At 33.4% G+C, this 57671-nt stretch carries 52 protein-coding genes and 1 CRISPR repeat array (1 of these 53 running past the window's edge); of the genes, 22 read left to right on the top strand and 30 right to left on the bottom strand.

Annotated elements, in window-relative coordinates:
- A protein-coding gene (locus QLS31_RS10540; RefSeq protein WP_282743833.1) for an alpha-amylase family glycosyl hydrolase crosses the window boundary here: on the bottom strand, positions 1-740 show its 5' portion. The gene continues 160 nt to the left of window position 1, outside the view; only the first 740 of its 900 coding nucleotides appear in the window; its start codon is at positions 738-740; its stop codon lies beyond the left edge, outside the window.
- Between the two features lie 43 nt (positions 741-783).
- Positions 784-2652, bottom strand: coding sequence for an alpha-amylase family protein (locus QLS31_RS10535; protein WP_282743832.1), 1869 nt, complete (start codon positions 2650-2652; stop codon positions 784-786).
- A gap of 275 nt (positions 2653-2927) precedes the next feature.
- Here QLS31_RS10535 and QLS31_RS10530 point away from each other — a divergent pair, with 275 nt between their 5' ends.
- The 6 genes from QLS31_RS10530 to cas2 all read left to right on the top strand — a co-directional run bounded on the left by QLS31_RS10530 (position 2928) and on the right by cas2 (position 9696).
- On the top strand, positions 2928-4559 hold the full coding sequence (locus QLS31_RS10530) for an OstA-like protein (RefSeq protein WP_121341677.1): 1632 nt from the start codon (positions 2928-2930) through the stop codon (positions 4557-4559).
- Positions 4560-4625: 66 nt separating this feature from the next.
- The gene (locus tag QLS31_RS10525) at positions 4626-5813 is read left to right on the top strand and encodes an aspartate aminotransferase family protein (protein ID WP_282743831.1); all 1188 of its coding nucleotides are present in this window, start codon (positions 4626-4628) and stop codon (positions 5811-5813) included.
- 316 nt (positions 5814-6129) lie between these two features.
- Positions 6130-7527 (top strand): tetratricopeptide repeat protein, encoded by a 1398-nt coding sequence (locus tag QLS31_RS10520; protein WP_282743830.1) that lies wholly within the window; start codon positions 6130-6132, stop codon positions 7525-7527.
- Positions 7527-8276 (top strand): shikimate dehydrogenase, encoded by a 750-nt coding sequence (locus QLS31_RS10515; RefSeq protein ID WP_282743829.1) that lies wholly within the window; start codon positions 7527-7529, stop codon positions 8274-8276. Before QLS31_RS10520 ends, QLS31_RS10515 begins: the two co-directional genes overlap by 1 nt.
- A 200-nt stretch (positions 8277-8476) precedes the next feature.
- Positions 8477-9391 (top strand): type II CRISPR-associated endonuclease Cas1, encoded by a 915-nt coding sequence (cas1, locus tag QLS31_RS10510; RefSeq protein ID WP_282743828.1) that lies wholly within the window; start codon positions 8477-8479, stop codon positions 9389-9391.
- Positions 9367-9696 (top strand): CRISPR-associated endonuclease Cas2, encoded by a 330-nt coding sequence (gene cas2 / locus QLS31_RS10505; RefSeq protein ID WP_282743827.1) that lies wholly within the window; start codon positions 9367-9369, stop codon positions 9694-9696. Before cas1 ends, cas2 begins: the two co-directional genes overlap by 25 nt.
- Before the next feature lie 9 nt (positions 9697-9705).
- Here the strand turns inward: cas2 and QLS31_RS10500 are convergent, their stop codons facing one another.
- The 4 genes from QLS31_RS10500 to cas9 form a co-directional block, all read right to left on the bottom strand.
- Positions 9706-10227: a transposase gene (locus tag QLS31_RS10500; protein WP_282743826.1), complete on the bottom strand. Its 522-nt coding sequence runs from the start codon at positions 10225-10227 to the stop codon at positions 9706-9708.
- Between the two features lie 260 nt (positions 10228-10487).
- Positions 10488-12172: direct repeats of the CRISPR family, unit length 36 nt; unit sequence AATATCGTGTTTTCTAATCTTTAATCAAACCACAAC.
- Positions 12173-12269: 97 nt separating this feature from the next.
- Complete coding sequence (locus QLS31_RS10495) at positions 12270-12569, bottom strand: type II toxin-antitoxin system RelE/ParE family toxin (protein ID WP_282743825.1); 300 nt, start codon at positions 12567-12569, stop codon at positions 12270-12272.
- On the bottom strand, positions 12566-12883 hold the full coding sequence (locus QLS31_RS10490; protein ID WP_282743824.1) for a hypothetical protein: 318 nt from the start codon (positions 12881-12883) through the stop codon (positions 12566-12568). The genes QLS31_RS10495 and QLS31_RS10490 overlap by 4 nt, the downstream gene beginning before the upstream one ends.
- Before the next feature lie 37 nt (positions 12884-12920).
- Positions 12921-16385, bottom strand: coding sequence for a type II CRISPR RNA-guided endonuclease Cas9 (gene cas9 / locus QLS31_RS10485; protein ID WP_282743823.1), 3465 nt, complete (start codon positions 16383-16385; stop codon positions 12921-12923).
- 439 nt (positions 16386-16824) lie between these two features.
- Here cas9 and QLS31_RS10480 point away from each other — a divergent pair, with 439 nt between their 5' ends.
- From QLS31_RS10480 to hemN, 4 genes are all read left to right on the top strand, one after another.
- Positions 16825-18837 carry a DUF349 domain-containing protein gene (locus QLS31_RS10480; protein WP_282743822.1) on the top strand — a complete coding sequence of 671 codons (2013 nt, stop codon included), beginning with the start codon at positions 16825-16827 and terminating at the stop codon, positions 18835-18837.
- A 143-nt stretch (positions 18838-18980) separates the two neighbouring features.
- Positions 18981-19328, top strand: coding sequence for a hypothetical protein (locus QLS31_RS10475; protein ID WP_282743820.1), 348 nt, complete (start codon positions 18981-18983; stop codon positions 19326-19328).
- A gap of 109 nt (positions 19329-19437) precedes the next feature.
- Entirely contained in the window at positions 19438-19914 is a 477-nt protein-coding gene (locus tag QLS31_RS10470) for a hypothetical protein (RefSeq protein WP_282743819.1), read from the top strand.
- A 131-nt stretch (positions 19915-20045) separates the two neighbouring features.
- Positions 20046-21410: an oxygen-independent coproporphyrinogen III oxidase gene (gene hemN, locus QLS31_RS10465; protein WP_282743818.1), complete on the top strand. Its 1365-nt coding sequence runs from the start codon at positions 20046-20048 to the stop codon at positions 21408-21410.
- Between the two features lie 70 nt (positions 21411-21480).
- On the opposite strand, the gene QLS31_RS10460 is transcribed toward hemN, so the two are convergent.
- The 8 genes from QLS31_RS10460 to QLS31_RS10425 all read right to left on the bottom strand — a co-directional run bounded on the left by QLS31_RS10460 (position 21481) and on the right by QLS31_RS10425 (position 30313).
- Positions 21481-22182 (bottom strand): sulfite exporter TauE/SafE family protein, encoded by a 702-nt coding sequence (locus QLS31_RS10460; protein WP_282743817.1) that lies wholly within the window; start codon positions 22180-22182, stop codon positions 21481-21483.
- A gap of 73 nt (positions 22183-22255) precedes the next feature.
- Entirely contained in the window at positions 22256-22708 is a 453-nt protein-coding gene (locus QLS31_RS10455) for a FixH family protein (RefSeq protein WP_282743816.1), read from the bottom strand.
- 42 nt (positions 22709-22750) lie between these two features.
- The gene (gene ccoG, locus QLS31_RS10450; protein WP_282743815.1) at positions 22751-24169 is read right to left on the bottom strand and encodes a cytochrome c oxidase accessory protein CcoG; all 1419 of its coding nucleotides are present in this window, start codon (positions 24167-24169) and stop codon (positions 22751-22753) included.
- 76 nt (positions 24170-24245) lie between these two features.
- Entirely contained in the window at positions 24246-25145 is a 900-nt protein-coding gene (locus tag QLS31_RS10445) for a cbb3-type cytochrome c oxidase N-terminal domain-containing protein (protein WP_282743814.1), read from the bottom strand.
- An 18-nt stretch (positions 25146-25163) separates the two neighbouring features.
- Positions 25164-25343 carry a CcoQ/FixQ family Cbb3-type cytochrome c oxidase assembly chaperone gene (locus tag QLS31_RS10440; RefSeq protein WP_282743813.1) on the bottom strand — a complete coding sequence of 60 codons (180 nt, stop codon included), beginning with the start codon at positions 25341-25343 and terminating at the stop codon, positions 25164-25166.
- A gap of 5 nt (positions 25344-25348) precedes the next feature.
- Positions 25349-27538, bottom strand: coding sequence for a cytochrome-c oxidase, cbb3-type subunit I (ccoN, locus tag QLS31_RS10435; protein ID WP_282743812.1), 2190 nt, complete (start codon positions 27536-27538; stop codon positions 25349-25351).
- Between the two features lie 61 nt (positions 27539-27599).
- Entirely contained in the window at positions 27600-27791 is a 192-nt protein-coding gene (gene ccoS, locus QLS31_RS10430; RefSeq protein ID WP_282712128.1) for a cbb3-type cytochrome oxidase assembly protein CcoS, read from the bottom strand.
- Between the two features lie 116 nt (positions 27792-27907).
- Positions 27908-30313 (bottom strand): heavy metal translocating P-type ATPase metal-binding domain-containing protein, encoded by a 2406-nt coding sequence (locus QLS31_RS10425; protein WP_282743811.1) that lies wholly within the window; start codon positions 30311-30313, stop codon positions 27908-27910.
- A gap of 109 nt (positions 30314-30422) precedes the next feature.
- Here QLS31_RS10425 and QLS31_RS10420 point away from each other — a divergent pair, with 109 nt between their 5' ends.
- Positions 30423-31103 (top strand): Crp/Fnr family transcriptional regulator, encoded by a 681-nt coding sequence (locus tag QLS31_RS10420; protein WP_282743810.1) that lies wholly within the window; start codon positions 30423-30425, stop codon positions 31101-31103.
- Between the two features lie 12 nt (positions 31104-31115).
- On the opposite strand, the gene QLS31_RS10415 is transcribed toward QLS31_RS10420, so the two are convergent.
- The 4 genes from QLS31_RS10415 to def form a co-directional block, all read right to left on the bottom strand.
- The gene (locus QLS31_RS10415) at positions 31116-32564 is read right to left on the bottom strand and encodes an amino acid permease (protein WP_282743809.1); all 1449 of its coding nucleotides are present in this window, start codon (positions 32562-32564) and stop codon (positions 31116-31118) included.
- Positions 32565-32671: 107 nt separating this feature from the next.
- Positions 32672-33454 (bottom strand): nucleoside triphosphate pyrophosphohydrolase, encoded by a 783-nt coding sequence (gene mazG / locus QLS31_RS10410; protein ID WP_282743808.1) that lies wholly within the window; start codon positions 33452-33454, stop codon positions 32672-32674.
- A gap of 81 nt (positions 33455-33535) precedes the next feature.
- On the bottom strand, positions 33536-34036 hold the full coding sequence (locus tag QLS31_RS10405; protein ID WP_099715871.1) for a DUF5606 domain-containing protein: 501 nt from the start codon (positions 34034-34036) through the stop codon (positions 33536-33538).
- A gap of 89 nt (positions 34037-34125) precedes the next feature.
- Entirely contained in the window at positions 34126-34713 is a 588-nt protein-coding gene (gene def, locus QLS31_RS10400) for a peptide deformylase (protein ID WP_099715872.1), read from the bottom strand.
- 196 nt (positions 34714-34909) lie between these two features.
- Between def and QLS31_RS10395 the strand changes: the two genes are divergently transcribed.
- Complete coding sequence (locus QLS31_RS10395) at positions 34910-37123, top strand: FUSC family membrane protein (RefSeq protein ID WP_282743807.1); 2214 nt, start codon at positions 34910-34912, stop codon at positions 37121-37123.
- Between the two features lie 61 nt (positions 37124-37184).
- On the opposite strand, the gene QLS31_RS10390 is transcribed toward QLS31_RS10395, so the two are convergent.
- The 3 genes from QLS31_RS10390 to QLS31_RS10380 all read right to left on the bottom strand — a co-directional run bounded on the left by QLS31_RS10390 (position 37185) and on the right by QLS31_RS10380 (position 39976).
- Positions 37185-38681 carry a malate:quinone oxidoreductase gene (locus tag QLS31_RS10390; protein WP_282743806.1) on the bottom strand — a complete coding sequence of 499 codons (1497 nt, stop codon included), beginning with the start codon at positions 38679-38681 and terminating at the stop codon, positions 37185-37187.
- A gap of 120 nt (positions 38682-38801) precedes the next feature.
- Positions 38802-39218: a Holliday junction resolvase RuvX gene (ruvX, locus tag QLS31_RS10385; RefSeq protein ID WP_282743805.1), complete on the bottom strand. Its 417-nt coding sequence runs from the start codon at positions 39216-39218 to the stop codon at positions 38802-38804.
- A gap of 23 nt (positions 39219-39241) precedes the next feature.
- Positions 39242-39976: a class I SAM-dependent methyltransferase gene (locus tag QLS31_RS10380; protein WP_282743804.1), complete on the bottom strand. Its 735-nt coding sequence runs from the start codon at positions 39974-39976 to the stop codon at positions 39242-39244.
- 145 nt (positions 39977-40121) lie between these two features.
- Between QLS31_RS10380 and QLS31_RS10375 the strand changes: the two genes are divergently transcribed.
- Positions 40122-40937: a 2,3,4,5-tetrahydropyridine-2,6-dicarboxylate N-succinyltransferase gene (locus QLS31_RS10375; RefSeq protein ID WP_282743803.1), complete on the top strand. Its 816-nt coding sequence runs from the start codon at positions 40122-40124 to the stop codon at positions 40935-40937.
- Between the two features lie 60 nt (positions 40938-40997).
- The gene (locus tag QLS31_RS10370) at positions 40998-42059 is read left to right on the top strand and encodes a glycosyltransferase family 9 protein (protein WP_282743802.1); all 1062 of its coding nucleotides are present in this window, start codon (positions 40998-41000) and stop codon (positions 42057-42059) included.
- On the opposite strand, the gene QLS31_RS10365 is transcribed toward QLS31_RS10370, so the two are convergent.
- Positions 42052-42864, bottom strand: a complete 813-nt coding sequence (locus QLS31_RS10365) for a glycosyltransferase family 2 protein (protein ID WP_282743800.1) — start codon at positions 42862-42864, stop codon at positions 42052-42054. The genes QLS31_RS10370 and QLS31_RS10365 overlap by 8 nt on opposite strands.
- Before the next feature lie 71 nt (positions 42865-42935).
- On the opposite strand from QLS31_RS10365, the gene QLS31_RS10360 reads away from it, so the two are divergent.
- The gene (locus QLS31_RS10360; RefSeq protein WP_282743799.1) at positions 42936-43724 is read left to right on the top strand and encodes a glycosyltransferase family 2 protein; all 789 of its coding nucleotides are present in this window, start codon (positions 42936-42938) and stop codon (positions 43722-43724) included.
- On the opposite strand, the gene QLS31_RS10355 is transcribed toward QLS31_RS10360, so the two are convergent.
- Positions 43710-44471 (bottom strand): lipopolysaccharide kinase InaA family protein, encoded by a 762-nt coding sequence (locus tag QLS31_RS10355; protein ID WP_282743798.1) that lies wholly within the window; start codon positions 44469-44471, stop codon positions 43710-43712. The two genes, QLS31_RS10360 and QLS31_RS10355, sit on opposite strands and share 15 nt — an antisense overlap.
- Positions 44472-44572: 101 nt before the next feature.
- Positions 44573-45673 carry a glycosyltransferase family 4 protein gene (locus tag QLS31_RS10350; RefSeq protein WP_282743797.1) on the bottom strand — a complete coding sequence of 367 codons (1101 nt, stop codon included), beginning with the start codon at positions 45671-45673 and terminating at the stop codon, positions 44573-44575.
- 57 nt (positions 45674-45730) lie between these two features.
- Here QLS31_RS10350 and QLS31_RS10345 point away from each other — a divergent pair, with 57 nt between their 5' ends.
- Genes QLS31_RS10345 through QLS31_RS10330 form a run of 4 tightly spaced genes read left to right on the top strand, consistent with a single transcriptional unit; the run spans position 45731 to position 49700 of the window.
- The gene (locus QLS31_RS10345) at positions 45731-46300 is read left to right on the top strand and encodes an L-threonylcarbamoyladenylate synthase (RefSeq protein WP_282743796.1); all 570 of its coding nucleotides are present in this window, start codon (positions 45731-45733) and stop codon (positions 46298-46300) included.
- Positions 46301-46360: 60 nt separating this feature from the next.
- A complete protein-coding gene (locus tag QLS31_RS10340; protein WP_282743795.1) occupies positions 46361-47794 on the top strand; it encodes an HD domain-containing protein in 1434 nt (477 codons plus the stop codon).
- 51 nt (positions 47795-47845) lie between these two features.
- Entirely contained in the window at positions 47846-48868 is a 1023-nt protein-coding gene (locus QLS31_RS10335) for a COX15/CtaA family protein (protein ID WP_282743794.1), read from the top strand.
- Between the two features lie 58 nt (positions 48869-48926).
- Positions 48927-49700 (top strand): CDP-alcohol phosphatidyltransferase family protein, encoded by a 774-nt coding sequence (locus tag QLS31_RS10330; protein WP_282743793.1) that lies wholly within the window; start codon positions 48927-48929, stop codon positions 49698-49700.
- Between the two features lie 93 nt (positions 49701-49793).
- On the opposite strand, the gene QLS31_RS10325 is transcribed toward QLS31_RS10330, so the two are convergent.
- From QLS31_RS10325 to QLS31_RS10300, 6 genes are all read right to left on the bottom strand, one after another.
- The gene (locus QLS31_RS10325) at positions 49794-50561 is read right to left on the bottom strand and encodes a LytTR family DNA-binding domain-containing protein (RefSeq protein ID WP_282743792.1); all 768 of its coding nucleotides are present in this window, start codon (positions 50559-50561) and stop codon (positions 49794-49796) included.
- A gap of 68 nt (positions 50562-50629) precedes the next feature.
- Complete coding sequence (locus QLS31_RS10320; protein ID WP_282743790.1) at positions 50630-50965, bottom strand: 2TM domain-containing protein; 336 nt, start codon at positions 50963-50965, stop codon at positions 50630-50632.
- Between the two features lie 62 nt (positions 50966-51027).
- Positions 51028-51333, bottom strand: a complete 306-nt coding sequence (locus QLS31_RS10315; protein ID WP_282743789.1) for a 2TM domain-containing protein — start codon at positions 51331-51333, stop codon at positions 51028-51030.
- A 46-nt stretch (positions 51334-51379) separates the two neighbouring features.
- Positions 51380-52714: a 2TM domain-containing protein gene (locus QLS31_RS10310; protein ID WP_282743788.1), complete on the bottom strand. Its 1335-nt coding sequence runs from the start codon at positions 52712-52714 to the stop codon at positions 51380-51382.
- Positions 52715-52792: 78 nt separating this feature from the next.
- Entirely contained in the window at positions 52793-53413 is a 621-nt protein-coding gene (locus QLS31_RS10305; protein ID WP_099715891.1) for a hypothetical protein, read from the bottom strand.
- 202 nt (positions 53414-53615) lie between these two features.
- A complete protein-coding gene (locus QLS31_RS10300) occupies positions 53616-55820 on the bottom strand; it encodes a TonB-dependent receptor (protein WP_282743787.1) in 2205 nt (734 codons plus the stop codon).
- Between the two features lie 179 nt (positions 55821-55999).
- Here QLS31_RS10300 and QLS31_RS10295 point away from each other — a divergent pair, with 179 nt between their 5' ends.
- The 3 genes from QLS31_RS10295 (at position 56000) to QLS31_RS10285 (ending at position 57536) form a co-directional block, all read left to right on the top strand.
- Complete coding sequence (locus tag QLS31_RS10295; RefSeq protein WP_282743786.1) at positions 56000-56458, top strand: YciI family protein; 459 nt, start codon at positions 56000-56002, stop codon at positions 56456-56458.
- 41 nt (positions 56459-56499) lie between these two features.
- Entirely contained in the window at positions 56500-57057 is a 558-nt protein-coding gene (locus tag QLS31_RS10290) for a sugar O-acetyltransferase (protein WP_282743785.1), read from the top strand.
- Positions 57058-57140: 83 nt separating this feature from the next.
- A complete protein-coding gene (locus QLS31_RS10285; protein WP_282743784.1) occupies positions 57141-57536 on the top strand; it encodes a hypothetical protein in 396 nt (131 codons plus the stop codon).
- Positions 57537-57671: the final 135 nt, after the last annotated feature.

Raw genomic sequence — 57671 nt, 5'->3', positions numbered from 1 at the left:
TTTATACCAAACCATCCTTGGTATTCAAACTTGGTACCTTTTACAGCATCTTTCCAACTGTCAACCATGAACCAATCTTTGTAGGCTGATTTTTCTTGTTTTTCCTCTACATCACGAAAAGCAAAACTATTCACTCCCAAATGGTTGAAAACGCCATCAAAAATGATAAACATTTTACGCTTATGTACTTCATCAATAAGTTTTAGCGCCAGTAAATCTGCTTTTGTCCAAACCCATTTTTCTGGATTTAAAGGGTCTTCATTTGCAATTAATTTTTTATCACCTTCAGGATCTGGTCCAAATGATGGGTCAATATGATGGTAGCACAATGCATCATACTTATGAGAAGAAGGCGCCCAAAAAACAGGATTCATATAAATAGCATTAATGCCTAATGATTGTAGGTAGTCCAACTTATCAATAACTCCTTGCAAATCTCCACCATAGCGTCTGCGTTGAAGATTGTAATAAATATCTTTACCATTTTTCTTTTCGTAAGGCTGCAATTCATACCAATCGCTTGTCCAGGGATGAATTTGAAAATCAGAAGTTATATCAAAAGGATATGCACCATCTTGATCATTCACTTTTGGATCGTTTGAAGGATCTCCATTATGAAACCGATCCGGGAATATTTGATACCAAACTACTCCTTTACTCCAATTAGGCGTAAAATCTTTTTGTGCAAAGGTTACCAAGGAAATTAAAAACAGTAAACAAATTGTGAATATTTTTGTCATTAAAATGAGTTTAAAGATTTAAAAATTAATTTTAAAGTATGTCTTACAATTGATAAATAAACGATTCCGAAGGTGCGATTGTAATTTGTACTTTTCCTTCTCCATTCAAAACTTTCAGTTGAACGGAACTTTTATTGTATAACTGATCAGTTACTGTGTAATTTCCATCTTTCAAATTCCATTTTTGAATGATATCTGAAGGTATTTTCAATTCGAAATTGCTGGTGGTAAGCCAAGAAAAATTAGTGACAACTATTAATTTTTGAGTATCAGACCAGCGTGTGAACGCATAAATCCCAGAATCATAACCTTGAGTTGTTTGGCGATTTAATGTTTGAATTTCTTGGTATTTCCCCATCAAAGCCGAGCTGTTCAAAGAAAAATTCAATACTCTTTTGTAAAAATCACGCAACTCTTTTTCATCCTGCGATAATTGACCGCCATCAAATTTCCCTCCATTCATCCAACGCTGATGATTCGGAACTCCAATATAATCAAAGATTGATGTTCTGGAATGAGTTCCAAATCCTGCATTCTCATTTCCGGCCTCTCCTACTTCCTGACCAAAATAAACCATCGTAGGCGAAGTGCTTATGGTTGTTGAAACCACCATCAGAGGTTTTCCTTTTTGTGGTGTTCCCGCAAATTCCGGGCTAGCCAAACGCTGTTCATCATGATTATCCAAAAAATGCAACATATGATGCTCAATATCAGCCATTCCGTTTTGTATGTCTGATAATCCATCCGGTAAAGATCTTCCTTGAATGATATCTTTTAATTTATCATAGGTTTCTACTTTATCATATAAATAATCCATTTTACCTAAATGAATGTAATTTCTATATTCTTTAGGATTGTAGACTTCGGCTAATAAAAAAGCATCTTGATTATTTACTTTAATGGCTGAATTCATATAACTCCAAAATTCATACGGAACCATTTCGGCCATATCAAATCTAAAACCGTCAACCCCTTTTGCGGTCCAATACAAAGCAATGTCTTTGAATTTATCCCAAGAATCTGGAACATCTTTTCCTTTCCAAAAATCGAAATGTTCCTGATACGATTTGGTATCAAAACCCGCCGGAAGTTCCGGGAAATCTTTGGAACCATCCGGACGAATACCATAATTTACTTTTATGGTTTCATACCAGTCATTCTTATCAGGTTTAGCTAAACGAGAACCGTTTCCGGTCCATTTTGCGGGACTTTCTTCAAATTTACCATCAATTAAAGGATTCTTTTCTCCATTTAATGGTTTATCCGTATCGGGGATTTCAAAGTGCGTATTTGGAATATAATAAAAGTTATTATCTCTTTTGTATTCAACAGTTGTATCATCATCAGCACCAAAATCTCTAACACCTGCCGGATTACTCTTTCCTTCGTACTTACGTGCAATGTGATTCGGAACAATATCAATAATCACTTTTAATCCCGCTTTGTGAGTTCGCGCAATCAAAGCCTCAAATTCTTGCAACCGATTCGCTGGATTTACGGCTAAATCTGGATTTACATTGTAGTAATCTTTTACGGCATAGGGAGAACCTGCCCTTCCTTTTACCACTTCCGGGTCATCATTGGAAATACCAATATCCGAGTAATCCCGTATCAAAGCATGATGCGGAACTCCGGTATACCAAACATAAGTAACACCCAAATCCTTTATTTCCCGTAACGCTGTATCCGTAAAATCGTTGAACTTCCCTACTCCATTTTCTTCAATGGTTCCCCAAGGTTTATTGGTAGTATTTTTATTTCCGAATAATCGGGTAAAAACCTGATATACAACTTCTTTTTTATTCGAGACTGACTCTTTCGGTTCTGTATTCATTTTTAAATCTTTTGTTTTACAAGCTGTTGCCAAAAGCACCACGCTTATCCCTGCAACAATAGTTATTTTTTTCATCATATAAAATTATATATACCGATTTCAATTCTTTTGATAATAAAATGAGTATCAATTTTTAAATTTAATATTTTTTAAATAAAAGAAGTCTATATCGTTTGAAATTAAATAATTCTATGCACATAAGCAGAAACTACATCGAAGGAGTAAGGCCATTTGTTGATAACTTTAAAGAGAGACAACAATAGCTTTTACCGCCTTTTTGACTAATTATAAATAAATCCTAATATAGATTAGGATTGTTTCCTTTTTCATAAATTTGACAAAAAATAAATCCATTGAAGAAATCAATATTTTTCCTTCCTTATTGTTTGATACTGCTTGTTACTAATTTAGTTTTGGCGCAAGCCCCAAAAAAAATTATTGTAGAAAACTCTGATTTTGCTGATGTAAACCAGGTAGAAATTCCGGATGCATTATTACTTATCGGAAACGTACGTGTCAATCATGATGGCGTAGTGATGACCTGTAATAAAGCGTATTATTTCCAAAAGGAGAACTACATCAAGGCTTTTGGAAATGTACAGATGGTGCAAGGAGACACTTTATTTCTAAACAGTAAATACGCGGAATACAATGGAAATGTAAAAAAAGCATATGCTTCCGGTGACGCAGTAATGAGCTCCCCAGATGCGACTTTAACCACAGAAATAATTAATTTTGACCGAAATATCCAAGAAGTATTTTACGATACGCCAGGGACAATTACCAATAAAGACAATACGCTAAAAAGTAATTCAGGAAGATATTATGTAAAACAAAAGAAATTCCAATTCCTGACTGCGGTTACCATCACAAATCCAACGTATGTAATCAAATCAAATCACTTGGATTATTTTAGTAATTCCGGACATTCCTATCTTTTTGGACCATCAACAATTACCAGTAAAGCCAATTATATTTATACCGAAAAAGGGTTTTATGACACCAAAAAAAATCTGGCGCATTTTCTGAATAAATCCTACATCAGATACGATGATCGGGTGATTAAAGGGGACAGTTTATATTATGACCGAAACCGTGAATTTGCATCGGCAACACGCAATGTAAAAATAACGGATTCCATCAATCGCGGAATCGTAAAAGGACATTATGCCGAAGTGTATAAAAAACTCGATTCTATGTTTGTGACCAAAAGAGCCGTTGCGGTTAATTTTGTCGAAAATGACTCAGTTTACATCCACGGAAAAAAATTAATGGTTACCGGAAAAGAAGGAAACCGAATTATCAGAGCGTTCAATAATGTCCGATTTTTTAAAACTGATATGAGTGGCAAATGTGATTCGATTCATTCGAGTTCCAAAACAGCTTTGACAAAAATGATTGGAAATCCGATACTTTGGAACGCAGAAAACCAAATCACAGGAGATGTAATGCATCTTATAGGCAATAATACCACTCAAAAACTAGATTCACTCAAAGTGCTCAATAATACGTTTATAGTCTCCAAAGACACACTGGGAACCGGCTATAATCAAGTCAAGGGACAAAATCTCTATGGCAAATTTGAGGAAGGCAAACTCCATGATGTCGATATTGTAAAAAATGCCGAAGTCATTTATTATATGCGGAATGAAGCACAAGAACTCATTGGTATCAACAAAAATGTGAGCAGTAAAATCAATCTTATTTTAGAAAAAAATGAGATTGAAACCATTACCTTTTTTCAGCAAGTAGATGGCGAAATCTATCCTGAAAAAGAGTTGCCGGAGAACGCAAGAAAACTGCGAGGATTAGTCTGGCGAGGCGATGAACGAATAAAATCCAAAGACGATATTTTTCCGCCTGAAGAAAATGAAGACAATGATAAAATAGCGAAAGCAACCGAGGCCGCTGAAGCCAAAGAAGATATTCCTATGAAAATCAGGAAAGAAACCCTGAATTACGATAAGAAGAAAGGGAAAAAATAGTGTTCAGTCGCAGTATTCAGTTTTTATGAAAACGACTAAACCAATAAACGATTAAACAAATAAATTTTGAATACCGATTTCTTAAAATACCAAGCGCAAACCTCACCGTATCCATTGGGCATGGAAGTTTCACACGCGGTAGGTTCTTATATTTACGATACTAATTCTAAAAAATACTTGGATTTTGTGGCTGGAGTTTCCGCTTGTGCATTGGGACACCAACATCCAAGAGTCAATCAAGCCATCAAAGATCAGCTGGACAAATATTCTCATGTCATGGTGTATGGGGAATATTCTCAAAGTCCTGCGGTTCAATATTGCAAATTATTAGCCTCGCTCCTGCCCGCTACTTTAGACAAAACCTATTTGGTGAATTCAGGAACCGAAGCCATTGAAGGCGCGTTAAAACTCGCCAGACGTACCACAGGAAGAAGCCAGTTGATTTCATGTCACAATGCATATCACGGTAATACTATGGGTTCTATGAGCGTCATGGGATTTGAAGAACGCAAACAAATCTTTCGTCCGTTGATTCCTGATGTTGATTTTATCACCTTCAATAACGAAGATGATTTACAAAAAATAACGACTAAAACCGCAGGAATTATCCTGGAAACCATTCAGGGTGGTGCCGGATTTATTCAACCACACAATGATTTCCTTAAAAAAGTGCGCGAGCGCTGTACCGAAGTGGGCGCGATGATGATTCTCGACGAAATCCAACCAGGCTTTGGGAGAACCGGAAAACTTTTCGGATTTCAAAATTATGATGTCGTTCCTGATATCGTGGTGATGGGAAAAGGAATGGGCGGCGGCATGCCTGTAGGTGCTTTTACGGCTTCATCAACAATAATGGATTTGCTAAGTCATGATCCAAAACTAGGTCATATCACTACTTTTGGAGGTCACCCTGTCATTGCGTCAGCCTGCTTGGCGACTTTGCAGGAAATAACTGAGACCAACCTTATGGCCGAAGCCATGGAGAAAGAAAAGCTATTCAGAACACTTTTGGTACATCCTTTGATAGAAGAAATAAGAGGAAAAGGATTGATGCTGGCAGCAATGACAAAAAGTGCCTATATAACAAACGAAGTGATTCTCAAATGTCAAGACAAAGGACTTATTTTATTCTGGTTACTGTTTGAAGGTTGCGCCATTAGAATAACACCTCCTCTAACCATTTCTGAAGAAGAAATACGAGAAGGTTGCAGCATCATACTTGAAGTAATGGATGAAATGATGATTGAAGAATAATGATTAACGTCCCGAAGCGTCGGGATTGATTTTAGAAGTAGCAACACTGATTACATATCAAATAGATATTCAAAACAATTATTAAAATTGGGAGCTATTTACTTCGTCAGTTCGCTTAGCTCGTGTCCAGCTATCGTTATAATCTTTTACTTTTTGGCAGCAAAAAGTAAAAGGATTTCCACTCTTATCAGGGCTATGGCATCCGTTTAAACCAAAGCTTTTTTGTTAATTAAATTGTTCACAACAATTCTAACTTTCCCTCACAGTACACGCACGATTACCTAAATTTATTTAGGCCAAATTAAAAACACACAGTATGCAATTAAGCAACGAAGAAGAAGACTATAACTTATCCCTGTCTAAATTTGAGTCCATGTTGAAAACCAACAAAGTGCTCTTTTTTGACTCCGAAGAATTTGAAGAAATTATTCTTCATTATCTCGATATGGGTAAGGCCGCTTTGGCAAAAAAAGCTCTGAAACTGGCATTGGAACAACACCCAAAATCTACCGGACTAAAATTAGTTCAAGTGGAAATGCTAGTCTATGATGATAAACTCGAATTAGCCGAAAAGCTATTGAATGAGTTGTACGCCATTGAACCAACCAATGAAGAAATTTACATTCAAAAAGCCAATATCTGCTCTAAAAGAGACCAACACGAAAAGGCCGTTGAATTATTAAAAATAGCTTTAAAATATACCGATGATTATGCCGATGTCTATAATTTAATAGGCATGGAATTTCTTTTTATGGACAATCTTGAAATGGCAAAAGAAAGCTTTATCAAGTGTTTAGAAGAAGATTTGGAAGATCAATCAGCGTTGTACAACGTTGTATATTGTTTTGAGTTTTTAGATCAAAACCAAGAAGCGATTACCTATTTGAAAAAATACATTGACAAAAACCCATACAGCGAAATCGCCTGGCATCAACTGGGTCGTTTGCATTATGGAGTTAAAGAATATGAAAATGCGATTCGCGCCTTTGATTATGCCACTTTAATTGATGATGAATTCCTTGGTGCTTTTATGGAAAAAGCAAAAGCTTTTGAGCGATTAAAAAAATACGATGAAGCCATAGAAAGCTACAGCAGAACCATCGAATTAGATGATGCGACTTCGTATGCTTTACTTCGAATGGGAAAATGTTATGAAAAACTAGGCAATAAAGCTTTAGCATTAAAATATTTCAATCAAACCGTGCATGAAGATCCACTTTTAGATAAAGGTTGGATTGCCATTACTGATTTTTACGTTCGTCAAAAAAATTACCAAAAAGCGTTATTTTATGTCAACAAAGCATTAGCTATTGACAACCAAAATCGTTTGTATTGGAAACGTTTTGCGACTATCAATAAACAAATGAACTTCTTTGAAGAAGCTGAATTTGGATATAGAAAAGCGGTGGAATTTGGTGATTATGGTTTAGACACTTGGTTATTCTGGGTGGATATTCTTCAATTTTTAGGAGAATTTGAAAGCGCTATACAAACGTTATTACAAGCTTCAGAGTATTTTCCGGAAGAGAATGAAATTGAATACCGTTTGGCTGGATTGTATTTTATGTTAACTGATAATACAAAAGCAAAATTCCATTTGAGCAATGCCTTACGATTGAATTTTGATAATTATATTCTTTTAGAAGATTTATTTCCAGTAGTTTGGGCAAAAAAAATGGTACAGAATTATATTGCAAAACATAAAAAACAATAATGGTTGACATAGTTAGAAAACGCTTTGGATTATTAGGACGCAACATTAGTTATTCATTTTCTAAAGGATATTTTACAGATAAATTCAATAGCGAAAACTTTGCCGGTTGTACCTATGAAAATTTTGATATTCCTGAAATAACAGCTTTTACAGAGGTAATTAAAAACACTTCGGATTTAAAAGGATTGAATGTTACCATCCCGTACAAGGAAACGGTAATTCCATTTTTGGACAAATTATCTAAAAAAGCGGAGCTAATTGGTGCTGTAAACACTATCAAAATTACCAAAAAAGGCAAGTTGAAAGGCTACAACACGGATTATTATGGTTTCAAAAAATCATTAGAACCATTATTGCAACCGCACCATAAAAAAGCCTTGATTTTAGGAACAGGCGGCGCTTCTAAAGGAGTCGCTTTTGCTTTGGACGAGCTTGATATTCCGTATACTTTTGTTTCGAGAGAAGCCAAAGAAAATGGAATTGATTACGACCGAATCAACGCAACTACATTTGATAATTACCAAATCATCATAAATGCTACTCCGGTAGGAACAAGTCCTAATGTGGAGGCGTTCCCTTTAATTCCATACGAATTTTTCACGGAGAAGCACATTGCTTATGATTTGATTTACAATCCTGCTGAAACACAATTCCTTAAAAAAGCCAAACAACATGGAGCACAAATCAAAAATGGTCTGGATATGCTCATTTTTCAAGCAGAGAAAGCTTGGAAGATTTGGAATAAATAGTTAAGAGGTTCCCTAAAGAATTGATCGTCTTGTTTTAAAATTGAGTTACTCTCTTTGAGTAATACTGTTTTAAAACAAGACGATTTTTTTATATCAGTAATTTAAAAGACAAATTGAGGTTTCCCGTAAAGCTGTTAATTATTTAATCTGTTAATTTGACTGAAAATCAAAGTCCTGCAATCAATTTAACACCTTAAATCATGATCAAAAGAACTATTCTCATCGAAAACAAGTCTTCTATTACGACAAAAAATCAACAGTTAGTACTAAAATCAGAAATAAGGGAAAGTACAATTCCAATAGAAGACGTAGGGTTTCTTGTGCTTGATCATGCTGAAATTTACCTTAGCATTCCTGCAATGAACTTAATTGTAGAAAACAATACCGCTATTATTATTTGCGGCAGCAACCATCTACCCAATGGAATGTTACTCAACCTCAACAGTCATCATATTCAGCAGGAAATATTCAAAAACCAAATCGAAGCTTCCATTCCTCTAAAAAAGCAATTATGGCAACAGACTATCATTGAAAAAATTAAGAATCAAGGGGAATTATTGGAAAAAATAACTGAAAATAAAAATACGTTTGAATTTCTGGCAAGTAAAGTTTTAAGCGGCGATACCACAAATATGGAAGGTGTTGCAGCACAGCAATATTGGAAAAATTTTCCTTTGCCTAATCATGAAAAAGATGGAATAAAAAGAGAACGCTATGGCGATTATCCCAATAATTTTTTAAATTACGGTTATGCTATTTTGAGAGCCGCAACCGCACGAGCACTTTCCGGTAGCGGATTATTAAATACACTTGGTATTCATCACAAAAGTAAATACAATGCTTTTGCACTTGCAGATGATATTATGGAACCTTTTCGTCCCATTGTTGACGAAAAAGTTTTTGAGATTATGAAACGATATCAAGAACAAGAACTCAACACCGCTATAAAAGCGGAACTATTACAAATGCTGACACAAACAGTTTATTTCAAGGAAGAAAAAAGTCCGTTAATGGTAGGATTGCAAAAAACGGCCAGTTCGCTGCAGCAATGTTTTACAGGAGACCGTAAAAAAATTAAATATCCTAAATTATGGAACTTAACGGATACCGAATAATGTGGTTGTTCGTGTTTTTCGATTTACCAACAGAAACCAAAAAAGACAAAAGAAATGCCTCTCAGTTTCGAGGAAATCTCTTGAAAGATGGTTTTAGCATGATGCAATATTCAGTTTATATTCGTCATTGCGCCAGTGGAGAAAGTGCAGATGTACATGAAAAACGCATTAACAGGCTCGTTCCTCCGTTAGGAAAAGTGAGTGTTTTACGCATTACCGACAAGCAATTTGGCATGATTATCAATTACTTAGGCAAGGCCAAACAGGAAAACATTAATGCACCAACGCAGTTAGAATTATTTTAAACAACACTTTTATTTTTCGAAAAATATATCTGTGTTCCACCTCCCAGGATTTGTTTCGATATAATTAGAAATTCTTTCATAAGACCCATCGTTTCTAATAATGTGATCATGGAACGAACGTTGCCAAGTAAAACCAATGAAACCGGTTAAATGAATTTGCTTTGAAGAGGTGGTTTTATAGGCACCAATTAGTTCAGATAATGATTTTACTTTTATTTCACAATCAGAAATCAAATTGCTATCAATTTCCAAAATGGCATGGACATGATTCGGCATTACTATAAAAGAATGTAAAACAACATACCCATATTGATTACCCAACCAATTCCATTGTTTTTGTGCAATAGAACCACATTCATTCAATTCCATATGCGGATTCATTGACTCGTGTACGGACAGGTCGCGACCTGTACCTACCGTATTCACATTCCCAAAACAACATTTCCTATCTTGAACACAAATCGTAACGAAATATAAATTATTTTGCGAATAATCATATCCCAACATTCTATTTCGCTTTCTATTTTTCATTAAATTATCATTTAAAAATAGTATCAATTCCCGTGTTTGGAAATTATACCTAATTAATTTACATCATTTTTCGGGTTTTTTATTTGAAAATATGTGGATATTACACCATAATATGCATAATGTACAGACAGGTCGCGACCTGTCCCATACCCAGAAATAAAAAAATGCCTCAATATTGGGGTATCAATCCAAAAAAGAGGCATTTTTTTATACGATATTCTTCCTTATTCTATTGATAATTAGAAGGTAACGAGCCAACTAATATCGTGTTTTCTAATCTTTAATCAAACCACAACGTAGGAATGAAGCCAGACGAAAAAATAGTAAATATCGTGTTTTCTAATCTTTAATCAAACCACAACCGAAAGTTCAGCTTTTCGATTAAAACCATAAATATCGTGTTTTCTAATCTTTAATCAAACCACAACCGTATCGCCTTGCTTCAGTTGCTTCTGCCAAATATCGTGTTTTCTAATCTTTAATCAAACCACAACCAACTTCAATTGTTACCAACTGTCCTTTTAAATATCGTGTTTTCTAATCTTTAATCAAACCACAACAAACCATCGTTGATGTTGTTTTTATTGAGTAATATCGTGTTTTCTAATCTTTAATCAAACCACAACCCATTGACATAAACAACTCCGTTGCTTGTAAATATCGTGTTTTCTAATCTTTAATCAAACCACAACGAAACTGAAATATACCAAAGATCACCTTTTAATATCGTGTTTTCTAATCTTTAATCAAACCACAACCTATTATCAGCGAACAACTCGCTCAATTACAATATCGTGTTTTCTAATCTTTAATCAAACCACAACTGCTGTTCAAAGCTCGGTGTTGGTTAGCCCAATATCGTGTTTTCTAATCTTTAATCAAACCACAACCCAATATTGGTCAACTGTTGTAATCCTACGAATATCGTGTTTTCTAATCTTTAATCAAACCACAACGGACAAATATTGAACGAGAAAATGAACGAAATATCGTGTTTTCTAATCTTTAATCAAACCACAACAGGTGGTGCCACACAATCTAAGGTAATCATAATATCGTGTTTTCTAATCTTTAATCAAACCACAACTATTTGCCATCGCTTCCAGTTGCTTTTTGTAATATCGTGTTTTCTAATCTTTAATCAAACCACAACGTGTTGTCCGAGATGTACAAATCAAAACCAAATATCGTGTTTTCTAATCTTTAATCAAACCACAACCGCTTTATCAAGCTATTGAAAAATTACAAAAATATCGTGTTTTCTAATCTTTAATCAAACCACAACCGATGGTGTGAATGGCAAGAGTGCGTATGAAATATCGTGTTTTCTAATCTTTAATCAAACCACAACGGGTAACATACACGTCTATGAGAACAATGTAATATCGTGTTTTCTAATCTTTAATCAAACCACAACAATGGAGTACAGTTTATTCAAATTTCCATAAATATCGTGTTTTCTAATCTTTAATCAAACCACAACATTACTTCGATCGTGAAATCTTCGTTCACGAATATCGTGTTTTCTAATCTTTAATCAAACCACAACCATCTGATAAAATTGTATGCGAAGTTGCTCAATATCGTGTTTTCTAATCTTTAATCAAACCACAACGCGGTGCAAGTGGCATCGTCAAAGTAGTAGAATATCGTGTTTTCTAATCTTTAATCAAACCACAACAATTGCCAGTTTTAACATCTACTCCAGCCTAATATCGTGTTTTCTAATCTTTAATCAAACCACAACTATAATTAAATTATTGAAAATAAATTAAAAAATATCGTGTTTTCTAATCTTTAATCAAACCACAACGGCGATGGATTCATATTTGTATAACCTGTCAATATCGTGTTTTCTAATCTTTAATCAAACCACAACGGTGGCGTTCAAACAAACAAACTTTTTTATAATATCGTGTTTTCTAATCTTTAATCAAACCACAACTGAAAGCTACTGCATCCCTGCTGGGCGGATGCCATACCTTTCAGTTGTGGTTTGAGATGTTTAAGATATCGAACGAAATGTCAAAGAACTCGTTTTTTTACAAATGTTTCAATAAAACATCTGGATTAGAACGATTGAACCAAAAACTTAAGATTTCGACTTGATCTAATTCGTGATTTACTTTGTAAATAACACTGATGTAGGGTGTAGCCATAAACTTTCGATTTTGAGTATTCTGAAAAAAACTAAAGCTTTCTGGAAAAACGGCAACTTGTTTTAGATTATGTTTTACCAAGTCCGAAAAATGAATTGCCTTATCACGACCATAAGTATCAAACAAATGTTTTACTATTTCCTCAAATTCTAATTTTGCAATGTTCGAAAATTTTATTTTCATTTTCTATTTGAAATTATAGTATCTACATCAAAAACAAAATCTTTATGCTCAATAAATTGCCCGTTTCTAAACTGTTCTTCGGCTATTGCAATTTTTTTTGACAACATTTCAAATTCATAGAGTTCGGGTTGGATTATTTCAACAATTTTAATCACTTCATCCAAAGTAAATTTATTTTCTCGCAATTTTCTATAAAAAGTAGCCAACGGAATATTAGCCTTTTCACTGATATACTCCGTTTTATAAGGCGAATCAGCTATTGTTTTATCAAAATTTGCAACTATTTTTCTAGTTTCTAATAACTCAGTTATCATAATTATTAATTTTAATTATCACAAATATACGAAAATTTTATTTCAGTTGATTTATTTTTCCTGAAACTGAAATTTTTACTTTAATAGGATTGAAAGTAAACCAACCTGTTTTCCCTTCACCAAAACCTCTAATTTGTATATAATCATCATCAGTAACAGTAGAAGATTTATGTTTTCTAAAGAAATAATCTCCAGATGTTAATTTCTGCACTCTATATAAATGCTCTTTCAAAACATCGTAATCTGGATTTTCCCAGTTTATCTCATCATCATTTAAACCTAACAAAAACATATCGTTTATATGCAAGGTTGTTACAATTTCTTTTCCGTCTGGTGGCAATTGATATGCTGGAAATCCTTTGCTTTTTCTTTCTACAACAGTCCAAAATGTAACTACTTCTTCTTTGAGATTTCCATTTTCATCTTTGTAAATCAATACGTGATGGTTACTATTTGGATCTACAAATTGTTTTATATCTTCTTTCAATCGCTCTGCTTTACTTAATACTTTCTTTACTCTGACTTTTTTTATTGGAACAGGTGTTCTGTTAAAATTTTCAGGTTCTTTTTTATTCAAACGCAAATACCTTTTTCCTTCATTTGGCATAAAAAAAGAATTTTCCTTTAATATTTTATCAACTTTCTCTTTAATTTGTTTTTGTTTAATTTTATCAAGATTCTTTTCTTTATCAATCATCTTATCAAAAAATCGAATTTCATCATTGCTAAACTTTGTCAATACATCATCAATTATAACCTTTTTCAGATTGGCATCTAAAATATTTGTAAGCTGTGCAAAACTTAATTTATTAATATCTACTCTATAAACATATTCATCTTCATTACAATTTTTATTTTGACCGTAAACAGTTTCTAAATGCAATTGTCCTCTTGCGGCTACGCCAACATTTCTATAAACCTGTCCGTTTTTCTCTGTTTTATGAGTTCTAACGCTTATAATATTGTTTAGTTTTTTATGAGAGACTAAAATTTTATCAACCGCAACTTCGGCATCTTTTACGAAACCATCCCAAGGCAAAGGAAAATTTTTGTTTTCCGGTTTTCGGTCGTATCTATTCCATTCGGATAATTTCTGTAAATGTTTCACCGTTCCACAAGCCATAACCAAAGCATCAATGGCGTGATGGCGATGATCTTCTCTGGTTTTGGTTTTATCTTCAGGATTAAGTACCGCATTCATACCCCATTTTTGGCGCAAATTAGCTGTCATTTGTCCAGGAGAAACAGCTACTTTATCACAAATTTTAGACATATAATTTTTAGCTTCCTTGCTAATATATCTGGTATCATTCAAGTTCTTACTTGCAAAATCATCATCAAATTTTTGTTGCACAAAGCGTTTGAACTTTTGATAACTATTTGGATATTGAGCAGTATCGGAAAATAATTTTAAGGCTCTTTCCTTTACTTCGTGCCATTTGTTTTCTCCTTGCAAACTATAAAATTCAAAAGGAGTTTTGTCACCTTTAGCTCTATTTTCATCAGCAAAACAAAGTGTTTTGTTCATAAAACTATCGTTCAAGGATTTACTCCACGGATGAATATGTTCAATTTGAACTTCGCCACTAAACAATTGAGTTACACTTATACTTCTTCCTGTATAAGGGCAAGTATGTTTACATTCTTCCCAAAGTTTATAGAGTAATAAGTTGTCGTGAGAAATATGTTTGCTTAAATTATTGAGTTCTACTTTTACTCTATCATTTTCCCTTTCTAATTTTTGTTGACGATTTCTTTCTTCTCTTCTACCTGATTTTGATGCTTTTAAATTTCGCGCCAATTCCACTTTTATTTCATCCGGTTTTCCGTATTCATCAACTATTTCGTTTACTAACTTCCTTATTTCAAATAAAGCAGTTATTACAACAGGATTTCTAATGGCTTGAATTTCCTTATCAGCATTTGCATTTACTGGAAGTTTTTCGAGCAAAACAGTTTCATCAATAATAGCAGAATGATGATATAATTTGGTCAATTGTTTATCAGTTAAATTCAAATCTGCTTTCAGAAAATATTTTAAAGGTTCTATAAATCCACCTTTTAAATTGGAACGAACAATTTCATAAACATTATCAAGTATTAATCCTTTATCATCGCTGTTTATTGTTTCCCAATTCTGACCATAAGCATTTTTTATTCCGCCAAGAACTACAGCAATATCATATTGAAATCCCATTCCTAAAAACGGTAAAATATTGTTAATTGCTTTTCGACTTAAACTGGCATATTTGTCTTTTAAATTAAATTTAGAAATAGCCTCTGCTTGTGTTTCATCAAAACCCCAATTCGCAACCGCATAATTTCTAACTTTGTCTTTACTGTCAAAGAAGTACAAAACGTGCCAAATATCCTCCTGCTCTTTTTCTGTAAAATCAAACCATTTTTTACCAAAGAACTTCTTGTTACATAGATTTGATATTGTATGAGTCCCCACAATTTTATCTTCATCCTTGTAATTGAATTTATAAATGGCGTCTAGCTTGTTGATAGCTTTGCGAATGTCTTTAAAACTTGGTTTCTCTTTTTCAATTAGAAAATTAAAAACTAACTTTCTCTCATCGGCGTGTAACTTATGACCATTATATTCAACCGTATTAATCCATTGGTGCAATCTATATAGTTCAAAAGGAATTGCACTTAATTGACATTTTGTTTTATTGGGTTCGAATGTACAATTACCAACTAAATGTTTTTGAGAACGCAAAGGGCGTTGATGAAATAAAATACCATCTTCTTTGAAACCTTCATCATTCTTTCTGCCTCCAATTTTTTCTTTTATTTCGTGAGTTAAATTAGAATGATATTTTTTTTGATATTCCCAAATTTCTTCAAATTCATCAACATACATTTGGCGAGTAGTATATCTATTTCTAATGCGCTCCAAACCATCTACGAAAGGTTGATTTTCTTTGGGTGAAATTTCATAAAAATAAGAGCCTAATGTTTTATTCTCAATTTGTTCTCTAGTTTCATCAATTCCTATTTTACCTTCTTTGGCATTGCCTTTAAAAATAGCACCATCATCTTTTCCTGCGCTTCTGCTATTGCTTAAAAATCCTCTTCGTTGAATTAAATGATAAAAAATACGCCCAATTTCTTCAAAACTTAACTTTTCATTCAATGCTCTATGTCTTAATTCATAAGGATTAAGTGCAAACCAAGAAGCTAATTCTTGAGATGGAAACTTTTTAGTAGTTTTCCAATCATCAAAATTTTGATTTGTTAATGGACACATATTAAAAGAAGCTAATTCTTTAAGTAAAACTTTCTTTCTTAACTTTTTTCTAAAAAACTGTCTTCTAGTTCCTCTTGCGCCTGTTCTACTGGCATTTTTTGAAAGCTCTCCTTCTCCATCTCCTAAATTATCAACTCCAACAGGAAATATTCTACTTCCCATTCCTATAATTTTATTCAATTTATCATCAATCAAAGCCCACCCAATCGAGTTTGTCCCTAAATCTAATCCTAATATTTTTGCCATAACAATCTGTATTTTGTAAGAATTTTTAAAGCTACGGAGAAAATAATTAACCACTTTACGGTTTTCCTCATTGCAACTTAACTATTTTTTGTTTAGGTTTGTAATGATTAAAATTTCTAATCTTTAATCTTATCACAATAAGGCTACATGCCGTAGATGAAAATCTTTAGTCCTGCTTCGGTGGGACTTTTTTTTGGTTACAACTCACAATTATAGTCCCAAAACCCTAGCCCTGATGGCCCCGAAGTATCGGGAGACATCCTTTTTTGTTTGCCTTTTCGGCGAACAAAAAAGATACAGCGAACAGCAGGAAATTGCTTCAAAAAGAACTATTTGCTAACCTAAAACGACTATAAATAAAGGATTTATTTTGAAATTTCATGCTCCTTTACTATCTTTCGTGCTCGATAAAAAAATAGAAACCTTACACATTGAAAAAATGTTAGAAGAAAAGAATGATAACCTGCTTGAGGCAGATGGAAATTTAGAACACAATTCTGTTGAATCTACTCCAATAGAACCAGAAGTTTTGGAAACGGAAACTAGTGACACTGTTACTACTATTCCTGCAGAAGATAATGCTGTAACTCTAAATGATGAGGAGTTGACAGCTAATGAACCTATTACAGAGACTGAAAACCAGACTGTACTAGATGCTATTGCCGAAACAAATGCTGCCGAAAGTGAGGACGAAACGTTGAAGGAACGTCACGAAATTCCAATGCAGGATTATGATACCTTATCACTTGAAGAACTGGTAGACGAGCTGAAAAGTTTAGTTTCCAATGAAAAAGTAATGTCGTTTAAGGAGCATATTGAAGAAATCAAAAAAGCATTTTTGGCTAAATACAACCACCTTCTTGAAGAGAAAAAAGAGGAGTTTTTAGCAGAAAATCAAGATCCAAATGAAGAATTTCAATATCATTCTCCACTAAAAACAAATTTTGATAAATATTATTCTCTTTTTAGAGATACTAAAAATACCCATTTCAAGAGTTTACAAACGAATCTAAAAACAAATTTAGAAAACCGTTTGGCTATTGTTGAGGAATTGAAAGAGTTGATTAACCCACAGGAAAACATCAAAGACACTTTAAAACATTTTAATGATTTAAGAGAACGATGGAAAACTGCCGGACCAATTCCGAAAGATAAATACAACCACGTTTGGAACAATTTCCATTTTCATGTTGAAAACTTCTATGATTACCTGCATTTAGACAGAGAAGCCAGAGATTTAGATTTCAAACATAATTTAGAGCAAAAACAAAAAATTGTAGCGCGTGTAGAAGAATTGGTGAATGAAGCCGATATCAACAAAGCATTCAGAGAACTGCAGGATTTACATAGAATTTGGAAAGAAGACATTGGTCCTGTTTCCAGAGAACATCGTGATGCCATTTGGAACAAGTTTAGCGATTTGACCAAACAAATGCATGATAAACGTGAAGTTTTGTTCGAAAATCAAAGAGGAACAGAACTTGAGAATTTAGAAAAGAAAAAAGAAATTATTGCCAAGATTGAACTTTTGGCTACTGAAAAAGTAAATGCACACACTCAATGGCTTGCTCAAATAGAAAAAGTGGAAGCGTTGCGTACTGCTTTCTTCTCTGCCGGAAAAGTTCCTTCGGATGTGAATGAGGAAACTTGGGCTGGTTTTAAAACTGCTGTCAGAAATTTCAATTCTTTCAAAAATTCGTTTTACAAAGACATTAAAAAAGATCAAAACGACAATTTAAGCAAGAAAACAGCTCTTGTTGCCAAAGCCAAAGAATTGCAAGAAAGTCTTGATTTTGCTGCGACTACTCCTATCATGAAACAAATTCAGGATGAATGGAAACAGATAGGACATGTGCCAAGAAAATATTCGGATAAAATCTGGAAAGAGTTTAAAGATGCGTGCAATCATTATTTTGACAAGTTAAAAGAGCAAAAGAATGAGGAAAACGGTGAAGAAGTAGCAGCTTTTGATAATAAAAAAGCCTACTTGGAAACATTGAGAGAATTTCAATTGACCGGAGATCACAAAACAGATTTGGATGCAATCAAATTGCATATCGAAACCTGGAAAAACTTTGGAAAAGTACCTTTCCCAAGAAGACATATTGAAGGGAAATTCAATAAAATCTTGGATGCTCTTTTTGAAAAATTGAGTTTGAGCAAAAAAGATACTGATATGATGCGTTTTGCTAATAGAATGGATCATTTATCAGAAAGCAAAGACACTCGAAAACTGGACAACGAAAAGATTTTCTTAATGCGTAAAATTGATGAAGTGCAGAATGAAATTTTCCAATTGGAAAACAACATTCAATTCTTTACCAATACCAGAAATGCAAAAAAAGAAAACTCTATAGTATTAGAAGTTCGTAAAAACATAGCTATTCATAAAGAAAGCCTTGATGTTTGGAAAGAAAAACTAAAACAACTGAGAAATCTTAACCAAGAGTAAATCTTAGTTAACGTTAAAATAGAAACCTCGATCTTAAACAGTTCGAGGTTTTTTTTATGGAAAAAACTATCTGATTCTAAACTTTAACTTTCATTTATTAGAAAAAGTTATATAAATCAGGTGACAAATTTTAAATTTGCAAAATGGATTGTTTCCGAAAAACACTTGTTTTTATTGGGCTTTTAATAGCTTTTTTATTTGCTTTTAGTGCAAGCGAAGCCCCTATTCATATAAGTCAATTGGAGAAATCCAGTTCTTCCGTTTCTGTTGACAGCATCCATTCTTTAGATTTTATAAAACCTCAAGTAAGCAATCCGTTTACTTCCTATCATAAAACTCCGGATTATACGATTGCTAAATATCTGGAAAATTTTCTGATTGCAATTCCGGATTTTAAAATTAGCACATTCTTTATTCGTTTTGCGAAACAAGACATCAATCGATGTGAGATGGTTTCGCTCCTACTCTTTCCTTTCCATTTTTTTTGGTGATTTGAAGCACTGATTTCGTAATTAGAAGATCTAATCTTCCCTTTTGAATTGATTCCTTTTAGTTTCGGTTCAACTTATCATGCTTTACAAATAATTAAAAAATAAAAAAATGGATACATCCGTAACTATAATTGGCCTTGTACTAACTTTAATAATTGCTATTCCTCTTTTCTATGTGATTCACTCAAACTCGATTAACAAAACAAAAATCAAAAATATAAAAACCAGATTCAGCCAAAACAATCGCTTTAATTTTGAATTAACAGAAACACAAAACAAAAAAGTTTTGGCGTTAGACGAAAAAAAAAAAGGATTTCTTTTGATTGATTTTAATGCAAAAGAAGAAGTTGTTTCTTTTGTTGATTTAAATACAATTCAATCTTGCAAACTAGTTCCAACTACGGAAAATAATAGTGATACGATTCTAAAAATTGAATTTGAATTTCAATATAAAGAAGCTAAAAAAACAGAGTATATTTCATTTTACAAAATTGAAAATGATCAAATAGGTCAAGTTTGTTTGTATGAGGATCATCAGTTAGCCAAAAAATGGGCAAAAATGATTCAAGATTGTATAACCGTTTAAGAAACTGATTTGTTCTGTAAAAGAGGCTTTTGAAGCCTCTTTTTTTTGCAAAAGGTTCTCTCGATATGATAATTATCATTTTAATATTTGAGTGGTCGTTCTACTTTTGATTAACGTTAAATGACTCAGCCATGAAAAATTCTTTAATTCAAAAATACAATGTTCCAGGTCCCAGATACACCAGTTATCCAACGGTTCCCTATTGGGATGAAACTGATTTTTCAGATGAAATATGGGCTGAAACGCTAAAAAAATCATTTATAGAAAGTAATACTTCAGAAGGAATCAGTTTATATATTCATTTGCCTTTTTGCGAAAGCTTGTGTACTTTTTGTGGTTGTAACAAGCGTATTACCAAAAATCATGGCGTTGAAAATCCGTATATAGAGGCCGTTTTAAAAGAATGGACATTATATTGTAAAATCCTTGGAGAGAAACCAATCATAAAAGAGATTCATTTGGGCGGAGGAACTCCCACATTTTTTTCTACAAAAAACTTAGAGGATTTAATAAATGGTATTTTTTCTCATGCAAATAAAGCCAAAGACTATGAATTTAGTTTTGAAGGCCATCCGAATAACACTTCACACGAACATTTACAGAAGCTTTACGATTTAGGTTTTAGAAGAGTAAGTTTTGGTGTTCAGGATTACTCAGAAAAAGTCCAAAAAGCAATTCATCGCTTGCAGCCTTTTCATAATGTGGCAAAAGTTACATTTTGGGCCAGAGAAATTGGGTATACTTCCATAGGTCATGATATCATTTTTGGATTGCCTTTTCAGGAAATAGAGGATGTTATTGATACGATTGAGAAAACAAAATCATTACAGCCCGACCGATTGGCATTTTATAGTTATGCGCATGTTCCTTGGATTAAGGGAAATGGACAACGCGGTTTCAACGATGAAGACATTCCAAAAGATGATAAAAAGAGAATGCTTTATGAAACCGGTAAAAAACTATTGTACGAAAACGGGTATCAAGAAATAGGAATGGATCATTTTGCTTTGGAAACGGATAGTTTGTATAAAGCTTTTAAAGATGGGACATTGCACCGTAATTTCATGGGTTACAGTTCTTCAAAAACACAATTGATGATTGGATTGGGAGTTTCTTCCATCAGTGACAGTTGGTACAGTTTTGCACAGAATGTAAAAAATTTAGAAGATTATTATCAAATATTAGAATGGAATAAATTACCGATTTTCAGAGGACATTTATTGACTGATGAAGACCTCATCATCCGAAAACACATTCTGAATTTAATGTGCCAATTTGAAACTTCCTGGAAAAATAAAGAGGGGTATTTCAATGAAATTCCAGACGTATTAATTCAATTGAAAGAAATGGAAAATGATGGTTTAGTAATCATTAAAGACAATGGCATCACCGTTACAGAAAAAGGGAAACCTTATGTTCGAAATATTTGTATGGCATTTGATTTACGTTTGAAAAGAAAAGCACCGGAAACCGAATTGTTTTCGATGACAATCTAATATTTCACAATCTTACAAAATAAAAAAGCACGCTGAATGGCGTGCTTTTTTATACAAAACTATTAGAATATTAATGACAATTAGGATCAGCTTGAATAAATAAACTCATATTGGATGGCGAAATATAAGGAATTCCCAATCCCAATCCTCTCAAAATAAATAAGCAACCAATACATACCGCTACATAAGGAATCGCTTTTTGGATTCGGTTCCGAATAGGAATTGTGAGATATGAATTGATATACACAACGCTGCTCATCATAGGAACGGTTCCTAATCCGAATAAAATCATATACAGAACACCCAAACTTTCACTTTGCATGGCAATAGCACCAAACAAGGCTACATAAACCATTCCGCAGGGTAAAAAACCATTCAGTAAACCAATAGTGAACAGGGATTTATAACTCTTATTTCTAAACTGACTTCCTAAAGCCGTTTTGATTTTAGAAATTAATTTAAAAACCGGTTTTGAAAAATTATATTTAGCAAAAATTCTCTCTGGAGTCAAAACAACTATAATCATAGCTACACCAATGAATATGGATAAATTCTGTTGTAAACCGGCCAAAAAGAAACCTTTTCCAAGGAGTCCAAAAACAAAACCTATTGTAGCATAAGCCGTTAATCTTCCTAAATGATAGGTAATGATTTGAGTTACTTTTTTAGTCTGATTCGTTCTGTCTACGGGCAAAATCATAGCAATAGGACCGCACATACCAATGCAGTGAAAACTACTTATTAAACCGAAAATGAAGGCAGTATAAAGCATTTTTTTAGTCTAATGTCATAAAATTAAAAATCTTAAATCCTATAAATTGTCTTTAAGACTTTTGACTTTAAGACTAATTGATATAAATTGTTTCTTTAGACAGATACGATTTTCCATCGTATTGCCATTCCATATTAATGTCCCATCGACCGCCTGCCAAACTTTTTTTAGGTATGAGCAAAGTAGTAGTATCCGATAATGAAATTGGAATTTCAAAATCTAATTTTTTGTTAGACGGTCTGTAAAGGGACACTTTGCCTTTGATGTTTTTAGGTACAAATACTTTTGGGAATATTATTTCCACTCCATTTGAAGCATTATTTATTGTTGGCTTTTGAGCCAAATCTGCAACATTTTGAACACGAGCCATTTCATCTCCAAAATGCGCATCATGTTTGTAATATTCCTCTACAACTAACTCGTTATCGTATTTTGAATCGGATTGTACCGTAAAAACAAAATACAAAATGAAGGTTATAAACAACCCAAAAGCGATTACGATTCCTGTTCCCCAGCTAATTTTCATGATCTATTTTTTTATAAATTCTATTCCCTACTTAAAAGGATATTAATCAAAACTACGTGGACTTAAAAAATTAGTGGTCGCCGTTTCAATTTTTTCATCCCCATTATAAACCTCAATTTTCAGTTTTGTTTTATCACTGTCTAATAAATTTTGGTTGATTTCAACAAACAGGGTTCCACCATTCATACCTTGTTTAGGCACTTTTAAATCTTGCTTCCCAACCACTTTTAGAGTTCCTTTTATACCCACCAACTTGAAATGAATATCATTAAAATCAGTGTTGGTTTTATTGATGATTTTAAAAGTATAAATATTACTGATGTTTTCGCCTTTGTGTTCAAATAACTGACCCGGAAGCCTCAAAATACTGGCTTCAACATCAGAACGTAAAAACAATAATCCAATCAAAATTCCTGTCAAAATAAATAATACGGCTGAATAGCCTTTCATCCTAGGCGTGAACTTGAACGTTACTTTTTTCTCAATTTCATCTTCAGATGCATATCGAATGAGTCCTTTGGGTAAACCTACGCTATCCATAATCGTGTCACATTCATCAATACAAGCAGTACAATTGATACATTCCATTTGAGTCCCGTTACGAATATCAATTCCTGTTGGACAAACATTTACACATCGCTTGCAATCAATACAATCGCCTTTTCCGGTAGCAGCTCTAACCTCTTGTTTGTTAAATTTTGCCCTACCCACTTCTTTTTCGCCACGAACAAAATCATATGCTACATTTATCGATTTATCGTCTAATAAAACGCCTTGCAATCTTCCGTAAGGACAAGCTATAATACAAACTTGTTCTCTAAACCACGCAAAAATAAAATAGAAAACTCCGGTAAAAATCAATAATGAAATCAAAGTACTCAGATGATTTTCTGGTCCTTCTTCAATCATTAAAAGCAACTTGTCGCTACTGATAAGATACGCCAGAAAAACATTGGCAATAAAAAAAGAAATGATTAAGAAAATTGTCCATTTAAAGGCTTTTTTTCTAATTTTCTCTGCATTCCATTCCTGTTTTTCCAAACGAATCTGAGCACCACGATCACCTTCAATCCAGTATTCAATTCTGCGGAAAACCATTTCTAAAAAGATGGTCTGTGGACAAATCCATCCGCAAAATATTCGTCCATAAATCACCGTAAAAAGAATGACGAAAACGACGCCAATAATCATAAAAAGAACGAACAGATAAATATCCTGTGGCCAAAATGGAAATCCGAAAATATTAAATCGACGCTCCAATATATTGAACATCATGAACTGGTTCCCATTTATCTTCATAAAAGGATTTGCAACAAGTACAATCAGTAAAAAATAACTCACCCATTTCCTGTAATCATAAAACTTTCCTGAAGGCTTTTTTGGGAAAATAAATTTTCTGTTTCCTTCTTCATCAATCGTTCCTATGGTATCTCTAAAAGCTTCGTCTGGTAATTTTGACATTTTTTTTTATTTAAAACACAAGTTCAAAATAATTATTAAAATTCTTAAGCTAAATAAAAACGTGTGTTTCTAATTGTTATTTAACTGCAACAGTAACATTTTCTTCTACCCAAACTTCGCCTTCCGCAGCTTTAGCATCTGGTGGATTGCTTCCTTTCAAGGATAAAATGTAGCTGGCAACTTTTTGCATTTCTTTAGGTTTCAATGTTCCTTTCCAGGAAATCATCCCTTTTCCGTCACGTCCTCCATTTACCAGCGTATGAAATACATTTTTTATTCCGCCACCTAAAATCCATTTCTCATCCGTTAGATTTGGTCCAATTTGTCCTCCACCGTCAGCTCTGTGACAAGCAGCGCAATTGGCAGTAAAAATTTCTTTACCAGCTGCTAAATCCGCAGGATCAGTCAACAAGGTCACCGTTTTTTCATCCATTAAATCCGGAGCTGTTTTCATGTATTCTGCAATATCTATTTTGGCTTGAGCAACTTCTTTTTTAAGTTCCATTTCTTGATTATCAGCTCCTAAAACTTCATATCGTACCATATAAACAACGCCAAAAAGAATACAAGCGTAGAATAAATATACCCACCAAGGCGGCAAATTGTTATCTAATTCTTTGATGCCATCGTAATCGTGTTCTAATAATAACTGATTTTCATTTGCTAAAGGTTCGGTTTTAGTCAATTTTTCCATCAGCTTTTGGTACCATTCACTATCCTTGAAACTCAAATCATTTGCTTTATTTAATTGGTTTTTTTGTTCCTCGGTCAATAAATGATAGGTAATATTGTCAACTGCCTTCATCGTGATTTCTATCGCTATCAAAAGGAAAAGGAACACGAATAAGAATACAGAAACCATTGGAAATTTTATAAAAGCAGGTCTGTCTCCTGAGTCTATGAAATATTCCATTGCCATCATGACAGCAAAGAAAATAACAGGTACTCTAACGTATACTGGAATTAATTTTTTCATTTTCTAAATTTTAAAAAATTATACTATTTGATTGTCTCTCAATGGAATTTGACTCAATTTATTTATCGTTTCTTTCTTATAAGAGAACACCCATAGACCGAGGCCCACGAAAAAGACGAAAAAAATTAATAATGATAAGATGGGATATATTGCCACACCTTCTATCGTTTCCATATTGTGTTTTATTTGTTCGAACATAACTTTTATTTTTTAGCGATATCTTTTACTTTAATATCTGTTCCAAGTCTTTGCATATAAGCAATCAAGGCAATGATTTCCCTTTCGTTCATTGGAACAAATTTTTCTCCTCTGGCTTCGGCTTTTTTCTTGCTTTCGTCATAACTTTTTACAAAGTCAGGATCATTTTTCAAGTTTTCTTCAATTGCAATCGCTTGTTTTCTTAAATCATCTAAACCACTTGCAATCTGAGCTTCAGTGTAAGGAACTCCAAGCGTAACCATGACCTGCATTTTCTTTTGAGTCAAAGAAACATCCATCGGTTTATTATCAAACAGCCATTTGTAACCTGGCATAATGGAGCCTGCGGATATACTTTGCGGATTCCAAAAGTGGTTAAAATGCCAATTGTCATTATACTTAGCACCCACTCTTAATAAATCCGGACCGGTACGTTTTGATCCCCAAAGGAATGGATGATCGTATACAAATTCACCAGCTTTAGATTGCGGTCCATAACGTTCCACTTCACTACGGAAAGGACGAACAGACTGTGAGTGACAACCAACACAACCTTCACGAATGTATAAATCACGTCCTTCTAATTCTAATGGAGAATACGGTTTTACACTTGCAATGGTTGGAATATTGGATTTAACCATAATCGTAGGAACAATTTGGATAACACCACCAATTAAAATAGCAACAGTTGCCAAAATGGTTAACTGAATCGGTTTTCTTTCTAACCAAGGGTGAAATTTCTCTCCTTTTACTCTTCCTGCACTAATTTTCAATAATTCAGGAGCTTCAGCCAATTCATCTTCGATTTTAGAACCTAATCTAACGGTTTGGATAACATTATACACTAAAGAAAACATTCCAATTAAATAAAGAGTTCCACCTATAGCTCTCATCCAATACATAGGCATAATTTGAGTTACTGTTTCAAGGAAATTACCGTAGGTTAGAGTTCCGTCCGGGTTGAATTGTTTCCACATAGATGCTTGTAAAAAACCGGCAACATACATTGGAATCGTATATAATATAATACCTAAAGTACCAATCCAGAAGTGGAAATTAGCTAACTTAACTGAGTACAAATTGCTTTTGGTCATTCTAGGAACCAACCAATAAATCATACCAAAAGCCATAAATCCATTCCAAGCCAATGCACCAACGTGAACGTGAGCAATAATCCAATCCGTGTAATGCGCAATAGCATTTACATTTTTCAGTGATAACATTGGCCCTTCAAAAGTCGCCATTCCGTAACCTGTTATCGCTACCACAAAGAATTTCAAAACGGGTTCAACACGCACTTTATCCCAAACCCCTCTCAAGGTTAAAAGTCCGTTTATCATTCCACCCCAAGATGGCGCAATCAACATAATAGAGAAAGCAACCCCTAAATTTTGAGCCCAGTTAGGTAAAGCCGAATATAATAAATGGTGAGGTCCAGCCCAGATATAAATAAAGATTAATGACCAAAAGTGAACAATTGACAGTCTATAAGAATACACGGGACGATTCGCCGCTTTTGGAATAAAATAGTACATTAATCCTAAGAAAGGTGTAGTCAAGAAAAACGCAACTGCATTATGACCGTACCACCATTGTACTAAAGCATCTTGAACTCCTGCGTAAACAGAGTAACTTTTCATTCCAGAAACCGGCAATGATAAACTATTAAAAATATGCAAAACTGCCACAGTAACGAATGTTGCCAAGTAAAACCAAATCGCAACATATAAATGGCGCTCTCTACGTTTTATAATAGTTCCAATCATATTGATACCAAAAACAACCCAAATTAATGCAATCGCAATATCTATTGGCCATTCTAATTCGGCATATTCTTTAGAAGAACTATAGCCTAATGGTAATGATATGGCTGCAGCAACAATGATTAATTGCCAACCCCAGAAATTAAGATTACTCAAAAAATCACTGTACATTCTGGCTTTTAACAATCGCTGCAATGAGTAATAAATACCCGCAAACATTGCATTTCCTACGAAAGCAAAAATAACTGCATTGGTGTGTAAAGGTCTTAATCGACCATAACTCAACCACGAAATACCATCAGTAATATTTGGAAAAAGGAACATAAAGGCCAATGTAAGCCCTACTAACATCCCTACCACTCCAAAGACAATGGTTGCGTAAATGAATTTTTTTACAATTTTGTTGTCATAATAAAACTGCTGCATTTCCATATTTATAATTATTTTTAAAGTTGTTTATTATTTGATTTGTTGAAAGTCATAAAATTGAATATTACAAAGTCGTTGAACTTTTGGTTTTCGGTTTTTTAACTTTCGACTGAATTAGCTCATCGTCAAATAACATTCTGACTGATGGCGTATAATCGTCGTCATATTGACCTGTTTTTACTGCTCGTATAAAAGCAATAAAGAAACCAATGGCGACTATTATACTGATGGAGATTAATAAATAAATGACACTCATACCTTAATTTGTGTTAACAAAGTTACTTTGACGTTTTGGAGTAAAATATGACATTTGTCATACTTATCGATATCTGTTAAATTTATGTGAAAGCGCAACTCAAAACGTATACAATTCTATTTTTTATTTGCATAATAACTACTCATCACCGTTACAAAACTCACAATGGTTATTGTGCTCAACGGCATGATGATAGCTGCAACCAAAGGCAATAAATTACCTGTAATAGCAAACGATAATCCTACCACATTGTACAATAAAGAAAGTGCAAAACTCATTTTGATAGTCGTAATGGAATTCTTGGATAATTTCAAGAAATAGTTCAATTTTTGAAACTCACCAGCATCCAAAATAGCATCACAGGCCGGTGAAAAAACATTCACATTCTCAGAAATGGAGATTCCAACATTACTTTGTGCCAAAGCTCCTGCATCGTTCAACCCATCGCCTACCATCATTACATTTTTGCCTTTTTCCTGTAAGTTTTTAATAAATTCTAATTTTTGTTCCGGTTTCTGATTGAAAATCAATTCCGTGCCTTTCGGCAAAAGTTGTTCAAGAGTTGCACGTTCACCTTCATTGTCACCAGATAAAACCTTGATTTGATAGTTATTTTTTAAACTTTTAAAAAGCTCCTCAAGTCCTTCTCTATATTGATTGTTAAAAATGAATTTCCCGTAATAAATATCATTTATCTTGATATGAACCGACGTTTGCAGAATGTTATTACCTTCTGTTTTATCTACAAAAGCTGCAGAACCTATTTTAATTTGGTGACCAAAAATCTGAGCTTGGATTCCTTTTCCGGTAATTTCTTCAAAAGCATCTACTTTCAATTTTTTGGTGTCATTTTCTGATTTATTTTGTAAAATTAGAATTGGCAAATAATCATACAACATTCGGCTCAACGGATGGTTTGAAGCCCGAAGCACATTTTTAATCAGCAACAAATTCTCATCGGAAAGAACGGTTCCTTCATAGGAAATATTCGATTTTTTATTGGTGGTAATAGTTCCTGTTTTATCAAAAACAATCGTGTCTACTTTAGCTAATTGTTCAATAACCAAAGCATTTTTGAGATAGAATTTCTGTTTTCCTAAAATACGCAATACGTTCCCAAAAGTGAATGGCGCCGTCAATGCCAAAGCACAAGGACAAGCAACAATAAGCACTGCTGTAAACACATTGAAAGCGGTGTTGGCATCAATAAAAATCCAATAGCCGAAGCCTGCAAAAGCAATCAATAATAAAATAGGTGTAAAATAACGGCTGATGCTATCGGTAATCGTTTTGTGTTTTTGCTCCACATTTTTTTGGAACACATCATTACTCCATAATTGCGTCAAGTAACTTTGGGAAACAGAATGTAATACTTCCATTTCGATTACTTTCCCTATTTGTTTTCCTCCGGCAAATACTTTATCACCAGAATGTTTCGTAATAGGAATTGCTTCTCCCGTGACAAAACTATAATCGATTTCCGCTTTTTCAGAAATTAAAATCCCATCAACCGGAATGAGTTCTTGGTTTCTGATGAGTAATCTGTCGCCTTTTTCAACTTCGTAAATAGCCACACTTTCTTCAGACAAATCAGAATTAATTTTAGTGATTGCTATTGGAAAATAGGACTTAAAATCCCTTTCGAAACTCAAAAAACTATAGGTTTTGATTTGGAACATTTTTCCCAAAAGCATAAAGAAAATCAATCCGGTTAAGCTGTCGAAAAAACCGGAACCGTAATCCATGACGATATCAAACGTACTTCTCACAAACATTACAACAATCCCTAAAGCAATAGGAATATCAATGTTGAGCATTTTGGTTTTGATACTTTTATACGCTGAAACATAATAACCACTTGCCGAGTAAAAGAAACTGGGTAGCGCTAAAGCAAAAATCAACCAACGGAAAAAGCCACGGTATTGATCCAGCCAATATTCTTTCACCTCAAAATATTCCGGAAACGAAAGCAACATGATATTTCCAAAACAAAAGAAAGCAACGCCCAGTTTATACGTTAAACTTCTATCGACATTATTGCTTCCCGTTTCATAGTTTTCTAAACTGATATAGGGTTCATAACCGATGGAACTCAACAAATAAACAATCGTTTTAATAGAAACTACTTCAGGATTAAAAGTGATTCGGACTCTTTTTTCAAGGAAATTAACCTGAGAAGTGCTTATTCCTTTTTGAAGACGCTGTAGATTTTCCAAAATCCAAATACACGAGCTACAATGAATATGAGGAATGTTAAGTGAAATAATTGCGGTTGAATTTTCTTGAAATTCCAAAAGTTTGGATACAATACTTTCATTGTCTAAAAAATCATATTTACCATTAATCTCTTGCGGGGTTGCTCCAGGGGATTTTTCAAAATCATAATAACAAGTCAAATCATTCAGACTAAAAATTTCGTAAACGGTTTTACAACCATTGCAACAAAAATTTTTTGTATCAAAAATAATTTTTTCTTCTACTACAATATCTAACCCACAATGGAAACAGTTTTGTGTGTCCATAACTTTGCTCATTTTACCTTGAACAAAGGTCATTAATCGAATGAGTTAAAAATATGACATTTGTCATATTAAATAGTTAGTTTTGTACTACCAATAAATCACAAACAATATGAGCAAATGCGAACAATGTATCGTCAGACAATTTAGCTCTTTAAAAGCCTTAACTAAAGACGAATTACTAAAACTTTCTGACTGTAAAACATCCCACATAATTAAAAAGGGTGAAGTTATATTTGAAGAAGGAGAAAATGTAAATGGTATTTATTGTATAAAAGATGGTGTTTGTAAACTGACTAAACTCAGTGCAAATGGTAAAGATCACATTGTAAAACTGGTTACAAAAGGTGAATTACTGGGACAACGTTCCATGATTAGTGATGAACCGGTGAATCTAAGCGCCGTAGCCCTCGAAGACATGCAAGTTTGCTTTATTCCAAAATCAGAAGTGATGGGCTTTTTTGACAAAAACAATCAGTTTTCGATGAACGTGATGAAAACTATTTGCGGCGACCTAAAAGAAGCCGATGGTCATATGGTGAATTTAGCCCAAAAAACAGTCAAAGAAAGATTAGCCGAAACGCTTCTTTATTTACACAATACCTTTGGAAAAAACGAGGATAATTCGTTAAAAATACAACTTTCCAGAGATGAACTAGCCAGTATTATTGGCACTGCCACTGAAAGTTGCATCCGTTTACTTTCTGATTTTAACAAATTAGGACTTATTGAATTGAATGGAAAAAAAATTATTCTAAAAGACATCAACAAACTAAAAAAATTAGCAGATTAATTCCAATTCTCTTTAGTCTTTCTTATTCATCACAAAATAATACACCGGAATTCCCAACGCCACAATACACAATCCCAAGCCTGTATTGAACGTATCATAAATCAATAAAGTGAGACAAATTGCTACTGTAACCACAATATAAAGTGCGGGTACAAATGGATACCCAAACGCTTTATAAGGTCTATCTACATTAGGTTCTTTTTTTCGAAGGATGAAAACACCCAGAATCGTCAGTATATAAAATAACAAAGACGCAAAAGTCGCATACGTTAACAAGTCCCCAAATTTTCCTGAAATACAAAGTACACAAGCCCAGATACACTGAACCCATAATGCTTTTGCAGGAACTTGGTTTTTATTAAGTTCTGTTGCTTGTTTGAAAAATAATCCGTCTTTTGCCATTGCAAAAAACAATCTTCCTCCGGAAAGAATCAAACCGCTATTGCAGCCAAAAGTGGAAACCATGATTAAGCCTGCCATTACAAAAACACTTATATTTCCCATAATCATACTTGCAGCCGCCGCACCTACTCTGTCATTACTGGCAAACATGATTCCGTTACTGGCAATATCAGCAGCGTTTGGAGTTCCCTGCATTGGCAACAAAGCCAAATAAGCAACATTCGCTAAAACATAAATAATAGTTACAATTAAAGTTCCAAGAAACAAACTTCGTGGAATATTCTTTTTAGGTTCTTTAATTTCTCCTGCAATGAAAGTAACATTATTCCAGGCATCACTAGAAAATAAAGAGTTAATAATAGTTGCTCCTGCAGCGCCCAAAATTGCCATTCCTGCTAATTTTGTTACTGTAATTGTTCCGTCAGGATTCACAACCGTTTTACTGGCTTCCCACATATTTTCGAAATTATTGGACAAAACATCCGTTTGTAAACCAACATATAATCCTAAAATAATCAATGCAAAAAGCGCAATTAATTTAGCCGAGGTAAAAATCAATTGAACTGTTTTTCCGCTTTCGACACCTTTGGTATTAATGTACGTGAGCAGTATTATACTAAAAATAGCCAACACTTTTTGGTACGAAAAAACAAAACCGGTACCAATCGTAAAAAGTGTATGATCCAGAACAGGAAAGAAGATAGCCGCATAGTTAGCGAAAGTAACCGCAATGGCTGCAATAACTCCCGTTTGAATTACCGTGAAAACGGTCCAACCGTACAGGAAAGAAACTAATCTTCCGTACGCGCGTTGTATGTAAACAAATTGTCCGCCCGCATTGGGCATCATTCCTGCCAATTCTCCGTAACTCAATGCCGCAGCGACCGTGATTAATCCCGTTACCAACCAAATCACCAATAACCAGGCCGCAGATCCAATATCTCTCGCCATAGCTGATGTAACTATGAAAATCCCGGATCCTATCATGGAACCGGCTACTAAACTCGTGGCATCAATTAATCCTAAAGAACGTTTTAACTCGGTTTTATTTTCTGGCATTGGATAATTTTATAAATGATGGTAATTTAATTATTTAATAATAAATACTATAGCTTCTTCGCTTCTTCCCAAAATTGAGTTATTTGGAAATCATAGATTTCCAATTCCTATTTATTAGGAAGACGCTTCGCTTCTTCCCAAAAAACATCCATTTCGGCAAGTGTCATATCCATTAAAGGTTTTCCTAATTCTCCGGCTTTACTTTCCAAATATTGAAAGCGTTTAATGAATTTTTTATTGGTGCGTTCCAAAGCATCTTCGGGATTTACGTTAAGAAATCGGGCGTAATTGATCATCGAAAATAAAACATCTCCAAATTCGGCTTCAATTTTATCTTGATCACCTGCTTTAACCTCAACTTGCAATTCTTCCAATTCTTCTTGAACCTTATCCCAAACCTGATGCGATTCTTCCCAATCAAAACCCACTCCTTTTACCTTATCCTGAATTCGGCTTGCTTTAACTAATGCGGGTAAACTTCTTGGAACACCTTCTAGAACGGACTTTTTGCCTTCTTTGAGTTTCAGTTTTTCCCAGTTTTGTTTCACTTCTTCCTCATCTTTTACCACTACATCACTATAAATATGGGGATGACGGTGAATTAGCTTTTCACAAATTTCATTACAGACATCGGCCATATCAAAATCGTTCGTCTCGCTTCCTATTTTGGCATAAAAAACAATATGCAATAACAAATCCCCAAGTTCTTTTTTGACTTCGTTTAAATCGTTGTCTAAAATAGCATCGCCTAATTCGTAAGTTTCTTCAATAGTCAGATGACGCAAGGTTTGCATGGTTTGCTTTTTGTCCCAAGGACATTTTTCTCGCAAATCATCCATAATGTCTAATAATCTTTCGAAAGCTTGCAGTTGGTTTTGTCTTGAATTCATCAGAAATGGTTTTTGGTAAAAATAAAAAAATCCTGTTCAGAAAAATAGCTGAACAGGATTAAATATTATTTTAAAATAGAATTACTCTTTTTTAGCTTTTGCTTTTTTAGCAGGAGTTTTAGTTTCTGTTGCAGGAACTTCTTCAGCAACAGCAACAAGTTCTTCAGCAGCTGGTGTTTCTTCAGTAGCAGCAGGTACTTCATCAGTAACTAATCCTTTTGCTTGAAGCATATTATACCAGTTTAAAACTTTTTTGATATCCGAAGGATACACTCTTTCTTCATCATAATCAGGTAAAATTTCTTTGAAATAAGCTGTCAATGTAGCATTGTCTTCTTTATGTGAAATTGCTTGACCTTTGTTTTCCTTATCAGCAATTTTTTGCATGATTTCAGCTAATGGTTTTTCGCCTTCATACGTATAAATTGAAATTTCCGACAATAAACTCACATTACTTTTTAAGTTTACTGTGATTTTTTTTCCATCCAACAATGATTCAGCAACAAACCCAGTACGTGTTTGCACTCTTAATACATATAAACCTGGTTTCCCAGAAATGGCTAATATTTTTTCTAAATTCATGTTTTGTGTAATTATTATTAAGAATTTGACTTATTTATTTTTTCATTTAAAACCAAAAATCATACCAAGATAAAGCTGTAAAAGCTGTTTTATCTTCCTTTTTTAGCAAAAAATTTCATTCGGTAATCTTGGAATGTTTTTCCTTCCAAAATGTTTTTCAATTTCTTTTGAATCAATCGTTTTTTTAATGACGAAATTTTATCTGTGAATAATACTCCTTCAATATGATCGTATTCATGTTGGATTACTCTGGCGATTAATCCATCAAAAACTTCGGTTTTCATTACAAAATCCTCTTCGCAATATTCAATTGTTATGGTTGGATTTCTATATACATCTTCTCTAACGTCTGGAATGCTCAAGCAACCTTCATTAAAACTCCACTCTTCACCTTCTTCTTTTATCATTTTTGCATTGATAAAAGTTCTTTTGAATCCTTTTAATTCTTTTTGTTCTGTGTCTCCTAATTCTTCATCATCACTAAAAGGCGTCGTATCGATTACAAATAAACGAAGTGCCAATCCTACTTGAGGTGCGGCAAGTCCAACACCATAGGCATTATACATCGTTTCGTACATGTTAGCAATCGTTTCTTTCAAATTAGGATGCTCTGGTGAAAGAACTTCGCCTACTTTTCTTAAAACTGGATCACCGTATCCTATAATTGGTAAAATCATTGTTTTTATATTAAGTATTATCTACTATAAACTGAAATAAGTTTCCCTTTAATTCAGTGTGCGAAAATAGTAAAAAAATAGACAATGAATAATCCTGTATTGATAATTCGCGTTTTTTTACCATTTAGGCAAAAACAGGGCAAATTATTCTTTGAATCAGTCACTCAATTCTTACCTTTGCTTGTAATCCAATTGTATGATTTACAAAATCCGAAAATTTACCGACAGCACTTATTTCACTAATGCTCTAAAAGTAACAATAGCAGCAGTTATTCCGGTTGTAGTACTTTCCTTTTTAGGCAAATTCGAAATAGGTTTTACCATCGCTTTAGGTGCTTTTTTCACTTATCCAAGCGATATTCCCAGCAATCTGAAACATAAAATAAACGGTATTCTGGTTACGGCTTTACTTGTCGCAGGTGTCAATTTGTTAGTGAATATTGTCTATCCTTATTCCTTGATTTTCTATCCTTTTTTGGCGGTATTAATTTTTCTTATTTCGATGATTTCCGTCTATGGACAACGGGCAACAATGGTCTCTTTCTCTGCACTAATTTCGGTTTCATTGGCCTTTGCAAGTATCAATACCGGTTGGGCAATGGTCCAACACTCCCTTTTAATATTATCCGGAGGATTATTTTATCTAATGATTTCCCTCATTTTTCATTATGTAAGACCTCATCGCTATGTTGAATTACAAATTGCAGAATGCATTAAACTTACTGCTAAATATTTAAAATTAAGAGGCGATTTATGGACGATTAATGCTGATAGAAAAGCAATTATTGAAAAACAATTACACCTTCAGGTAGAACTGAATACCATTCGACAAAACATAAGAGAAGTATTGATTAGCAGTCATACAACTTCTGGATCTTCCAATCAAAACCGAAAAATGTTAATCGTTTTTATTTCATTGATGGAAATTCTGGAGCTTGCATTAGCTACTTCATTCGACCATGATAAATTACATCAAAAATTTGACGACCATCCAAAGGTCTTGTTAACCTATCAAAAACTAGCCTATAATCTTGCCGCAAGTTTAAAAAAATTGTCCAAAAGCGTACAAAACCGAACTAAATACATCTCTAAACATACTTTACGAGGTGACTTGAATGCTTTGCAACTTGCTATCACTGATTATGAAAATGATTTAGGTAAAGTTCCCGCTTCCGAAGGTGTTTTTATGCTGACCACTATGCTACAGTATGCTGAAAAGCAAGTGGAGAAAATAAAAATTGTAGAGCGCGCTTTTACATTAGCCTTCAATTCACAAGATTTTAAAGAAAAGGACAAAGACTTAGAAAAATTCCTGACGCCACAATATTATCCTTTGAGCACTTTGATTGAAAATTTCAGTTTCTCTTCCACAATTTTCAGACATTCGCTACGATTAACCATAACATTGTTGATTGGTTTTATCATCGGAAACATACTGCCTTTTCACAATGTCTATTGGATTTTGTTGACTATTATAGTTATTATGCGACCTGGATATGGTTTGACGAAACAGCGTTCTTTTCATCGAATTTTCGGTACCATCATAGGCGGATTAATCGCTTTTGGGATTCTTTCATTGGTACACGATAACATCACAATCAGTATACTTTCTATTTTAAGCATGCTTTTAGGATTTTCATTTACCCAAATAAATTATAAAGTCAGCGCCACATTTGTGACCATGTATGTTGTTTTTATTTACGGAATATTAACTCCTAACATAGTTGATGTAGTTCAATATAGAATACTCGATACCGTTGTAGGATCTGCTTTAGCTTTCCTTGCCAATCACTTTTTATGGCCTTCGTGGGAGTTTTTAAATATTCCGTCACACATAGAAAAATCGATTATTGCAAATCAAAATTACTTGAAAGAAATTTCGCTTTTTTACAATAAAAAAGGGACTATTTCTACTTCGTATCGTTTAGCACGAAAAAATGCTTTTATCGAAATAGGAAATTTAATGGCTTCTTTCCAAAGAATGGTGCAAGAACCAAAATCGAAACAAAAGCAATTACCACAGGTATATAAATTAGCGGTGCTGAATCATTCCTTGCTATCATCATCAGCTTCGTTAGGAACATACATTCAATCGCATAAAACTACATCAGCTTCTGAAGCGTTTAATGTTGTAGTAGATACTGTCATTAGAAATCTGGATAATGCAATTGCACTTTTGAAAGAAAATGATTTATATCTAAAAGAAAATCTCCCAAAAGAAGATTTGGCCATGCGATTTACGGAATTAAAAAACATTAGAGCCAAAGAGTTAAAAGAAGGAATTCCTATTGATGAAGAAGCGTTTCAATTGAAAATGCAGGAAGCGCAATTGGTTATAGAACAATTAATCTGGTTGACTAATCTCTCTGAAAATATTTTAAAAACCACAAAAGAATTAATGGAATTTTAAAAAAGTGATCAGTAATCGGTGATCAGTAGCTTACTGAACACCGATTACTGAACACTGTATACTAATTATTCAGTTTTAAAACAGAAGCAGTATCTTTTCTTATTTCGGCTAATAAAGCTGGATTATCATTCAATGTCTGACCATAAGAAGGAATCATCACTTTTAATTTTTCCTGCCATTCTGGAGTTTCAATTTCATCTTTGAAACATCTTCCTATTAAATCAACCATAATAGAAACTGCGGTTGAAGCACCAGGAGAAGCACCCAATAAAACAGCTAATGATCCGTCAGCAGTTGTGATAACTTCAGTACCAAACTCAAGTATACCACCTTCTTTTTCGTCTTTTTTTATCACTTGAACACGTTGTCCTGCACGTTCTAATTTCCAATCCTTAGATCTTGCACCAGGAACATATTCTCTCAACGCATTGATCCTGTCTTTAGGAGACTGACGCACTTGCTCAATCAAATATTTTGTAAGTGGAATATTTTTAATACCGGCAGCAAGCATTGGAATAATATTATCCGGTTTTATGGATAATGGCAAATCAGAATACGAACCATTTTTTAAAAATCGAGTTGAAAAACCTGCAAAAGGTCCAAAAAGTAGCTGTCTTTCTCCATTTATCATTCGGGAATCAATATGTGGAACTGACATTGGTGGTGCACCCACACTCGCTTTTCCATATACTTTTGCTTGATGTTTAGCAATCACCTCTGGATTGGTACATTTTAGCCACTGTCCACTCACAGGGAAACCGCCATAGCCTTTTCCTTCGGGTACGTTTGCTTTTTCTAATAACGGCAATGAACCGCCTCCTGCACCAATAAAAACAAATTTAGTATATGCTTTTCTTTTTTGGCCTGTAGCCAAATCAGTAATTTTTATTCTCCACGATTTATCCTCACGTTGTCTCAATTTTTGGACTTCGTGATTGAAATACATCGTAACGCCTTCCAATTTAGCTAAATAACTAAAAATATTTCGTGTCAGTTCTCCAAAATTCACATCTGTACCAATAGCCATTGAAGTTGCTGCAACTTTCTCAGATTCATTTCTACCTTCCATAACTAAAGGCATCCATTCTTTTAATTGCGCAAAATCAGTGCTGAAAACCATTTGTTTAAAAAGAGGATTCGAATGCAAAGCCTCAAATCTTGTTTTAAGGTATTCTACATTTTTTTCTCCCCATACAAAACTCAAGTGAGGAATACTTTTAATAAAATTTTCTGGTGATGAAACTTTATTTTGTTGCACTAAATAGGCCCAAAATTGTCTGGAAACCTCAAAAGATTCCGCAATACTAATTGCTTTTTTTGGGTTGATACTTCCATCTTCACTTTCAGGAGTATAATTAAGCTCACAAAAAGCAGAATGTCCAGTTCCGGCATTATTCCATGCATCAGAACTTTCGGCAGCAGCCATATCTAATCTTTCGTATATTTCAATCTTTATATCTGGTTGTAACTCTTTTAGAATTAAGCCAAGAGTGGCGCTCATTATTCCAGCTCCTATAAGAGCTACATCACTTTGCGAACGAATGGTTGTATCGGGCATAACAAAATTTTAAATTGCAAAGATACTTTATATATGCAAAAAAAATGTAACAAATTATTGTTAAAAAGTAAGGAATTTCAAATCTATTTTGGTCAGCTGATCAGCTTTGCAGTTGGATTTTTAAAACATCTTTCGAATCAAATAATCCTGAAGCATAATCGTTGCCGAAATCTCATCGATAAGTGCTTTATTTTGACGCTGTTTCTTGCTAAGCCCACTGTCAATCATCGTTTGAAAAGCCATTTTTGAAGTAAACCGTTCATCTACCCGAATGACTTTCATATCCGGAAAATGATTGGTAAAATGCGTTACGAAACCTTTTATGATGGAAGCACTTTCTGAAGGTTCTCCATTCATTTGCATAGGCTCACCAATAAGAACAGCCTCAACTTTCTCTTTGGAAAAATAATCCTTCAAAAAAGCGATTGCAGTTGGGGAAGGAATGGTTGTTAATCCCGAAGCTATGATTTGCATTTCATCGGTAACGGCTATTCCTGTTCGTTTTTGTCCGTAATCTATGGCGAGAATTCTTGGCATTTGTATATTTTTTTCAAAGGTAACTATTTTAATTTCCCAATTCTTAGCAACAACGGAAAAGTCACTTTCTTATCGCTTTTTAGCCAAGAAATTTTCAAATCATCGTAAATCAAATCTATTGGATTTTTATTGTTTTTTGAAATATAATGTTGTGTCGCTGACCACGTTTCCAGATATCCTATAAGTTCCTCAAAAGTCCATGTTAGCTTATTTTCGAATGTTTTCGTAACAATTTCATCAAACGGAAATGGTATTGTTTTGTAATTTTCATCCAAGTATTTTCGCTCGGCATCCCAATATGGTCCTACTATATTTTGATAAAAATCTGTTACTATCTTATCCGAATCCGCATTGGTCGAAAACAAACCATACCCCAGAACGGCAAAGATTCCATCTGGTTTTAAGATTCGGTAAATTTCTTTATAAAACAAATCAAAATCAAACCAATGAACTGCTTGGGCAACTGTGATTAAATCAAACTCCTGATTTTTGAAAAAGGTGTTTTCTGCAGCGGCTACTTTGTAAATTATGTTTTCCGTTGGAATCGCATTGTTAAGTTGGTTCTGACTAATATCAATTCCATAAACCGTTTCAAAAAAACTCGAAAGTTTTTGTGCGACTTGTCCATTTCCGGTTGCAATATCTAGCGCAACTCCTTTGTTTCTGACAAATGAAACCAAATAATCAATCATTTCATCTGGATATTGTGGTCGAAATTTAGAATACTCAGCAGCTTGTTTAGAGAAATTATCTTTCATGTTTGAGTGATTTTCATTTATTCCTCAAATTTACAACATTTGAAAAACATTAAATACGCTGCAAGTTAAATCTGTAACATTTTCAAATCAATTTGCGTTTCTGATTTTAGTTAAAAAACATATCTTTGTCAAAAATCTAACTAAAATGAATCCATTACAAACAATTATAGAACAAGCTTGGGAAAATCGTGCTTTGTTACAAGAAAAGACAACAACTGATGCTATCAGAGAAGTTATCGAATTACTAGATACCGGAAAATTACGTGTTGCCGAGCCAGTTGGTGACGGATGGCAGGTAAACGAATGGGTAAAGAAAGCGGTTGTGATGTATTTCCCTATTCAAAAAATGGAAACATTACATTCTGGTATTTTTGAATATCACGATAAAATGCTGCTAAAAAAAGACTTCGCCGAAAAAGGAATTCGTGTCGTTCCTAACGCAGTAGCACGTTACGGTGCTTATATTTCAAGCGGTGTCATTTTAATGCCAAGTTATGTAAACATTGGTGCTTATGTTGACGAAGGAACGATGGTAGACACTTGGGCAACCGTAGGAAGTTGTGCTCAAATTGGTAAAAACGTACACTTGAGCGGTGGTGTTGGTATCGGTGGTGTTCTGGAACCTTTGCAAGCTGCTCCGGTAATTATTGAAGACGGTGCTTTTGTTGGTTCTCGTTGTATTGTTGTTGAAGGTGTTCATGTTGGGAAAGAAGCAGTTCTTGGTGCCAATGTTTGTTTGACTGCATCTACAAAAATCATTGATGTAACCGGTGAAACTCCTATCGAAATGAAAGGTTATGTTCCTGCCCGTTCCGTGGTAATTCCGGGAAGTTATACCAAAACGTTTCCAGCAGGAGATTTTCAAGTACCTTGCGCTTTAATCATTGGAACACGCAAGCCTTCAACAGATTTGAAAACATCATTGAACAATGCTTTACGCGAATATGACGTAGCGGTTTAATCCCTCTTAAAATAAAAAATTATTGTATATTCCTCCCTTAAACGGGAGGTTTTTTATATTATGAAGATACTAGTAATACAACAAAAAATGATTGGTGATGTTTTGGCAAGCAGCATTATATGCAATAATCTGAAAATCATATATCCCGAATCACAAGTGGATTACCTGATTTATCCATTTACCAGTCCTGTTGTTGAAAATAATCTTAATATCGATAATCTGATTCTTTTTAAAGACGACTATAGAAAAAGTAAATTTGCTTTTTTTAAATTTTTACTCAAAATAAAAAAAGAACGTTACGACCTTGTTATTGATGCCTACGGAAAAACAGAAAGCAACCTAATCACACTTTTTTCAGGTTCAAAAAAGAAAATAGGTATCTATAAAAAATATAGTCATTTTATCTATACCGATACTATAAAAGAATTATCGCAACCTTCAACTAATGCAGGTTTAGCTCTTGAAAATAGACTTTTATTATTATCTGATTTTACTGATAACAAGAAACAACTGGATATCAAACCAAAAATTTTTCTTACTTCTGATGAAATTGAAAATGGAAAACAGATTTTAAAAAAGAATAACATTGATTTTTCGAATAAAATATACATTATTGGTGTGCTGGGTAGCGGCAAAAACAAAACATATCCATTTCCGTATATGGCTAAAATGTTGGATGCTATAGTTGCAGAAACAAATGCTACTTTACTTTTTAATTATATGCCTTCGCAAAAAGAAGAAGCACAAACTATCTATAACTTGTGTCTTCCTGAGACTCAACTAAAAATTAAAATTGATTTAATGCTAAGAAATATTCGTGAATTTTTATCCGTGACGTATCATTGCAATGCTTTAATTGGAAATGAAGGAGGTGCTGTAAATATGGCAAAAGCATTGGACAAACCTACTTTTACTATTTTTTCAACTTGGATAATTAAGGAAGCATGGAATTCGTTTGAAAACAAAACTACAACTGTTTCTGTACATTTAAAGGACTATAAACCTGAATTATACGGTAAAAAAACAGCGAAAGAAATGAAAAATGAAGCTTTAAATTTATACGAAAAATTCACTCCAGATTTAATTTTACCTATTTTAAAGAAATATATAAAATCTAATTAGTACGTATTCCTGAGCTCGTTTTTATTATTTTATTCGCTTTTGTGCAGGCTCGAATTGCATTGTTTTTTTTCCAAATTTCTTCGGAAACATATCCTCTTTCATGATCTAAATGCAGACAAAAGGCACTATATCTTATCTGTTTAGATGAAAGTCCCATATTGACCAATCTTTCCCCCAATTCCCTGTCTTCTCCACCATATTGCATTTCTTCATTAAAACCATTAACAGCTAATAAGTCTGTTTTCCAGCCAGAAGCATTGTGTCCGTTCCAAGTTGGTTTGGTTGGCGTAAGCTTATTTAATAGGTTTGATAAAAAAGGAGAAGTCGTAAATTTTATATTCTTTAGATTTGACTTAAGACCATTATTTTTAAGCCATTTCAAATCGAAACAATTTTGATTTAGAATATCCTCTTTTGTGATGCGCTTGGAAATTGACATTGGAAGTTTAAAATAGCCTCCCGAAAGAAAAAAACCTTTTTCTCTATATTTTAGATGCGTTACAACAAAATCATTTCTAGGAATACAGTCGCCATCGGTAAAAATTAGATAGTCGGTTTTGGAAGCTAAAATGGCTTTATTCAGAATTTTAGTTTTTTGAAATCCGTGATCTTCATGCCAAACATGAATAATAGGAATAGCTATTAATTTTCGGAGTTCATCAATTTTTTCCTTGGTCTTTGAGTTAGAACCATCATCAGCAATAATAATCTCAAAATCAGCCGTTGTTTGCACACTAAAACCCCATAAAACTTTCTCAAGCCATTGGACTGCATTATAGGTACTCATAATAACTGATGCTTTCATATATTTTTTTGAAATTATAGTTGACAAAAGTAATTAATAAATTATATATTGTGACATAATAAAATCAATTAATGGATTCAAAATCGACTCCTCATTTATCTGTTTTAATTATTACATTAAACGAAGAAAATCAAATGAAAGCGCTTTTAGCTAATCTGGATTTTGCTGACGAAATTATTGTTGTGGATTCATTCAGTTCAGATAATACGGAAGCTATTTGCAAATCATTCGGAAAAGTAAAATTCATTCAAAATAAGTTTGAAAATTATTCTTCCCAAAGAAATTTTGCTATTGAACAGGCAAAGAATGACTGGATTTTATTTCTTGATGCTGACGAAAGACTTACCCCTGAATTGAAGAATGAAATATTAAACACGATACGATTTAACAAAACTTATGCTGCTTTCTTCTTTTATAGAACCTTCATGTTCAAGAATAGAGTATTACACTTTAGCGGATTGCAAACCGATAAAATATTCCGACTTTTTGATAAAAACTTCGCAAAATACACTACTGATCGATTGGTTCATGAAAAATTAACAGTGACTGGAAAAACAGATGTTTTTAAAAATAAGCTTATTCATTATTCCTATTCAGATTACAAATGTTATAAATCAAAAACTACCCGTTACGGGAAGTTGAAAGCTCAAGAGAAGTTCATTAAAAACCAAAAACCATCTATTTTACTTCAAATTCTTCATCCTTCCTATAATTTTTTATACAATTATTTTGTCCGTTTGGGTTTTCTTGACGGAAAAAAGGGACTGGTTATCTGTTATCTAAACGCTTATGGTGTTCATATCAGATACCAAGAACTAAAACAACTTTGGAACAAAAGAAAAAAACTATCTCCAAAATAATAGTTTCTTTTTCCGTGCTATTTTTCTATGAAATTTCAGCTGAAAGTCGTTCGTATAAAACCACATTTTGGCAAAAACGGCATCGTATTTCTTATTATAAAGTCTTGCATACTCCTCACTCATTACAGCGATCATTTCTATTTTTGGCGTAAGCCTATGAAAATTTTTCATACGGGAATCAAAATCCATATCGTCATGAAAATTCATTCGGTTTAAATCCACCAAGAAAAATTCATACTGATCTTGGGACCCTTTTTTAATCAAAGTATTTCCCGGTGAGTGATCCAAAAATTCAATTCCCTTTTGATGTAAATCGAATGAAAATTTAGTGAATTGCCTTAATATGTTCTCATGATCAGGATAATCAGGATTTTCAACCAACTCTCTAAAAGTTAAATCTGCAGGTAAATGTTGACTGATATAAAAACTTTTTTCTAATCCCAATAATTTAAAATTTTCAACATATGCAATGGGATGGGGAGTACCGATTCCATTCTCAAGAAGCCTATTTGCATATTCATACGAACGTCTGGCTTTTGATTTTCTAAAGTATTTATACGCAACTTTGTTAATTAAATTAGGAATCTTGAAAGATTTTATATTAATCGTTGAAGAGTCTAAATCAAATAATTTTATTTTGTTTCGTTTTCCATCACCAAAAAGCAAACCTAACGCTTCAAAGTTGTCAATATAAAATTTTAATTGTTTTTCTTGAGAGAAAAATATTTTATTAACCTTAATAATCATATTGAATTTATTAGCAAATTTAACAAAAAAGTCTTTTTTATATGATTTAAAATTAAGTATTGCAAAGATGACCTTTACTTTAAAACTTAAGAATAATCTAATCACATCATTTTTTTATACTTCAAAAACATTTGTTTAGCTATGAAAGAGGATGTAAATTCTTTTAAAATTATTACTTTTCCATTTTTAATAAATTCATCTCTCAAGACTTTGTCTGATAATAATGAATCAATTTTAGCAGCCAAATCTTTATAATCTTTTACTGGTGAAATAAATCCATTTACACCATTCTGAATGGCATCAGGAACAACACCTACTTTCGTAGAAACAACAGGAGTACCTATCAACATAGCTTCAAGAACTGAAGTTGGGCCACCTTCTCTTTGCGAAGTCATTAAAAAAACATCAAATTGAGAATTTAAACTAAAGGCGTTCTGAATTTTATCCGTAAAAACAATATAATTTTCGAGCTGTTTTTCTTTCACAGCATCCAAAAAATTATCTGTTAATTTTGAAAATCCCCCAATTTGAAAAAAAATAATATCTTTTCTTTCTAAAGAATGAACTAGATAATCTACAACATTAATAAATGTATCTAAATCTTTAGCATCTGTATGGTTAGCAATATTACCTATTATAAAATGAGCCTTATCAATAGAGTATTTCTCTCTTAAGTTTATTCCTGCTTTAGCATCGATAATATCCAATGAAACACAATCATTTATAACATCTGTTTTGTACTTGTTCTTTTGCCAAAGCATTTCTTGAAAATTGGTTTCTACACTTTTTGAAACACAAAAAATAGAATCTATTCCTGAATAATTATATTTAAAGCTACTAAAAAAGCTACTGCTAGCACTTATTGCTTTCTTAGAAAATATAGCTTTCGTTTTTAATTTATACATCAAATCCGAAAAAACATAAAAAGTTAAAGAATTACTCGTATGAAGATGTATAACATCAGGCTTTAATTCTTCAACTAATTTTTTTAAATAACGATAGTTTACAAACCCTTTTAAACTATTATTTTTTGTTGGAATGTAAGTTATGTTATTTAATAAACATTCTTTTTCAAGTGGCGAATCTTTAATTCCTAAAACAATATTTTCAATGCCAAGTTTACTCAATTCCGGAATATAATAAATCATTTGTTGCTCGTTCCCTCCCCATACTTTTGCTCCCGAAATGTGTAGTATTTTCATGAAATTTATTTGTTTCTTTGCAAAGATAAACTTGTACCATATATTTTAGATATAAAAATGGAAAATATTAACGAAGAAGTTCACAACGCCTACGAAGTCATAAAAGAAGGCGGTATCATCCTCTATCCTACCGACACCGTTTGGGGAATTGGTTGTGACGCAACAAACCCTGAGGCTGTTGCCAAAATCTACAAACTCAAACAAAGAGCCGAAACCCAAAGCATGATAGTTTTGATGAATGGTGAAAAAATGATGTATAATGTTTTTAAAGACATTCCTGAAGTTGCCTGGCAAATCATTGATTTATCGGAAAAACCAACAACCATAATCTTGGACAAACCAAGAAATGTTGCTCCAAATATAGTATCAGAAGATAACTCATTAGGAATTAGAATTGTGAAAGAACCATTTTGCTTCAAATTAATGGAAAAGATGAAAAAACCATTGGTTTCGACATCTGCAAATATTTCAGGTCAACCCACTCCTATTGCCTTCAAAGATATTAGCCCAGAAATTATAAAAGGTGTGGACTATGTTGTAAATTTGCACCGTGAAAAAATTGGTGGAAAACCGTCAACTATCATAAAATTAACGAATGATTCTCAGGTGAAAGTGATTCGGAAATAGATTGCAGTATTCAGTTTTAAGTTTAGCAACTTTAAACTTTAGACTTTAAACATTTTAAAAATGAGTATCAAAACTTCATATAAAGAAGCCTTAAACAATAAAATTTTCGAAGTCATTTCTCAAGCTTCCCAAGAACTTAACATTGAAAGTTATGTTATCGGCGGATTCGTGAGAGATTTACTTTTAAATAGAGACTTTAAAAAAGATATTGATATTGTTGCTGTTGGCAGCGGAATCGAATTAGCTTTGAAAGTTTCCCAATTACTTCCAAAAAAACCAAAAGTTCAAGTTTTCAAAACATACGGAACAGCGATGTTGCGTTTTGAAGATACTGAAATTGAATTTGTAGGTGCCCGAAAAGAATCCTATCATTTTGAGAGTCGCAATCCTGTTGTAGAGAATGGAACATTGGAAGACGACCAAAATCGTCGTGATTTTACCATAAATGCGCTGGCTTTATCTTTAAATGCTGCTAATTTTGGAGAACTTTCAGATCCTTTTAACGGATTGGAAGATTTAAAAAATAAAATAATTAGAACACCTATGGATCCAGATATTACTTTTTCTGATGATCCATTGCGCATGTTGAGAGGCATTCGTTTTGCAAACCAATTGGGGTTTGATATCGAAGAAAATTCGTTGAACTCCATAACCAAAAACGCAGACCGAATAAAAATAATTTCCGGAGAACGCATCGTTGATGAATTGAATAAAATACTTTCGACAGATAAACCTTCCGTAGGATTCTTGCTATTGTTCAAAACTGGACTTTTAGATATAATCCTTCCAGAATTGACCGCTTTGAATCAAGTGGAAGAAATTGAAGGTCATACGCATAAAAACAATTTCTATCATACCTTAGAAGTTGTTGACAATATTTGTCCGCATACAGATGATGTTTGGTTGCGTTGGTCAGCATTATTGCACGACATTGGAAAAGCACCAACGAAACGCTTTAATAAAAAACAAGGTTGGACCTTTCATGGACATGAATTTCTTGGTGGAAAAATGGCAAAAAAAATATTTGAACGCTTACACATGCCGCTAAATCACAAAATGAAATTTGTACAAAAAATGGTCATGATGAGTTCTCGCCCTATCGTTTTATCACAAGACACGGTTACGGATTCAGCGGTGCGTCGTTTAGTTTTTGACGCTGGTGAAGATGTAGAGAATTTAATGACGTTGTGTGAAGCCGATATTACTACCAAAAATCCTAATAAATTCAAGAAATACCACAACAATTTTGTAATTGTACGCAAGAAAATTGTAGAAGTCGAAGAACGTGATCAGGTACGTAATTTTCAACCACCAATATCAGGTGAAGAGATTATGGAAAAATTCAATTTAAAGCCTTCAAAAGAAATTGGAATGCTGAAAGAAGCCATAAAAGAGGCGATTTTGGAAGGAGAAATTCCAAATGAATATGAGGCAGCGTATCAATTTATGCTAAAAAGAGCAGAAAAAATTGGATTAAAGATTAACGCTTGTTGAATTAACAATTAATTACATTTCAAATATCTTTGCATAAATTAATTTCAAACAATGAAAAAAGAGAATAATTACGTTATCATTTGGTTGTTATCAGGATGCTTATTATTGTTTATGATGGTTGTAGTGGGAGGAATTACCCGATTGACCAATTCAGGTTTATCGATGACCGATTGGCATTTAGTAACCGATACTTTTCCGCCTTTAACAGAAGAAAAATGGTCGCATGCTTTTGAAGAATATAAAAAATTTCCAGAATATCAAAAAATCAATATACATAATGATTTTACCCTAAGTGATTATAAATTCATTTATTTCTGGGAATGGTTCCACCGTTTTATAGGGAGAATAATAGGTTTAGCGTTTATCGTTCCTTTTGTCTATTTCTTGTTCAAGAAACGTCTTTCCACTGAAACCATCAAAAAATGTATGGTTTTATTATTCATGGGTGGCTTTCAAGGTTTTTTGGGTTGGTTCATGGTACGAAGCGGATTAATCGACAATCCTGATGTAAGTCATTTTAGATTGGCATTACACCTCACATTTGCCTTTATCACCTTTGCGTATACACTTTGGGTAGCTTTGGATTTAATTTATCCAAACAAAGCGACAGTTATACTTCCTTTACGAAAACTAGCACGCGTTGCATTAGTGTTTTTGCTGTTGCAAATTATCTATGGTGGGTTTGTTGCAGGCTTAAATGCAGGTTTAATACACAATCACTGGCCATTAATGAGTGATGGACAATTCATTCACGACAGTGTTTTTATAGAAAAAAGCACCTTGTTTTTGAATCTTATCGAAGGAAAAAGCGGCGTTCAATTTGTACACCGAACCATGGCATATGTTGTAGTAGGATTGATTCTTGCGCTTTATTTCTCCAGTAAAAAACACATCCTTTCTTCGTTACAGAAAAAAGGAATCAATGTCTTGGTATTAATCGTATTTTTGCAATTCACATTAGGCGTTTTTACGTTGCTTTACAGTGTACCGCTTTGGTTAGGATTATTACATCAAGTAATGGCTTTCTTCTTACTGACGGCAATGACATTCACTTTACATCGATTATCAAAATAAAAATATACCAACCATAATACCTGACTATATTGTCGCATTTCTTTGTTTATAAACATAAATGTCTAAACTTGCTGCTCAAGATAAATTTTTAGATTTATCAGATTATGGAAGACCATTTGGAAAATTTCTTGCCAATCAATTAAAAAACACTCGGTTCACTCCTATTCATGTCACCTTACTTTTTGGTGTTTCGGGCTTGATTGCTATTTACTGTATTCTGCAAGGAAGTTACTATTTAGCCAGTTTTTTTATCATTCTAAAATCAGGAATTGATGCTGCCGATGGAGAGCTGGCACGCTTGAAAAACACGCCTTCCTATACCGGAAGATACTTGGACAGTGTATTTGATATCATCTTAAACTTTCTGTTTTTAATGACCATTTGTTATGTTTCACAAACATCATTTTGGTTTACTGTTTTGGCTTTTATCGGCATTCAATTGCAGGGAACTTTATACAATTATTACTATGTGATTTTAAGAAATAAATCAGTAGGCGGAGATACAACCAGCAAAATTTTCGAATACAAATCTCCGAAAGCTTTGCCTGGAGAAACCCAAAAATCAGTTGATATTTTATTCCGTATTTATACTATTGTCTACGGTACGTTTGATAAAATAATTCACGCACTTGACCAAGAAGCATACAAAGTAAAAACGTTTCCAAACTGGTTTATGACCGTACTTTCAATTTACGGCTTGGGTTTTCAACTATTGATAATTGCGGTAATGCTACCTATGGATTTGATAGAATATATCATTCCGTTTTTTATAATTTACACGGCACTAATTTTTGTCATAATTGGCATTCGAAAAGTGGTTTTCAAGGTTTAAAATCGTCATAAGGATAATCTATACTGGAAACATAATATGCATATTATCAGATTTTTAAATAATTCGATCTAAATTAAAAATCTAACTATTTAATTAGCCAATCCAATTCTTAAAATCAGAAACTTTTTCTCTGCTCACAATCACTTCGTCTTCTTTATATGAAGGCAAAATAACTTTTAACCTAGAGTTGCTGTAGACTACAATTTCTTTAATTGCCTTGAGGGGAACTATGAATTTTCGACTAACTCGATAAAAAGCTGCCGGATCTAATTCCTGCTCCAAAAGTTCTAAAGTCGTTTCAATTAAATAATTCCTGTTATCGAAAGTATGAAGATACGTCCCTTTATTTTCACTAAAAAAACACTCAATTTCATCGGTAGCAATCACTTTCAAATGTTGCCCTATTTTTACCGTAAACCGTTTTTTATAATTTTTTTCAAATGGATTGGAAAGCATTTTTTTAATCTGCTCAAAATCCATCCCGAAGTCTCGGGAGCCGGTTTCTTGCTTTGGCAAACGTGCTTTAAATTTAGAAACGTCAACCTCTAAATCATCCTCGTCAATAGGCTTCAAAAGATAGTCGATACTATTCAATTTAAAAGCACGTAAAGCATACTCATCATAAGCCGTGGTAAAAATCACAGCACTCTTAATTTGAACTTTATCAAATATTTCAAATGACAATCCATCCGACAATTGAATGTCTAAAAAAATCAATTCCGGATGTTCATTATTAGAAAACCAATCAATTGCTTCTTCTACTGAATGCAACATTACGTCTACTTGAATATTTAGTTTTTCTAATTTTCGTTGCAACAATCTTGCAGCTGGTTTTTCGTCTTCGATTATTATTGTCATCATTTAATATTGAATCGTTTATTTTGGTGATTTTGGTTAACTGAAATTAAATTAGGGCTGAATCTCTGGTTCTATTCCCATTTCTCACTTTTCTCTTTTTCCATGAATTCCTTGATTTTTTGCTGTTCCCAGTTTTTTCCAAAAATAAAATTGGGCATAAATATAGAAAATGTATGCACCAATAATCCAATTCCCCAAAAGAAAGCCGTAAAGAAATTCTCTATTTTAAAATAGCTTTCTCCTGCATCTAAATCTCTAATATTGATAAACACAATCATTATATTTATGACTATATAAACAATTAAATGCGTGTAAAATCCCTTTAATCGTTTCACTTTTCGTTGCGCATCAGCATATTTATCTTCTGACTGAAACCCTTCAAACTCTGATTTATAATTCCTTTTCATCTTGATGGTATTATGTATTTACTGTTAAAAACAAATTCTATTTTGAGATAAAAATCACGACATTAAGTCCAATTGTCTTTTCTTTCATTTTCTTTATCCATAAACTCTTTAATTTTTTGCTGTTCCCAGTCTCTTCCGAGAAAAGGACTAAAATTAAAAGCCTTCAATCCATGAAAAAACACTCCGAGTCCCCAACCGATTAATGGCCAAAAGAACCACAAATGATTCGGAGATGTTACTAAATTCAGAATCATCAATCCTAGGTTTATAACAATATAAGCAATCAAGTTGCCATAAAATGATTTTATTTCTTCTACTTGTTTTTTCGCTTTAAAATAGCGCTCTTCGTTTTGATATGTATTTTCCATGATTTTTTATTTAAAATTTGTTCAACGTTTAAAAAGCCTTAGCCTATTATTTCCATGATTGCTTTTGCTCTTCTTTTTGTAAAATTTCCTGGATTTTCCTTTCTTCCCAATTGGAACTGTACCCAAAAACCTTGAAAGCATGCATCACCAATCCAAATCCCCATCCTGCAGCCGAAAACCAAAACCATTGAAAATGTGGAGAATATGTTAAATTTATAAATATCAAAAATGGAATGACACAACAGTAAGAAATCAAGTTTCCGTAAAACCCTTTAAGTTCTTCCACACGTTTTTTAGCTCTATAATAAGAGGTATCTTCATTGTAATTTGTAGTTGTTTCCATAAGTGTAATTTGTTTTGTCAAAAGAGGTATTTTGACCGTAAATGTTTTCTCGTTTTGAATAATCAATACTTTTCTGTTGGTTATAATTCCATATCTGTTGACAATATTTTGCAAACCAACACCTTGACGTTCTTGCAATACTTCTTTCTTTTGATAATCGTTTTGAACGGCTAAATAATCGCCCTCAACATAAATCCGAATGTGTAATGGCCTTTGTTCACTAACCACATTATGCTTCACCGTATTCTCTAATAAAAGTTGTAAAGAGAGCGGCACTACTTTGGCATCTGGATTTATAGCTGTCGTTGGTAATTCATAAAACAAACTGTTTTCAAAACGCATTTTCAATAAATTCATGTACGTTTTGGCGAAAGCCAATTCTTCTTCAACCGAAACCAGCTCTTTATCTTTTTGTTCTAATACGTAGCGATAAATCTTTGATAATGAAATCGTAAACCGCTGCGCATTATCTGGATTTTCTTCAATCAAAGAGCTCAATACATTTAAACTGTTAAATAGAAAATGAGGATCAATTTGATTTTTTAAACTCTCGAATTTTGCGTTAGCTGTTCCTGCAATAATTTTCTGTTCCTTGACTTTGTTCTCATTATAAGCTTTGTAAAATGAAATCGTGTAAATGGATAATGTGACAAAAAAAGTGATTATTATCGATGCTAAATAACTTGAAGGTTTTTCGTTTGCCAAGAAATAATCAAAAGAATTCTTGTTATACACCACTTCTTCAAATAAGTGCATTAAAAAAATAACTGCTAATGAAACTAAAAACGACCCTATAAAACCAAGTGTTAATCTTTTTACAGAAAATTTATCTTCAAAATAAGAGTCTAATTTCCAAAAAAGGAACATATTGGATGCGTATAAAGAAAAAGTATACATCATTGTGAATAAAAAATTGACTAGCAACCTTTTACCAAAATAAACTTCACTTCCCATTATCACATTGACTAATTGAATCACAGCAAAAATAATAAGTGTCAATTTTATCGCTCTTTGAAGTTCTTTATACATTCTATTCATTTTATTTTGATATTTATTCTGATTGTAGCATCAATAAAAGACTTAAAAATCACTTCTATTCTTTCTTGTTTCTACTTCCTATTTACAATTTTTCTGTGCTTCTAAAGCTCTTTCTAAACCCCATTTTGGAGAGAAAGGTGTTTCAGGTTTAAAAGTAGCAAAAAGTCCAATAGCTTTTTCAATTTGCACACACATTGGTTTAGTGTCTGTTCCCCAAAATTTAGCACCGCCTATTTCAAACTCGGCTTTACCAAAAACAACTCTTGGATTTTCCGGTGCAATTGCCTGTGCTTTTCCGTACAATTCCATAACCGTTCCAGATAATTTTTGTCCGTTTGTCATGGGATCAAAAGCAATCCAAGCAGTGTGAATCATTGCTTGCATTACCAATAATTCGGCATTATTTGGATTTTTATCCATTTCTATATCCAATGATTTTTGTGCTTTCGAAAGTAATAAATTCATTTGATCTTTATCTTTTGTTCTAAAAGCGGTCGTTGTATTCACTAATGCAACGTAATAATTAGGCAACCAACTTGTTTTTTCAGCACCGGCTATTCTTTCGAATAAATCAGAAGCTTCCGTGTTTTTTCCTTCGCCCCAAAGCTGGAATGCTTTTCCCATTCCTTGTTCGAATTGCCCTTGAGCCGATAATAAACTACATACTAATAATACGATTGTGGTGATAACTTTTGTCATGATTTCTTGTTTTAAAATGGTTATTTTTTTGATGATTGAAACGTTGTAATAATTTATACTTCAAAAGTATCTCAGTTTTTGTTGGTTTAAAATTTATAGATACTGAACTGTAGAATTTGATGGATGAATTGTGATTTAGTCGAAAGTCATACAGTTGGAAGAGTTTACAAAGACAGTAGACTTTACGACTTTGTGACTTGTTTTAAAGATTCTTCAACTGATTGTCATTTTTATCGTTGCTGATGGTCCAAAAGAATCCTACGAAGAAAAAACGATCGGCCGTAGGAACAATTTCTTTTCTGTTGTAAAAGCCTGTATTATCAGGATTGTTGGCATATTCGTATCCAAATACATTCTGACTCCCTAAAACGTTGGAAACCGAGAAATATAAAATCTTTTGCTGTGACACTAAATACGCCCAATTGAAACTCAAGCTGTTGTAGGATTTTGTTTTTCCATTCATGAATTTAGCTTCGTTTGGATTGTTGAAAGGACGCCCAGAACTGTATGAATTCGTAAAACCTATTTGTGATTTCCAGTCGTTTATCCAGTATTTAGTAACGATTGACAAGCTGTGATCTGCAACAAAACTTGGTGTCACTTGAGAACTAAAATTTTTATAATTTCTCTCTGTGTCGATGTACGAATAGGAAACCCAATATTCTAAGTTTTTGATTGATTTGCCGTCTCTCCAAAACAAATCCAATCCTTTCGCATAACCAGAACCCGAATTATCATAAACCGAATTATATACTGCCATTTCTGTGTCGAATTTTACTAAATTACTGTAGTCTTTAAAATAGGTTTCTGCACGAAAGGTTTTTCCGTTTTTATTGTATTGAAAATTCATAATGTAATGCGATGCTTTTTCACTTTCAAACTGATGATTGTTGGAATACTTGATGTATTCTGCGTTTGGAGTTTGGGTAAAATCGCCATAAGCAAAGGATAACTGACTGTTTTTAGCCATTTTATACGCAAATGAAATTCGGGGTGAAATAGCAGTTTCATTCAGTAAATCGTTATTTGAAGCCCTAACTCCTACTTTGGCTGCCCATTTTTTAGAGAAGAAAATATCGGCTTCCGTATAAACTGCCGCAATGTTAGCATCGTATCCATTGGTAAAAACCGAACCTGTATTTTCCTTAAAATCTTCATTGAATTGAGTAACAAAATAATCCGCTCCAAAAGACAGTTTCAATCTTTCTGAAAAGCTTTTCTTTAATTTTAATTTCAAATGAGCCGCATTTTCATCATTCGCCACTTTATCTGAATCCAAATTTATTTTATTGTTGCTGTAGCCATAACTTAATCCGGAAGTAATTTGCCAATTGTTACCAAAAACGCCTTTGTAAGAGGAATTCAAATAGAAATTATTGTTGTTCAAGTCAACTCTGATTTTCTCTGGCGAATTAATATTTTCCTGATTTATATCGAATTTAGAACTATCAAAAGCAGCGTATACTTTCAAAATTCCATTATTAAAGTTATAACGATAAACGGTTTCTCCTGACAACGATTGAAAAGGACTATTCCAATCCACATTTTGAGGAATAACCGCTTGATACGGCGCTAAATTGATATAATTCGCATTTACGCTCAACGAACTTTTCTTCCACTTTTGGGTATTCCCAATTCCTAAACCTACAGTCATCAAAGCGATTTCAGTTTTGTTTTGGTCTGGATCATCTTGTGTATTCAATAACAAAACACTAGATAATGCTTCGCCATATTCCGCTGAATAACCACCCGTAGAAAATGATATTCCGCTGAATAAAAAAGGAGAAAACCTGCCTCGTGTTGGCAAATTATTTGTGGTTGCGCCATACGGTTGCGCCACTCGAATCCCGTCTACAAAAGTTTGTGTTTCATTGGCTTCTCCACCACGAACAAACAATCTACCATCCTCGCCTACCGTTTGTGTTCCTGGCAACGTTTGCAAAGCCGCTATAATATTTCCCGCAGAGCCCGCCGTAGTCACGATGTCTAATGGTTTTAAAACCGATACTCTTGCTTTATCGCCCGCTTCTAATGTTCCTGCTGTAATCACAACCGCGTCAAGCGATGTAACACTTTCTCGTAATTTGATAGTTTTATTTTGGAAATTAGCCACATCAATTACTGTTTTTGAAGTTTCATAAATCAGGAAACTCACAACCAAAGTTTGATTCCCGGTTGTTGTAGTTGTAAAACTAAAATTCCCCGTTTCACTACTGGAAGCTCCGTCATAAGTTCCTTCAATAAAAATATTAGCACCTGAAACCGGTTTTCCTTTCTCATCCACCACTTTTCCTGAAATTGTATTTTGTGAAAAAATAGTTAAGCTGAATACTAAAAAGGCAAACGTAAAAATAAATTTAAGCCTTGCGTTCGAATGATTTGATTGTTGCGTAAATGTTGGTTTCATGATATTTGATTTTGATGAAGCAAATATCTATTGCAAAAATCAGAACCAGAAAAAGTTATTACTGAACTGTTGAAATTACAGGATGAGTTGTTTTGCCTAATACATTTCGAATTTGAAATCATGCATTTTTTATTTTATAATGAAAACCTTAAATTTGTGTACAACCAAATTCTGTAAAAATGAAAAAATCAATCTTATTCCTTTTATTGTTCTCTTTTAGCACCGTACTATTTTCTCAGGAAACGGAATCAGCATTTGATGAAAAACTGGCAAAATCTCTTAAAGCAGATGATTACGGAATGAAGCAATATGTATTTTGTTTGTTAAAAACTGGAAGCAACACAACGGCAACGAAAGAAGAAACTAAAAAACTATTTGAGGGTCACATGGCTAATATCAATCAATTAGCAAAAGAAGGAAAACTGGTTGTGGCGGGTCCTTTCATGAAAAACGAAAGAAATTATAGAGGCATTTATATTTTTAACGCCAGTAGTATCGAAGAAGCTAAAACATTTGTGGCGACAGATCCAGCGGTACAATCGAAACTTCTGGAAGCTGAACTGACGCTTTGGTATGGAAGTGCGGCACTGCAGGAAACACTAAAAATCCATGATAAAATAACTAAAACTAAAATGTAATAGCAAAAATGACTAATTGTATTGCTTAAATTGAAAAAACTATGACAACTGAAAAAGAAAAAATGATTGCCGGAGAATATTATTTGGCAGGCGATCCTGTTTTAGTAAAAGACAGACGAAAATCTAAAAATTTACTCCATCGATTAAATGTTACAGAATACAGGGTAACAAAAAAAGCGAGAGAGATACTTAAAGAGCTCATTCCTAATGCAGGACCAAATCTTTATATTGAACCTCCATTTTTTTGTGACTACGGATACAATATCAGTTGTGGCGAAAATGTTTATTTCAATGTAAACTGCGTTGTTTTGGACTGTGCCAAAGTCACTATTGGTTCTAATGTCTTTTTTGCTCCGGGCGTTCAATTGTACACCGCCACACATCCGCTGGATGCTGAACTGAGAAAAATACTGGAAAATGCATTACCAATAACCATTGGTGATGATTGCTGGATTGGAGGAAATTCAGTTATTTGTCCGGGTATTACCATTGGGAATGGCTGCGTAATTGGAGCAGGTTCAGTAGTTACAAAAGACATTCCTGACAATTCTTTGGCAGTAGGAAATCCGGCAAAAGTGATCCGGAAATTAAATGTTTAATGAATATCCTAACCCAAATTACAACTCCTCAAGATTAAAATTTCTTATCTTTGTTATAAACATTTAAACTTTATAAAATCATCATGAAACATCTTAAAGCATTTATAGTCTTGGCACTTATTGTAGTCGCAAACTCCGTTTCGGCGCAATCCACTTTCGAAAAATGGCCTGCCATAAAAGAATTTCACGAAGTAATGTCACAAACATTTCATCCTGCTGAAGAAGGAAATCTTGCTCCAATCAAAGCACGTTCAGAAGAAATGATGAACAAAGCCGCCATGTTATTAAAGTCTGATATTCCTGCAGAATTTAGAACAAACGCTATATTGGCTTCAGCTGAAAGATTACAGTTAAAAAGTAAAGCACTGCATAAATTAGTTACTTCAAATGCATCTGATGCAGCAATTTTGAAATCAATCACAGATTTACACGACACTTTTCATGAGATTGTGGGACTTTGTTCCGATGCAAAAAAATAAAAAAACTAAAGCCTAATCATGAACATGCCCCAAAAAGTTAGACACTATTTGGGGCATTTTTATGGAAAAAAAAGTAAAGTATGATTATGCATTTAAGTTAGAATGTGTAGAATTAGTTTTAAAACAACATTTCAC

This window comes from Flavobacterium sp. XS2P24 (assembly GCF_030010285.1).
GTDB classification, from domain to species: domain Bacteria; phylum Bacteroidota; class Bacteroidia; order Flavobacteriales; family Flavobacteriaceae; genus Flavobacterium; species Flavobacterium algoritolerans.
The sequence above is the reverse complement of the archived record's forward strand: the minus strand, read 5'-3'. Positions and strand labels throughout refer to the sequence as shown.

What these genes read in the sequence shown, in the direction of transcription:
- QLS31_RS10535 (WP_282743832.1), bottom strand. Translation starts at nt 2,652, where the DNA reads ATGATGAAAAAAATAACTATTGTTGCAGGGATAAGCGTGGTGCTTTTG.
- QLS31_RS10520 (WP_282743830.1), top strand. Translation starts at nt 6,130, where the DNA reads ATGCAATTAAGCAACGAAGAAGAAGACTATAACTTATCCCTGTCTAAA.
- QLS31_RS10515 (WP_282743829.1), top strand. Translation starts at nt 7,527, where the DNA reads ATGGTTGACATAGTTAGAAAACGCTTTGGATTATTAGGACGCAACATT.
- cas1 (WP_282743828.1), top strand. Translation starts at nt 8,477, where the DNA reads ATGATCAAAAGAACTATTCTCATCGAAAACAAGTCTTCTATTACGACA.
- cas2 (WP_282743827.1), top strand. Translation starts at nt 9,367, where the DNA reads ATGGAACTTAACGGATACCGAATAATGTGGTTGTTCGTGTTTTTCGAT.
- QLS31_RS10500 (WP_282743826.1), bottom strand. Translation starts at nt 10,227, where the DNA reads ATGAAAAATAGAAAGCGAAATAGAATGTTGGGATATGATTATTCGCAA.
- QLS31_RS10495 (WP_282743825.1), bottom strand. Translation starts at nt 12,569, where the DNA reads ATGAAAATAAAATTTTCGAACATTGCAAAATTAGAATTTGAGGAAATA.
- QLS31_RS10490 (WP_282743824.1), bottom strand. Translation starts at nt 12,883, where the DNA reads ATGATAACTGAGTTATTAGAAACTAGAAAAATAGTTGCAAATTTTGAT.
- cas9 (WP_282743823.1), bottom strand. Translation starts at nt 16,385, where the DNA reads ATGGCAAAAATATTAGGATTAGATTTAGGGACAAACTCGATTGGGTGG.
- QLS31_RS10480 (WP_282743822.1), top strand. Translation starts at nt 16,825, where the DNA reads ATGTTAGAAGAAAAGAATGATAACCTGCTTGAGGCAGATGGAAATTTA.
- QLS31_RS10475 (WP_282743820.1), top strand. Translation starts at nt 18,981, where the DNA reads ATGGATTGTTTCCGAAAAACACTTGTTTTTATTGGGCTTTTAATAGCT.
- QLS31_RS10470 (WP_282743819.1), top strand. Translation starts at nt 19,438, where the DNA reads ATGGATACATCCGTAACTATAATTGGCCTTGTACTAACTTTAATAATT.
- hemN (WP_282743818.1), top strand. Translation starts at nt 20,046, where the DNA reads ATGAAAAATTCTTTAATTCAAAAATACAATGTTCCAGGTCCCAGATAC.
- QLS31_RS10460 (WP_282743817.1), bottom strand. Translation starts at nt 22,182, where the DNA reads ATGCTTTATACTGCCTTCATTTTCGGTTTAATAAGTAGTTTTCACTGC.
- QLS31_RS10455 (WP_282743816.1), bottom strand. Translation starts at nt 22,708, where the DNA reads ATGAAAATTAGCTGGGGAACAGGAATCGTAATCGCTTTTGGGTTGTTT.
- ccoG (WP_282743815.1), bottom strand. Translation starts at nt 24,169, where the DNA reads ATGTCAAAATTACCAGACGAAGCTTTTAGAGATACCATAGGAACGATT.
- QLS31_RS10445 (WP_282743814.1), bottom strand. Translation starts at nt 25,145, where the DNA reads ATGAAAAAATTAATTCCAGTATACGTTAGAGTACCTGTTATTTTCTTT.
- QLS31_RS10440 (WP_282743813.1), bottom strand. Translation starts at nt 25,343, where the DNA reads ATGTTCGAACAAATAAAACACAATATGGAAACGATAGAAGGTGTGGCA.
- ccoN (WP_282743812.1), bottom strand. Translation starts at nt 27,538, where the DNA reads ATGGAAATGCAGCAGTTTTATTATGACAACAAAATTGTAAAAAAATTC.
- ccoS (WP_282712128.1), bottom strand. Translation starts at nt 27,791, where the DNA reads ATGAGTGTCATTTATTTATTAATCTCCATCAGTATAATAGTCGCCATT.
- QLS31_RS10425 (WP_282743811.1), bottom strand. Translation starts at nt 30,313, where the DNA reads ATGGACACACAAAACTGTTTCCATTGTGGGTTAGATATTGTAGTAGAA.
- QLS31_RS10420 (WP_282743810.1), top strand. Translation starts at nt 30,423, where the DNA reads ATGAGCAAATGCGAACAATGTATCGTCAGACAATTTAGCTCTTTAAAA.
- QLS31_RS10415 (WP_282743809.1), bottom strand. Translation starts at nt 32,564, where the DNA reads ATGCCAGAAAATAAAACCGAGTTAAAACGTTCTTTAGGATTAATTGAT.
- mazG (WP_282743808.1), bottom strand. Translation starts at nt 33,454, where the DNA reads ATGAATTCAAGACAAAACCAACTGCAAGCTTTCGAAAGATTATTAGAC.
- QLS31_RS10405 (WP_099715871.1), bottom strand. Translation starts at nt 34,036, where the DNA reads ATGAATTTAGAAAAAATATTAGCCATTTCTGGGAAACCAGGTTTATAT.
- def (WP_099715872.1), bottom strand. Translation starts at nt 34,713, where the DNA reads ATGATTTTACCAATTATAGGATACGGTGATCCAGTTTTAAGAAAAGTA.
- QLS31_RS10395 (WP_282743807.1), top strand. Translation starts at nt 34,910, where the DNA reads ATGATTTACAAAATCCGAAAATTTACCGACAGCACTTATTTCACTAAT.
- QLS31_RS10390 (WP_282743806.1), bottom strand. Translation starts at nt 38,681, where the DNA reads ATGCCCGATACAACCATTCGTTCGCAAAGTGATGTAGCTCTTATAGGA.
- ruvX (WP_282743805.1), bottom strand. Translation starts at nt 39,218, where the DNA reads ATGCCAAGAATTCTCGCCATAGATTACGGACAAAAACGAACAGGAATA.
- QLS31_RS10380 (WP_282743804.1), bottom strand. Translation starts at nt 39,976, where the DNA reads ATGAAAGATAATTTCTCTAAACAAGCTGCTGAGTATTCTAAATTTCGA.
- QLS31_RS10375 (WP_282743803.1), top strand. Translation starts at nt 40,122, where the DNA reads ATGAATCCATTACAAACAATTATAGAACAAGCTTGGGAAAATCGTGCT.
- QLS31_RS10370 (WP_282743802.1), top strand. Translation starts at nt 40,998, where the DNA reads ATGAAGATACTAGTAATACAACAAAAAATGATTGGTGATGTTTTGGCA.
- QLS31_RS10365 (WP_282743800.1), bottom strand. Translation starts at nt 42,864, where the DNA reads ATGAAAGCATCAGTTATTATGAGTACCTATAATGCAGTCCAATGGCTT.
- QLS31_RS10360 (WP_282743799.1), top strand. Translation starts at nt 42,936, where the DNA reads ATGGATTCAAAATCGACTCCTCATTTATCTGTTTTAATTATTACATTA.
- QLS31_RS10355 (WP_282743798.1), bottom strand. Translation starts at nt 44,471, where the DNA reads ATGATTATTAAGGTTAATAAAATATTTTTCTCTCAAGAAAAACAATTA.
- QLS31_RS10350 (WP_282743797.1), bottom strand. Translation starts at nt 45,673, where the DNA reads ATGAAAATACTACACATTTCGGGAGCAAAAGTATGGGGAGGGAACGAG.
- QLS31_RS10345 (WP_282743796.1), top strand. Translation starts at nt 45,731, where the DNA reads ATGGAAAATATTAACGAAGAAGTTCACAACGCCTACGAAGTCATAAAA.
- QLS31_RS10340 (WP_282743795.1), top strand. Translation starts at nt 46,361, where the DNA reads ATGAGTATCAAAACTTCATATAAAGAAGCCTTAAACAATAAAATTTTC.
- QLS31_RS10335 (WP_282743794.1), top strand. Translation starts at nt 47,846, where the DNA reads ATGAAAAAAGAGAATAATTACGTTATCATTTGGTTGTTATCAGGATGC.
- QLS31_RS10330 (WP_282743793.1), top strand. Translation starts at nt 48,927, where the DNA reads ATGTCTAAACTTGCTGCTCAAGATAAATTTTTAGATTTATCAGATTAT.
- QLS31_RS10325 (WP_282743792.1), bottom strand. Translation starts at nt 50,561, where the DNA reads ATGATGACAATAATAATCGAAGACGAAAAACCAGCTGCAAGATTGTTG.
- QLS31_RS10320 (WP_282743790.1), bottom strand. Translation starts at nt 50,965, where the DNA reads ATGAAAAGGAATTATAAATCAGAGTTTGAAGGGTTTCAGTCAGAAGAT.
- QLS31_RS10315 (WP_282743789.1), bottom strand. Translation starts at nt 51,333, where the DNA reads ATGGAAAATACATATCAAAACGAAGAGCGCTATTTTAAAGCGAAAAAA.
- QLS31_RS10310 (WP_282743788.1), bottom strand. Translation starts at nt 52,714, where the DNA reads ATGAATAGAATGTATAAAGAACTTCAAAGAGCGATAAAATTGACACTT.
- QLS31_RS10305 (WP_099715891.1), bottom strand. Translation starts at nt 53,413, where the DNA reads ATGACAAAAGTTATCACCACAATCGTATTATTAGTATGTAGTTTATTA.
- QLS31_RS10300 (WP_282743787.1), bottom strand. Translation starts at nt 55,820, where the DNA reads ATGAAACCAACATTTACGCAACAATCAAATCATTCGAACGCAAGGCTT.
- QLS31_RS10295 (WP_282743786.1), top strand. Translation starts at nt 56,000, where the DNA reads ATGAAAAAATCAATCTTATTCCTTTTATTGTTCTCTTTTAGCACCGTA.
- QLS31_RS10290 (WP_282743785.1), top strand. Translation starts at nt 56,500, where the DNA reads ATGACAACTGAAAAAGAAAAAATGATTGCCGGAGAATATTATTTGGCA.
- QLS31_RS10285 (WP_282743784.1), top strand. Translation starts at nt 57,141, where the DNA reads ATGAAACATCTTAAAGCATTTATAGTCTTGGCACTTATTGTAGTCGCA.